The sequence below is a fragment of the Arthrobacter sp. 01T425 genome (genome assembly GCF_056398725.1).
Window position 1 is genome coordinate 1 of sequence record NZ_JBFTPY010000007.1, and the last position, 55,810, is coordinate 55,810.

Below are 55,810 nucleotides of genomic sequence, written 5' to 3' on the forward strand. Positions count from 1 at the left end.
GGCCCCACCGACATCTCCCCGGTCGGGTTCGCCGCGCAGCTGCACGTGGGCCTGGCGATCCACAACTACGGCATCCAGGAATACATGCAGCACTCGGATGCGACCAACGAGGTCTTCGAACAATCCATGACCTTCGTCGACGGCTACCTGCACCCGGGCGAGGCGCCCGGCATCGGCGTGGAATTCAACGCCGAAGCCGCCGCCGCGTTCCCCTACCAGCAGGCCTATCTGCCCTACAACCGCCTCGTCGACGGCACCGTCCATGACTGGTAACCCGACCACGACGGGTAACTGGCACTGACGGGCGGCAGTGCCTTAAGCACCAAAAAGGTCCCGGGCGGCGAGTCGATGCTCAGCCGCCCGGGACCTGGCTCTATTGAGTCCGGCTCTCAGCGTCCGGTTTGCTGGTTGCTTAGTGAACCTGTTCCCGGGTCATGCCGAAGGGGACCTGGTCGGAGAGGGCCGCGGTGTAGTGGCCCGGCTTGTGCCGCGTGAGCAAAATGCCGTGCGTTCCGGTTGTCATGGCGAGCTGCTGCAGCCCGCGGACGGCGTCGTTGAGTCGGTCGTCGAGCACGCGCCGGTTGTCGACCTGGATCTCAATGGGCTCGGTAATGGTGGTCATCGCTCTGTCTTTCTTGGAGTACTTCTAGTCGGCCCCAATGGATTCAGGAACAGTAACGTCATATTTATTGGCCCGTCAAATCACCACGCCGCATGTGCGCGTGGCCCGTGCGGACGCCAAATGCCCGCAGATTGCGGCCCGGGCGGCTGACCTGCAGATCCACCCAGGCCCGGGTGGTCCCAGTGAGTCTAATCACCCGGCATCACTGCGGGCAGGCCGAAAGATGCTCGTGGACGCAAACAATGCCGCCGTCGGAGGCGCGGGAGAAGATGATGGTCTCCCGCTCATCGCTCGTATCGCGGCCACCGTCCCGGTCAACCCGGACCGTCGTGGCCACGCGGTGCGAAAACACCGCGGTAGCCCCGAGGAGCTGGATATCCTGCTCGCTGCTCCGGCATTCGAGCACACGCCAACCACCGGCGAGCCAGCTGTCCCAAAGGGTGCGGTAGGCGGAGCGGGACCCAAGGCGCCGGGCTTCCGGATGGAAGATGAAGGTCGCCTCCGGGCTGAAGGCCGCAAAGTAGGCCTCGGTGTCCGTGGCGGCGAAGGCGGCAACCAGGCGGTCGGCTGCCTCCTGGACCTCTTCGCGGCTGAGGTCGCGGGGCGCTGCCGGCTGCAGCGCCGCAGCCGGCAGCGGCCGGGCCACGGCCCGGACCGGGGCGCCGTCGGCCCCGGGGATATTAAGGGGAAAGAGGAAGAGCTCGACGTCGGATCCTGCGTCTGTGGCCCGCTGGACCTGCTCCAGCCCGGTGAGGTTTTCCACGATGATGCAGCCGTTTCCGGCCAGGATGGCGTGGGCGGGGAAGCTGCCGCCGGCCGGGTCGCCGTGCTGGTTGCCCTGCTGGTCGCCGTGCGTGGCGCCGGGGGAGGTTGGATCCACACTGAGGGCATCCAGACCTACGGCGCGGTAGCCGCGGTCCACGATCAGTTGTGCCGCCGCAGCCTCCAGCCATGGGTGCCTGAGGTACTCCTCCGTTCCCCACGCCGCTGCGCAGCCGGTGTGCAGCAGGAGGATCTTCTCTGGACTGTCCCGATACCCGGGTTTCCCAGGCTCCCCGGCCGAGCCCGCCGGGGCGATCCCCGCCAAATGCGCGGCGGTGATGGCGCCGCCGCGGGCCACGTCCCGGACGTCCACGATTTCGGCGACGCCGCCGAAAAGGGACAGCGGCAATTCGTCCAAAGCTGCCCAGCCGTCGCCCACATGCAGGGGTGCGTCGGCGTGGGTACCCGAATGGGAGCCCAGCCCGAGCGAGAGCACGTTGGCGCCGTCGGCCTCCACGGTCAGCGCCGATGCGATCCGGACCTCCGGGTCGCCGGGATAGACAGGCATTCCGGTGCGCAGCGGAACGCTGAGATCGAACCACGTCACCGCTGGCCCACCAGTTCCGTGTCGAAGTCGCCGTGCAAGCCCGACGCAGCTGCCTCCGGTGTTCCGGCAGCGACGGTGTTTCCAGCCGCATCGATGACCGGCGGCACCGGGGTGTCCTTCGAGGGGATCCAGCGCGGCCCGGCCGCCGGGAACACTCCGCGCGGCTCCGGGAAGATCCACAGCAGCCCGAGGTAGAGGACGGCCGCAAGCCCCAGCGATGCCGGCAGACTGATGTCCACACCGCCGGCCAGGTTGCCCAGGGGCCCCTGGAACTGGCCGGGCATGTTCACCATGCTCAACCCGGCGGCGGCGCTGACCAGCCAGGCCGTCATGCCGCGCAGGTTCCAGCCGTGGTTGAACCAGTACCGTCCGCCGGTCTGGCGCCGGTTGAACACCTGGAGGGCATCGGCGTCGTACCAGCCGCGGCGGGTGATGAAACCGATGATCATCACCACCATCCAGGGCGCGGTGCAGGTCACGATCAGGGTGGCGAACGTGGAAATGCTCTGGACGAGGTTGAAGGCGAAGCGGCCGGCGAAGATGAAGGCGATCGCCAGGACCCCGATGAACAGGGTGGCCTGGACCCGGTTGAACCTCGGGAAGACGCTGCTGAAGTCAAGGCCGGTCCCGTACAGCGAGGACGCCCCGGTGGACATGCCGCCGATCAGGGCGATGGCGCAGAGCGGGATGAAGTACCAGGCCGGGGAGACCGCCAGCAGGCCGCCGACGTAGTTCGGCGCCGCCGGGTCCATGAATTCCGGCGCCTTGGTGGCGATGATGGACGCCGTGGCCAGGCCAAAGACGAACGGAATAAGGGTGGCCAGCTGGGCCAGCAGCGCCGCGCCCATGACTTTGCGCTTCGGGGTGGCGGTGGGGATGTAGCGCGCCCAGTCGCCCAGGAACGCGCCGAAGGAGATGGGGTTGGACATGACGATCAGGGCCGCGCCGATGAACGCCGGGATGAACCCTGCGACGCCGACGCCGTCGAATCCGGTGCCGAAGGCACCCTCGAAGTTCAGGTTGAGGTCGCCCGCGAAGGCGATGAACCCGACAACGAACAGCAGGGTGGCCGCGGTGACGGCAATCTTGTTCACCAGCAGCATGAACTTGAACCCGTAGACGCAGACCACCAGAACGAGTCCACCGAAGAGGCCGTAGGCGACGGCGAACGAGCCCATGTCCTGCGGCAGGCCCACGAGCCGGTTCAGCCCGCCGACCAGGGCATCGCCGGAGCTCCAGACCGAGATGGAGAAAAATGCCAGCGCGGTCAGCAGTGACAGGAATGATCCGACCACCCGGCCGTGCACGCCCAGGTGGGCGGAGGAGGACACCGCGTTGTTGGTTCCGTTCGTGGGGCCGAAGACGGCCATGGGCGCCAGCAGGAGGGCGCCGACAACCAGGCCCGTCACCGTCGCGGCGAGCCCCTGCCAGAACGACAGGCCGAACAGGATCGGAAATGCGCCCAGGAAGGCGGTGGCAAAGGTGTTGGCTCCGCCGAACGAAACCCTGAACAAGTCAAAGGCGCTGGCATTGCGGTCCTTTTCGGGGATCCGCTCAATGCCGTAGGTCTCCACGTCGGTGACCTTGCCGCGGTTCCGCCCTGCGCCGGCGCCGTCAGGCTTTTCCTCGACCATGTTGTTCTCCATCCAGCTCATCATTGATTCCTAAGAGTTGCTTTATAAGCATCACAAGTTGTGTTGGAGGCTACACTGTGAAGCGGCTCACAGCAAGGCGCTGCCCTGTCCGGCCGGCGGGTTACGCAACCGGCCTCCGGCCTTGGACCCTCCCGCGGGAAGCCCGGGCGGCCCATGTGCCCGCCGCCCGGTAAATAACAGGGATAATCTTCAACGGGGACCATCCACAACACGGCGCAAAGGCGGCACAGCGACATGGCACAGGCTCAAGCAGGCAAACCCCAGGGACGGTGGCGGACCTTCCACGAAAAGTTCGTCGTGGAGGAGCGCTTCATGAGCGTGACGGCGCGCCGGAATCTCTACCGGACCGCCGTCGTGCTGATGATCGCGGGCGCCGTGCTGTTCGTGGTAATCCTCGCCGGAGTCCTGCAGCACGCCGGCATCTCGGCGGCGGATGAGCCCGTGCGGACCTGGCTCCTGACCCTGCGCGCGGAACCCACCACCATCATCATGATCATCCTGGCGATCATCTTCGGCCCCATCGGCCTGCCAATCATCGTCCTGATCGTGACGGTGGCCTGGGGCCTGATCGCCAAGCATGCCTGGCGGCCGATGCTCCTGGCCGGTGCCATGCTGACCGGCGTCATTCTGGCGCAGATCATCGGCCACATCGTCGAACGCCACCGGCCTCCGATCGACCTCATGCTCTTCGGCGCAGACTCCACGTTCTCGTTTCCGTCCGGCCACGTCCTGGGTGCGTGCGACTTCCTGCTGGTGACCACGTACCTGGTCTTTTCGCGCCGGAAGAACCCCATGTCCGCTGTTATCGCCTTCATCGTGGCGGGGATCGGCATCTTCTTCGCCGCCGTCAGCCGTCTGTACCTCGGCTACCACTGGATGACCGATGCCCTGGGCGCCTTCTCGATCTCGCTCGTGATCCTGGGCGGCGTCATTGCGCTGGACACCTGGCGGACGGCGCGGATTCCGGGCGAACAGGTCACCGGGACGCTCTCCACCGCCGACACCAGCCAGGACTGAGCCCCGTCAGCGGCTGCGCGCCAGCTTGAGTTCGGCCCGCAGCCGGGCGTTGGCGGCCTCGAGTTCCATCACCTTGGCCACGCCGGCCAGGTTAAGCCCTTCTGCCAGGAGCTGGCCGATCCGCCGCAGCACCACAAGGTCTGCGTCGCTGTACTGCCGGGTGCCACCCGCGGTGCGGTCCGGTGCGAGGAGCCCCCGGCGCTCGTAGAGCCGGATATTCTGCTGCCCAGTGCCCACCAGCTGCGCCACGACCGAGATGGCGTACAGGCCTGAATTCGCGCCGCGGTCCGCCATGGTCTTCCTCCCGTTCCGGAAATTCCCTTGCATCAGTGTTTCACCGGTGCTATAAAAAATCTATACCCACCACCACAGAAAACTTGAGGTGGGTTGTAGAAGGAATGCAGATCAAGTCTCGCTGAAGGAGTGGGAAATGATGTTGATTCGGACGGACCCGTTCCGTGACTTCGACCGGCTTGCCCAGCAGGTGTTCGGGACGGTGGCACGCCCCGCGCCCATGCCCATGGACGCATGGCAGGAAGACGGCGTATTCGTCGTCGCCTTCGATCTTCCGGGGGTCAATGTCGACTCGATCGGGCCCGACATTGAGCGCAATGTCCTGACGGTCCGGGCGGAACGGCGCGATCCGGTGCAGCCCGACGTGGAACTGATGGTCTCGGAGCGTCCCCGTGGAGTGTTCAGCCGCCAGCTGATCCTCGGCGACACCCTGGATACGGAGAACGTCAAGGCGAACTACGCCGACGGCGTCCTGACGCTCCGCATCCCGGTGGCGGAGGCGGCCAAGCCGCGGAAGATTGAAGTCACCCGTTCGCAGGACAAGATGCAGGAGATCGGGAAGTAGCCCCCGGGCCGGCGCGGCGCCCGCAGCGTCGCTCCGGCTCCGGCTCCATGCAACGGAGGCCGATCATGCCCGGCAGGAACCCTGATCCCCGAGGCTACTACGCGCTATTGCACGTCTCGCCGGAGGCGGGCCGGCAGGAGATTGGCCGCGCCTTCCGGGCGCTGATGCGCCGGCACCATCCCGACGTCGGCCAGTCTGACCTCGACCCTCCCGATGTCGGCGCCATTCTGCACGCTTTCGCCGTGCTGCGGGACGCCAGGAGCCGGGCGGAGTACGACGCCGGCGGCTGGCGTTCCGCCGTCGAGGCCGTCGAGGACGACACCTTCCAGCACCGGAACGACCATGCCGGCCAAGGCAGCCGCGACATCCCGGTGCGCATCATCCGGCGTCGGGATCCCCTTGTGCGCGTGCTCCCCGTCCGCTGGGAACCCGGGCCGTGACGGGGAAACTCTCCTGGCCAGGCCGCTGACCCGGGCAGGAACCCACCCAGCAGTTACATCCAGCAGCCCCATCCACTGAGGAGGAGACCAGCCATGAGCGCATGGCGCCGCTACGATTCGCACCTTATGCCGGTGTTCCACGAGCGCTTCGAAGCGCGCTGGGGCGAGGGAACGGCGCCGTTCCTGGACCCGGAGGCGCATGAGGCCCCGTTGCCCCGTGCGCAATGGATCAACATCGACACGGGTGCGGCGCTGGCGGTGGTCCCGGTCTGGACAGATGAAGACAGCCAGCACCGGTCCTTCGGCGTGTTCTACCTGCCGCCCGCGGGTGATATCTGGGTGCTGAGGCCCGGCTTCACGGAGTATCTGGAACCCTCGCTGGATGAGGCTGAGCAGCTCGTGACGCTGCGGAACGATGCCTTCCGCAAGGCCGTGGAGCACGCCAAAGTCTTCCTGTTCGGGCCGGAGACGTCGCTGTTCTGAACGGCAGGGACCAGCAGATGCCAGGATCAGTTGCTGGCGGCGGCATAGGCGTTCAGGCTCAGCGAGAACACGATCCAGGAGAGGTACGGCAGCATGAGCAGGCCCGCTGCCCGGCTGATCAGGCCGAACCGGACCACCGTGACGGCGGCGGCCACCGCATGGACGGCGATGAGCAGCAGGGCCAGCCAGAGCGCGGCCCCGCCGGCCATGGGGTACATGCCGAAGAACAGGGGCGCCCAGGCGAGGTTGACGAGCAGCAGGATGGCGTAGACGGTCATGGCCCCCCGGCCGCGCCCGGAGCGAAGTCCTGTTTCCCGGCGCCAGACGAGCCACGCCGCCACTGCCATTGTCGTGTAGAGCACCGTCCAGACCGCTCCGAAGGCCCAGCCCGGCGGAGTCCACGGAGCCTTCTCTGCCGCCGCGTACCAGCCGCCGGCGTTGCCGATAATGACCAGCGACGCCACGAAGGACACCCCATGGGAGACCGCCAGGAAGCAAAGGAGGGCTGCCGTCTGCCGGCCGGGGCTGGGCGGCGCCGATGGCGGCCGGCGGTTGACGCCTTGTTCAATTTTCACGTGCACCGATCAACAGTGGCCGTTGGCATCGCGTCCGTCAAACGGCCAGGGTCGTGGCGCTCACCCCCGGGGGAGCCTAAAATCAGTCAACCAACCACCGAAACTACATAGAGGTCCCCGTCGATGAACGCTTCCGCCAAGGATCTGGCTTCCCTTCTTCCGCCCGGCTTCACCCTGGGTGTGGCGACCTCCGCCTTCCAGATCGAGGGTGCACTCGATGAAGACGGCCGCGGCCCTTCCGGATGGGATGTCTTCGCCGCGAAGCCGGGTTCGATCGTGGAGGACCAGAGTCCGGCCGTTTCCTGCGACCACTACCACCGGATGCCCGAGGACGTGGCTCTGATGAAGGAGCTGGGGATCGACTCGTACCGGTTTTCGCTGTCCTGGTCCAGGATCCAGCCCGGCGGGAGCGGGCCCGCGAACCCTGCCGGGCTGGACTTCTACGACCGGCTGATCGACCTGTTGCTCGCCAACGGCATTTCCCCCATGGCCACGCTCTACCACTGGGACACCCCATTGCCCCTGGATGAGGCCGGCGGCTGGATGAACCGTGACACGGCCTACCGGCTGGGGGACTTCGCCGCCATCGCCGCGGCTGCCTTCGGGGACCGCGTGAGGCGCTGGGTGACTGTCAACGAGCCCGCCACAGTCACCACCAACGGCTACGCCTTGGGCATGCACGCGCCCGGGGAGGCCCTCATGCTCAAGGCCCTCCCCAGCGTGCACCACCAACTGCTGGGCCACGGTCTGGCGCTCCAGGCGCTGCGTGCCGCCAAGGTGCCGGGCGACATCGGCATCACCAACGTTTACTCACCGATGGTCCCGGCCACCGCGAACCCGCTGGACAAGGTCAGTGCCGGACTCATGGATGTGGCGCAGAACCGGCTCTACGCCGATCCGGTGCTGCTCGGCAAATACCCGGATGTCATCCGGGCCGCCACCTTCTTTTCGTCGTCCTTCAGCCCGTCCAGCGAAGACATGGAGCTGATTTCCCAGCCCCTGGATTTCTACGGCCTGAACTACTACATGCCCACCCTTGTCGGGGCGGGACCGGGTGAGGGGGCCGTGCCGCCCGGCATGGCCGAGGCCATGGGGGACGACCTCAGTGGGACACCCGGTGCGCCCTTCCACATCGCGCAGTTCCCGGACACCGAGACCACGGCCTACGGCTGGCCGGTCAAGCCCCAATACATGTCCGTCGCCCTGGCCGAGATGGCCGACCGCTACCCGGATCTGCCCCCGGTCTTCATCACCGAGGGCGGGGCCAGTTTCGAGGACGTCGTGGTCCAGCCTGTCGGGGCGAACCAACGGATAATCCCGGACGAACGGCGCCTGCGTTACCTTGCAGACCACATCGGCACGGCCCTGGAAGCGACACGTCCCGGCGGCGCCGCCGAGGCCGTCGACCTTCGCGGCTACTATGTGTGGTCCTTCATGGACAACTTCGAGTGGTCCGCCGGCTACAAGCAGCCGTTCGGTCTGGTGCACGTCGATTTCGATACCCAGGTCCGCACGCCGAAGGCCTCCTACTACTGGCTCCAGGAGGTCATTGCGGCCCGAAGCTCGGCGTCCGCCGGAGAGCCCGGCAGCGCCGCGCAGCCCGGCGGCGCCGGCGGGCAGGACGAAACCGCCGACGTCGGAGAGCCGCACCCGGCGAGCTGACGCCCCTCAAGCCGGGTCAACCTAGAGCAGATCCAGGTCCTGCAGGCCCTTGGCGAGCCCCGCGCCGTCGGGCGAATAGAACCACGGGACGGAGGACTCCGAGTGGTCTCCGGTGTCGGAGTGGCCGCCGGCGAAGACGGCCTCGCTGGCCGAGAGCTGCCGGATGCCGATCGCGGCCACCTGGTCCGGGTGCTTCTGCGCGAAGCCGGAGTAAATCTCTTCATCGTGCTGGCCGTTGTCGCCGAACAGCAGCCAGCGCATGTTCGGGAACTCCTGGGCCAGCAGCTCAAGGTTCCGCCGTTTGTGTTCCTGGCCGCTGCGGAACCAGCGGTCGTGCGTCAGTCCCCAGTCCGTGAGCAGCAGCGCGCCGGAGGGATAGAGGTTCCGGGCGATGAAACGGGCCAGGGTGGGAGCTGCGTTCCACGGCCCGGTGGACAGGTAGATCACCGGCGCCTCCGGGTGCTCCACCTTGAGCCGATCCAGCAGGACGGCCATGCCGGGTGTCGCCATCCGGGCCCGTTCGTTCAGGACGAAGGTGTTCCACAGCGCCAGGAAGGGCCGGGGGAGGGCGGTGACCATGATGGTGTCGTCAATGTCCGAGACGATGCCGAGCCTGGTGTCCGGCGAGATCACGAAAATCCTGGCCTCGACCGGTTCCGTTCCCTCGGCGCGCAGCACGGCCGTATGCCAGCCCGGGGTCAACGCCACGTGAACCAGGGTGTCCACCAGGCCGCCGCGGTCCGCATGCACGCGGGTGGTGACGCCGCCGATCTGGATCTCCACCTCGGTGAACTGGACCGGGACGCTCGTGAACGCCCGCCAGCCGCGGAAGTTCTGGTTGCCGTTCAGGGCCAGCCGCTCCGCCTTGCCGCCGGGCACCGGCCGGCTGGTGAGGACCACGCGGCCCAGTACCCTAACCCACTCGGTCGAGCCGTAGCCCTGATAGGCGACTGTCTGCGGGCTGAACTTCCAGCGCCGGGCCGTCTTGAGCCGGAACCCGTTGACGGTGTCCGACACCCAGTGGGCGAGCCGGAAGGCCCTGTTGCCGGACACGGGCAGCTGCTGCGCTGGTTGCGAGGCCAATTCCATGCCTCCACTCTCCCACAATGCCGGGCTCCGGCTGTGCCGGCGGGGTCCCCGGACGCGGGCCCCCGCCACGCCGGATTACCAGCGTGGCGGCTAACCCAGCAGCCCGCGCAGTGTGGCGGCGTTGCGGACGGCGTTGCCGCCGCCGTCGTTGTTGAAGTACGCGTAGACGTCTTTCCCGCCGGCCTGCCACTCGCGGATCCGGTCCGCCCACCAGCGCAGGTCGTCATCGGAATAGGATCCGCCGTACAGGACGTCGTGGTCGGGGCCGTGCAGCCGGATATAGACGAACGCCGCGGTGGCGTGCAGGACGCACGGGAGCCCGGCGCCGCTCATGATGCAGTAGGCCGCGCCGTGACGTTCCAGCAGGGCGTACACGGCGTCGTCGTCCCAGCTGGGGTGGCGGAACTCCACACAGACACGGATCCAGCCGGGCAGAGCCGCCAGGAAGTAGTCCAGCCGAGCGTCGTCGCGCGCTAAGCCCGGGGGCAGCTGGACGAGCAGCACGGCCCGCTTGTCGCCGAGTTCGTGCCAGCACCGGGTGATCCGGTCCGCCCAGACCTCGGGGGCGTAAAGCTTCTTGGCGTGCGTCAGGCCGCGGGGCGCCTTGACGGACAGGGCGAAACCGTCGGGCAGGCGGCGGCGCCAGCTGGCGAATGAGCCCTCTTTCGGCCAGCGGTAGAAGCTGGCATTCAATTCCACGGTGTCGAAGCGGGCCGCGTAATATGCCAGCCTGTCCCGGGCCGGCAGGCCCGGCGGATAGAGGACCCCGTCCCAGTGGTCATAGCTCCAGCCGGATGTGCCGATCCGCACAGCGGCCACGTGCCCTGCCATGCCCCTTCCCCTTCCGCCCTCCACCGTGCTCCCTCTACCGTGCCGGGGGCGACGGCGGTGTGGCACTGTAAGTGTCATGGTACGCATCGAGGATTACGCAATGGTCGGCGATCTGCACACCGCTGCCCTGATCAGCACCGAAGGCTCCATCGACTGGCTGTGCCTGCCGCGCTTCGACTCGCCGGCCTGCTTCAGCGCCCTCCTCGATTCCCCCGCGGCCGGCCGGTGGCTCCTGGCGCCGGCGGGCGGCGGGGAATGCACGCGCCGCCGATACCGCAAGGGCACGCTGATCCTGGAAACCGAGTGGGATTTGCCCGAGGGTAAGGTCAGGATCATTGACTTCATGCCGCCCCGCGACGAGGTGGCGGATATCGTGCGGATCGTGGTCGGTGTCCGCGGCACGGTGCGGATGCGCGGCGAACTGGCGCTCCGGTTCGACTACGGCCATATTGTGCCGTGGGTCCGCCACGACGAGCTCGGGATCCACGCCGTCGCCGGGCCTGATGCCGCCTACCTGGTGACCGAGGCGCCCCTGCGCGGTGAGCGGATGCATACCGTCAGCGACTTCACGGTCAAGGCCGGGGAGCGTGTGCCCTTCGTGCTGACCTGGAGCCCCAGCCACCTCGGCCGGCCGCGGTCGGTGAACCCGGAAACGGTCCTGGCGTCGACCGAGGAGTTCTGGCTTCGATGGTCGGCGAAGTGCACGGTCACCGGGCGCTACCGCGACGCCGTCCAGCGCTCGCTGATCACGCTCAAGGCCCTGACGTTTGCCCCGACCGGCGGGATCGTGGCCGCCGTCACGACGTCCCTGCCGGAGGAGATCGGCGGTACCCGGAACTGGGACTACCGCTTCTGCTGGCTCCGGGACGCCACGCTCACGCTGCAGGCGCTGCTGGCCGCGGGCTACACGGAGGAGGCCGGCGCGTGGCGCGACTGGCTGCTCCGCGCCATCGCCGGGGACCCGGCGGATCTGCAGATCATGTACGGGCTCCACGGCGAACGCCGGATGCCGGAGCTCGAACTGCCGTGGCTGAAGGGCTACGAAAACTCCGCTCCGGTGCGGACCGGTAACGGTGCGGCCGGCCAGCTGCAGCTCGACGTCTGGGGCGAGGTCCTCGATTGCCTGTCCCTGACCCGGAACTCCCTGCTCAAGCACACCGACGACGCCTGGGACGTCCAGGTGGCCCTCATGGAACATCTGGAGACGGCCTGGCGCCAGCCGGACAACGGGCTGTGGGAAATGCGCGGCCCGCAACGCCATTTCACGCACTCCAAGGTGATGGCCTGGGTGGCGGCGGACCGCATGGTCAAGGGCGTCCGGGACTTCGGCCTGACCGGCCCGGCGGACCGTTGGGAGGAGCTGCGTGACGCCATCCACGCCGAGGTCATGGCCAACGGGTTCGACGCCGACCGCAACACATTCGTGCAGTCCTACGGGCGGCCGGAGCTGGATGCGAGCCTCCTGCTGCTGCCCCGGGTGGGGTTCCTCCCGCCGGATGATCCGCGCATCATCGGAACCATCGATGCGGTCCAGCGCGAGTTGACGCACGACGGCTTCCTGCGACGCTACCTGCCGGCACAGAGCGATGACGGGCTGCCCGGCGAGGAGGGGGTGTTCCTGGCATGCTCCTTCTGGCTGGTCGAGGCCCTGATTGGGGCTGGCCGGCGCCATGAGGCCCGGGAGCTGTTCGAGCGCCTGCTGGCGCTGCGCAACGACGTCGGGCTCCTCAGCGAGGAGTGGGGCGCCGAGACCGGCCGGCAGCTGGGCAACACGCCGCAGGCCTTTAGTCACTTCGCCCTCGTCATGAGCGCGCTGGAACTGCATGAAGACGGCGTCCGCCGCAGCGACACCCCGCTTCCGTGATCCGCGCCCGCGGCGACCGCAGTGGCCCCCGCGGCCCCGCCGCGGCGACCGCCGGCGGACGAAGGGCGGGACCTTCAGCACTTTCCCCGCACCGTAAAATAAGTACACTTACTAATATCCCGGCGGGGGATACGAGGGAACTAGGAGTGTTGCAAATGGCGGGATATTTTGAGCTCGTGGACGCGCCCGAGGGCGGCTACCGCATTCGGATGATGGACGGGGCAGGGCAACTGATGGCAGTCTCAGTGACGTTTCCCACCAAGAAAGCCGCCGTTGCCGGCGTCGCCCAGGCAAGGGAAATCGCCGGAACCGGCCTGATCAGGGACCGCAGCGCCGATGGCCGGGCCGCCGTGCCCGGATCGTCCGCCCGGGTGATCAGGGGGCGGCGCGGCGGTGCCGGGCGCTCAAACTCCACCTTGGGGGGCTCGCTGGCGGGCAAGAGGGCGCAGGCCCGTACCTGACCTGATCATCGAGTAGGCCGTTTCCCCAGCCGGTTCGCCGCGCCGAACGGTTACAGTATGGCCATGAAGCCGCGGGGGAATCGGAACACCGGCCGTGCCCGGAAGAATCTGCTGGGCCGTGTGGCGGTGCCGCTCACTGCCGCGGCCATGCTGCTCGCCGGGCTGGCCCTTCTTGCCCAGCCGGTGACGCAGGAGGACTTTGGCTGGGTAGCGTATGCTCCGGTGGCCACGGGGCCCGTTGTGCTGCAGGGGCTCATGGTCATGGGCCCGTGGATCTGGGCAGGGGTCGCGCTGATCAGCATCGGGTTGCTCCTGCTGGCGTTCTGGTCCGGCTACCGCACGGGCCGGCAGGCCCGGGACCGCGGCGACGACTCCCGCTAGGCGGCTGCCGCTCGGCCGTCCGCCCCGCGGCCGGGCTGAAGCGCCGCCAGCCGCCAGCCGACGCCCCCGAGGAGACAGCTCGCGGCGTTCCGGACGCGAAACACTGCCGTGATGTGCCGTCTCGGCGGTACGCTGGCCGGGCAGCGCCTAACCGTCGAGGAGGACCTCATGAGCCAGCACCACACCCCCGGAAGGGTCGCCGTTGTCACCGGAGCCGGTTCCGGCATCGGCCGCGCAGTGGCCAGGCTCATGCTGGCCGAGGGCTACCGGGTGGTCCTGGCGGGGCGGCGGGAAGAACCGCTCCGAGAGACCGCGGCCGGCCACCGCCAGGCGCTCGCGGTCCCGTGCGATGTCACCGTCCCCGCCGACGTCGAACGGCTTTTCGCCGCCGCGCTGGGGCAGTGGGAGCGCGTGGACGTGCTCTTCAACAACGCCGGCGTGTTCGGCCCCGCCGCCGCGGTGGACGAGATCACCGTGGAGGACTGGGACGCGACCGTCGCCGTGAACCTCACGGGGTCCCTCCTTTGCGCCGGTGCCGCCGTCCGGGCCATGAAGGCCCAGTCGCCCCAGGGCGGACGGATCATCAACAACGGTTCGGTCGCGGCGCATTCGCCCCGGCCGCGGACGGTGGCCTACACGGTGACCAAGCACGCCATCACCGGGCTGACTAAAAGCATTGACCTGGACGGCCGGGGCTTCGGCATCAGCTGCGGACAAATCGATATCGGCAACGCGGCGACGGAACTCATGGAGGAGATCGGCGTCGGTTCCGGGACCGCCCAGGCAGACGGCAGCCTGCGGGCCGAGCCGACCTTTGCGGTGCAGGACGCCGCCCGGGCCGTGCTGCTGATGGCCGGGATGCCGGCGTCGGCCAACGTGGGATCCCTCGTGGTGACAGCTGCGGGCATGCCGTTCATCGGGCGCGGCTGAGGCGCGGCTGGGGGCACGACTGCGGGCGCGGGCCCCGGCTGGTGGGTCCTGAGGGACGCCGCCGGGTGACCTAGAGGGGCAGGAGGGCGGACAGGTCCGCGCGCAGTCCCGAGGCGGCAACACGGCCCGCGGCGACGGCGTCGGCCCAGCTCAATCGTCCGCTGACCATCGCCAGCCAGGTGTCGGCGTCGCACTCGATGACGTTTGGCGGGGTGCCGCGCGTGTGCCGCGGGCCCTCCACGCACTGGGTGACGCCGAACGGCGGGACGCGCACCTCCACGGAGTTCCCGGGCGCCCGCGCGGTGACTTCCTCCAGGCAGTAGCGCACCGCCGTCGCGATCGTGGTGCGCGGGACGGCGCCGGGTCCTCCAGAGCCCGGGACCCCGGCGGCCGGCACGTTCGGGCCCGGTGCGGTCGCGGTGGCTTCCTGCCACGCGGCGAGTGCCGCGCGGCCCTCGTCCATGGCGATTCGACGGCGCGATACAGCCACTTTCCCGAGTCTCCTAGTCCAGCAGTGCCGCGACGGCCCGCCCGAGCCGGATCTTGCCTACCGGGCGTCCCCCGCCCAGTACCGGGTCCACCACCTTGTCCAGGACGCTGGACACTTCAGGGATTTCGACGGCGCCGGAGGCCGCGAGGAGCGTCAGCCCGACCAGTGTGGTGGCCCGGATGTTGCCGTCGAGCATCTTGATGGCAACCGAGACGCCCTGGCGGGTGGCCATGACCAGGACGCCCTCGGCGCCGATCTTGGCCAGGATGCCGAGTTCGTCCATGACGATCGTGTTGGCCTGCCCTCGCCCCTGGACGGCCCACGGGTAGTCCAGCATGGACGTGGCAATGGTGGCTGCCCGCGCGTTCGAGTTCTTGTCGCCCGGGGCCTTGGCCAGCTTCGAGTAGGCCCGGGCCAGGCCGATCAGGGAGACGGCGGCAACCGGCGCGCCGCAGCCGTCGATGCCCAGGTGGGTGATGCGTTCGCCGCAGTACTCCTCGATCACGGAGCGGATGCGCTGCTGCAGCGGGTGGTTGGGTTCGAGGTAGCTGTTCTTGTCCCAGCCGTTCTCCGTGCACGCCCAAAGGAACGCGGCGTGTTTGCCCGAACAGTTGAAGGCCAGCCGGGACTTGCCCCGCTCGGTCTGGACGAGCCAGTTCCGGGCGGTCTCATCCTGGGGCCAGTCGGCCGGGCACTGCAGCTGGTCTTCCTTGGCCCCGGCCGCCTTGAGCATGCCCTCGACCACGTCCATGTGATCCAGGGATCCGACGTGGCTGCCGCACGCGATGGCCACCTGGGCGCCCCGCAGGGGTACGCCGGACTGCATCGAGGCCAGGGCCTGCAACGGTTTGAGCGTGGACCGGGCAAGGATCGGGGCGTTCACATCGCCGAGCTCGATCACTGCCGTCCCGTCCGCGGCCAGCACCACGGCCGAGCCGATGTGGCGGGACTCCACGAAGCCGCTGCGTTCGATGACTGCCAGTTCGACGGCGGAGTCGACTGTGAATGTTGCATGCGGGTTCAAAGCCATGCTGCAAGTCTATGGTGCCCGGTGCTGATACCCCGGTTATTCCACGGTCACCATCACCGACTGCCAGCCGGAGGCGCCGTCCGGAACCGGATCCGCCCGCTTGTCCGTCTGGACCTCGCCCTTGCCGTCCGTGGCGCGTACCTTGATGTAGTGCGGGCCCGGCGTGGCATCCCAGTCCAGGGACCACTGCCGCCACGTGATGAGGGAGGCCTCGTCGGAGAGTACCGCCTCGGTCCAGGGCCCGCTGTCGATCTGCACCTCGACCTTGGTGATCCCGCGGGTCTGGGCCCACGCGGTGCCGCCGATGGCGATCTTTCCGGCGGGGACCTTGGCGAAGGACTTGGGCACCTCGACCCGCGCCATGGTCTTGATCGGGCCGCGTTCGGACCAGCCCCGCTGGGTCCAGTACGCCTTGCTGTCCGCGAACCGGGTCACCTCCAGGTCCACCACCCACTTGGTGGCGGAGACGAAGCCGTACAGGCCGGGAACCACCATCCGCACCGGGTAGCCGTGCTCGAGCGGGAGCGCCTCGCCGTTCATGCCGATCGCCAGCATCGCGTCGCGGTCGTCCTGGAGGACTTCCAGGGGCGTCGAGGCGCTGAAGCCGTCAGCCGAGGTGGAAAGCACCATGTCCGCGCCCTGTGTGGGGCGGGCCAGCTTCAGGGCGTCGCGGATGGGCATGCCCAGCCACTTGGCGTTGCCGGCCAGATTGCCGCCGACCGGGTTGGACACGCAGGTCAGGGACACATGGGATTCGATGAGCTGGGCGTCGAGCAGGTCCTGGAAGGTGAGCCGGACCTCTTGTTCCACGAGGCCGTGGATGCGCAGTTCCCAGTCCTGGACGTTGATCTCCGGCACGCTCAGCGCCGTGTCGATCCGGTAGAAGTCCTTGTTCGGGGTCAGCCACGGCGTGACGCCGGGCGCCTTGGACTGGACCCCGGCCGGGACCGCGGCGGCGGCCTTGGCGGGCGCGGGCAGCTGCAGCGACTCGCGGGCCGCGGCCACGTTGCTGCGGGCCGCGCTCAGCAGGCGTCCGCCGGTGGCGGCGACGGCCGAGGCGGCCGCGGTGATGCCGGCGGCGGCGAAGAACCCGCGCCGCGTGGTCGCCGGGCGCTCGGGTTCCTTCGCGGCGACGTCCGCTGCCCGGTCCGGCCATTCCTGCATCCGCCACAGCCGGGTGATCAGGAGCCGCAGCACCACCAGCCCGGCGACGGTGCCGATCAGGGAGGGAATGGCATCGATCGGCTTGACGCTGGCCCGCGTCACCACGCTGCCGACGATCACGGCGCCCATCAGCACCACCCCGGCCACACCCAGGGCCCATGTCCGGTACGCCACGATGCCGAGCACGCACGCCAGGAGCAGGATCGTGACCGCCATGCCGACGAATAATGCGGCCTTGTCGTTGGTGCCGAACGTTTCAACGGCGAAGTTCTTCATCCACAGCGGCGTGAAGTCGATGAACGTCGAGCCCAGCGCAATCAGGGGCGTCGCCCGTGTGGTGAAGAACGCCCCGATCAGTTCCGCGACGGACAGGACGACGGCGGCCGCAGCCACTCCGGCCACTGCGGCCAGGGCTGTGGCGCCGCGGGACCGCTTGCTGGGCTTCATGCTGGGTTTGTTCATACATGCCATTCGTAGCCGCGCGCCCCGCGGATTGTCCGGCGCCGGGCGTGGTTCCGGGCGTGTGCGCATGCCCTCCTGCCGGACCCTGGCGTGGACATGCCCCGCGGTCCCCGGGACATGTCCAGTCTTGGGACTCGGGCGTGGGCATGTTTTCCGGCACCACGGGACATGTCCAGCCCTGGGACCCGGGCATGGGCATGGTGGCATTATGCCCAGTGGCCGCGGCCGGGACTGGGCATGTCCCGAGGGCTGCCCGGCCCCGTGGGTGCCGCGCTGAAGACTCAGATGCGGTCCGGTGGCTTGTGCCTGGGTCTGTGCCAGGCGGCCGGGGGACATGTCCGGCCGTAACTTGGCGCGTGCAACATGCTCCCCGGACCCAGAGAGGACATGTCCAGCCTTGGTATTCCTGCAGGGGCATGCTCTCCGGCACCACGGGACATGTCCAGCCTCGGGAGCCAGGCATGGGCATGGTGGCATTATGCCCAGTGGCCGCGGCCGGGACTGGGCATGTCCCGCGGGTTGCCCCCGGTCCCCGGCGCTGCTGAGCTCAGGATTGCCTGGTGCCCGGGACTGCCGGACTCAGGATTGCCGCCCTGCGCCGGGAGCGCCGAGCCGCGGATTGCCCGGCGCCCGCGAGGCGCCGCCGCGAAAATTGAGCATGTCCGGCGGCCGACACAGCTTAGGAGCCTGCGGGGTGCACCACGTACCCTTGGAGACTGTGAAGGTACTTGTCATCGGCCCCGGCGGCCGCGAACACGCCATTGTCCGATCCTTGCTTGCAGACCCGAACGTTTCCGAGGTCCACGCGGCCCCGGGCAACGCCGGCATCAGCGCGCTGGTCCCCACATATGCGATCGACGCGAACGATCCCGACGCCGTCGCGGCGTTGGCCCTCAAGCTCACCGTTGACCTGGTGGTGGTCGGTCCGGAGGCGCCGCTCGCAGCCGGCGTGTCCGACGCCGTCCGCGCCGCCGGCGTCCCGGTCTTCGGCCCCAGCAAGGCCGCGGCCCAGCTGGAAGCGTCCAAGGCCTTCGCCAAGGAAGTCATGGCCGAGGCCGGCGTCCCCACCGCAATGGCCCGCGTTGCCTCCAACGCCGGGGAAGCCGCCGACGCCCTCGATACCTTCGGCGCCCCGTACGTCGTCAAGGACGACGGGCTCGCAGCCGGCAAGGGCGTCGTGGTCACCTCCAACCGGGACGAGGCCCTCGCGCATGCCCAGACCTGCTTCGACGCGGGCGGCACCGTGGTGATCGAGGAGTTCCTGGACGGACCCGAGGTCTCCGTGTTCGTCCTTTGCGACGGCACCAACACCGTGGCCCTGTCCCCGGCGCAGGACTTCAAGCGCATCTTCGACAACGACGAGGGCCCCAACACCGGCGGCATGGGCGCGTACACACCGCTGGAGTGGGCCCCCGAAGGCCTCGTACAGGAAGTGATCGACCGCGTCGCCCAGCCCACGGTCAACCAGATGGCGCACCGCGGCACCCCGTTTGTCGGCGTCCTCTTCGTCGGCCTCGCCCTGACCTCGCGCGGCACGCGGGTCATCGAATTCAACGTCCGGTTCGGCGATCCCGAAACCCAGGCCGTCCTCGCCCGGCTCAAGACGCCCCTCGGCGGGCTGCTCATGGCCGCGGCCAAGGGCGAGCTGGACAAGGTGCAGCCGCTGCGCTGGTCCAAGGACACGGCCGTCGCCGTCGTCGTGGCCGCCGAAAACTACCCCGACACCCCGCGGACGGGCGACCGCATCCGGGGCCTGAAGAAGGTCGACGCCCTGGACGGCGTCCACGTGATCCACGCCGGGACCAAGCTCGACGGCGAAGGCAAGGTCGTCTCCGCCGGCGGCCGCGTCCTGGCCGTGGTGGCGCTGGGCACGGACCTCGTGGAGGCCCGGGAGCGGGCGTACGACGGCGTCGAGCTCGTCCAGCTGGACGGCAGCCAGTTCCGCACCGACATCGGCGGCAAGGCCGCCCGCGGCCAGATCCGGGTAGCCGGGCCGGGAACCGCGGCCGCGTCGAAAGCGAAGGCATGAACGTGACCGAATCCGCAACGCCGACGCCCGGTACCCAGCCCGAGACCACGCCTGAGACCCCGCCTGAGACCACGCCTGAGACCCCGCCCAAGGGCGGGCTCGACACCGCCACGCAGGACCTGCCCGGCTGGCGGCACGTCTACTCCGGCAAGGTCCGCGACCTCTACGTCCCCGCGGATCCGGCCGTCGCGGAACGCTTCGGCCAGGATTGTGTCCTAGTGGTGGCCAGCGACCGGATCAGTGCGTTCGACCACGTACTGGCCAGCGAGATCCCGGACAAGGGCCGCATCCTGACCCAGCTGAGCCTGTGGTGGTTCGACCAGCTCGGCGTCGCGCACCACGTCCTCGCCTCCACGGCCGACGACGGTGTCCCCACCGCCGTCGAGGGCCGGGCAATGATCTGCAAGAAGCTGGACATGTTCCCGGTCGAATGCATCGCCCGCGGCTACCTCACCGGCACCGGGCTCGCGGAGTACCGCGCGTCGGGCACAGTGTGCAGCATCCCGCTGCCCGCCGGCCTGGTTGACGGGTCACGGCTGCAGGAGGCGATCTTCACGCCGTCGGCCAAGGCCGAGGTGGGCGAGCACGACGAGAACATCACTTATGACGCCGTCGTCGGCCTCGTGGGTGCGGACGTCGCGGCGGACCTGAGCAGGCTGACCCTGGAGATCTATACCAAGGCCGAGGAAATCGCGCGCGGCCGCGGCATCATCCTGGCGGACACCAAGGTGGAGTTCGGCCTCGACGCGGCGACCGGCGTCATCACGCTCGGCGACGAGGTGCTGACCCCGGATTCCTCACGGTTTTGGGATGCGGCCACGTACCGGCCCGGCCAGGCGCAGCCGTCCTATGACAAGCAGTATGTGCGCGACTGGCTGACCTCGCCGGAGTCGGGCTGGGACAAGGCCTCGGACACGCCCCCGCCCGTCCTTCCGGCCGACGTTGTGGCGCGCACCCGCAGCCGCTACGTGGAGGCCTACGAGAAGCTCACCGGCCGGACGTTTGCCTAGCCGGGCCGTTCGCCCAGCCCGGTCCGGCCGGGGCTAGGCTTCCGCGGAAGCGGCCTCGGCCCGGCGCTGGGCGAGCTTGATCTCGAGCACGGCGTCCAGCGCCTGCTGGACCCGGTCCGAGGCGCCCGCCGCGCTGAACTCCTTCTGGGCTTCCTCGAGGTACACCAGCGCCTCCGCGGCCTCCCCGGCAGCCTTGAGCGCCTTCCCCAGCAGCAGGGAGACCTCGCCGGCCGTGTGCCGGGCCAGAGCCTCCCGCTCGGCATGGATCTCGCGCAGCTTCTGGACGGCGGCCACGATGTCGCCCGTGAGGTAGAGCCAGCGGGCCCGGATGAAGGCGACCTCCAGTTGGTCGGTCTTGTTGCCGCCGACAATCGACAGGGCCAGTTCGGCGCGCTCGATCGATGAGAGCGTCTCGGGTTCGACTATTCCCGAGGAGAGGCGGACGGCGGCGGAGGCCTTGTTGAACCGGGCCCACAGGTCGATGTCGTTGGCCGGGGAGAGCAGCCGGCCGGCCCGCTCGTGGTACTTGATCCCCTCGGGATAGTCGTGGCGCATGAAGGCCACGTTGCCGATCACCCAGGCCACCTCGCCGGCGAGCTGGGACATCGAGTGGTCGTCCATCTGGTCGTTCATGGCCTGGCAGTACTCCCAGGCCTCATCGAGCCGGCCGCTCTCGGCCAGGGCACCAATCAGGGCGCGGAGGGCGCCGATGATCATGGTGGAGCCTTTGGGCAGCTGTGCGCAGAGCCGCACCGCTTCCTGCGCATGCTCGACGGCGGCGGTCAGCTGCCCCTGGCCCTGCGAGGCTGCGGCGAGCATCTGCTGGGCCCGGACGCCGAGCCCGGCAGACTCCGCGGCCATCGGGTGCTCCAGGAGATTCTGGACCACGTCCTTGCACTCCTGCCAGAGGCCCTGCTTGATCAGGCACTCGGCCTGCATATAGGTCATGTTCCACCACGCGCTGGTGTTCTTGGCCTCCAGGGCGATCTTGGCGGCGGCGGCGGCGTGGGTGGCGGCCACGGGGTAGTCCCGGAGGTCCCAGGCCTGCCGGGCATACAATCCCGCGAGCACGTATTCGGCGTCGCTGACGGACACCGGCTGGCTCCAGGCCTCAAGCGCCTTGGGGGCCAGTTCAAGCCGGCGGGCAAGCTCCTCGATGACATCGGCGGTCGGCTCGCGGCGTCCGGTTTCCAGCAGAGAAATGTAGCTGGGGGAGTACAGGTCACGGCCCAACTCCGCCTGCGTCAGGCCCCGTTCGAGCCGTTCCGCGCGGAGCTTCTCCCCAAATCCGTTCCCCACGGATACCTCCTAATTCCGGACATTCTTTGTACTAAATGCTTGACAGTCTCTGTAGAAACCATTTTACAATGTGTGTCAACAAGGGTAGTGCTGACTTGGTTAAGGAACCCCAACCCATATTGAGGAAACTTATGTTGAAGAAGATTGCAGCCGGCGCCGTTTTGGCGGGCGCACTGGCATTCTCCGCCGCGGCCCCGGCCGTGCTGTCCGCTGCTTCACTTACCGATGTCTCAGACGTTGCCGCCGTCGGCAACTGGCCCGATCCCATGCGCACCGCCCAGGCGGTGGGCAACTGGCCCGACCCCATGACCCACTCGCTGAACGTCGGCAACTGGCCCGACCCGATGTAACCAGCCCGATGTAACAAGCCCGACACGGCAGGCCCGGCGCAGCAACGGCCGGCTGCCTGCGGCACGGATATCCGGCGCAGCCCCGGGAGATTTCCTCCCGGGGCTGCGTTGTGTCCGGGGGGCAGGGGCCGGGCCCTGGGCCGGGACGATCGCCGGTGCCGGTGTCATGAAATCGTGCCGGACCTACCACCGGACATACAAAAGAGGACCCTCCGTGTGGAGGGCCCTCTTTGTGTTTGGTCGGGATGACAGGATTTGAACCTGCGACCTCGTCGTCCCGAACGACGCGCGCTACCAAGCTGCGCCACATCCCGATCCGTTGCTTCAAAAGCAACTTCACAAGAGTATCCGATCATGGCCCCGGATGTGAAATCGGGCGCCGGCCGGGACGTGTCCCGCCGTCGTCCCGGCCCGGACGCCGACCGGTCCCGGCAGGCGCTGTTCAGACCAGCGAGTCTTTCCAGGCGCCGTGGAGCCGGGCGAAGGCGCCGCCGTCGCCGATCAGCTGCTCCGGGGTGCCGTCCTCCACGACCCGTCCGTCGTGCACCACCAGCACCCGGTCCGCCGTCTCCACGGTGGAGAGCCGGTGGGCAATGATCAGCGCTGTCCGCCCGGGACCGGGGGCCGAGTCCGGGCCGGGGGCCGAGTCTGCAACGGGCTGTCCGCCGCCCGCCTGTCCACCGGACGGCCGCTGGCCGGCCTCCCGGGTGCCGGCCTCCCGCGTCCCGCGCAGGAGTCCCGCGAGGCCCTGCTGGACCATGCGCTCCGACGGGATGTCCAGCGAGGACGTAGCCTCGTCCAGGATCAGCACGGCCGGGCGGGCCAGGAACGCGCGGGCGAAGCTGATCAGCTGGCGCTGCCCGGCGGAGACGCGGCCGCCGCGCTTGTTGACGTCGGTGTCGTAGCCGTCCGGCAGTTCCATGATGAAGGCGTGCGCCCCCACCGCCCGGGCCGCGTCCTCGATCTCCGCACGCGAGGCTTCGGGCCGGCCCAGGGCGATGTTGTCCGCCACGGAGCCGCTGAACAGGAAGGCCTCCTGGGTGACCATGACGACGTTCCGGCGCAGGTCCTCGGTGCTGAGCTGGCGCAGGTCCACGCCGTCGAGGGTCAGGGACCCGGCGGAGACGTCGTAGAAGCGGGCAATCAGCTTCGCGAGCGTTGATTTGCCGGCGCCGGTCTGCCCGACGAGCGCGACCGTCTGCCCGGCGGGGATGTGCAGGTCCAGCCTCGGGATGACCACCGGGCCGTCGCCGTAGCGGAATTCGACGCCGTTGAAATCGATGCTGCCCTGCGCCTGGTGCAGGGCCGCGGGTGTTTTCGGCGGTCTGACAGTGGGGACCTCCTCGAGCAGGCCCGAGACCTTTTCCAGGGCCGCCTGGGCGCTTTGGAAGGAGTTGTAGAACATGGCCATCTGGTCCACCGGCTGGAAGAAGCGCTTGGCGGACAGGATCAGGGCCAGGAGCACGCCGACCTCCAGGTCGCCGCTGAGGACCCGGAAGCCTCCGGTGAGCAGCACGAGGGCCACGCACACGTTCCCGATCAGCACCAGCCCCGGCTGGAAGATGCCGTTGAGGTTGATGGAACGGACGGTCGCGCGGCGGTAGTCCTCCGACAGTTCGGAGTAGCCCGCGGCATTCTCGCGTTCCTTCCGGAAGGCCTTCACGGCGCGGATCCCGGTCATGGTCTCCACGAAGTGCACGATCAGCCGGGCCGAGACCACCCGGGATTCGCGGAAGGCGATCTGGGAGTGCTTCTGGTACCAGCGGGCCAGGAAATACATCGGCACGCCGGCGGCCAGAACCAGCACGCCGCTGCGCCAGTCCAGGGCGAACACCGTCACGGCGGTAAACGCCATGAACAGCATTCCCGAGGCCAGCGAGCTCACGCCGGAATCCAGGAGTTCGCGCAGGGCCTCCAGGTCCGAGGTCTGCCGGGCGATGATGCGCCCCGAGGTGTATTTCTCGTGGAATTCCAGGCTCAGCCGCTGCGTGTGGCGGAAGACCCGGACGCGGAGGTCCAGCAGCATCGCCTGGCTGAGCCGCGCCGTCGAGGTCACGTACAGGGCGGTCAGGCCGGCCGCCACGACGGCCGCGGCAAGGTAGGCGACGCCGGTCAGCACCAGGGGAAGGTTGTCGCCGGCGCGCACGGCGGGCAGGGCGTGGTCGATACCGAAGGCGATCAGGGCCGGCCCGGCCACGCGGGCGGCCTGGGACAGCACGACGGCGCCGATCGTCAGCCAGAACCGGGCGCGGACGGGGCGGATCAGGGAGCCCAGGAGGGTCAGGGAGCGCCGCCGGACGGCCTTGCTTTCGTTCCTGGTGAGGTGCGCGTTGTCCTCATTGGCGGTGCCGAACGTTGCGCTGCTCATCGGGAAATCTCCTCGGACTGGTCCTCGAGGGCGGACAATTCTGAATCCAGGTCCCGCGGTTCCGGGTCCAGGCTGGCGATCACGTAGCGGTAATGGCTGTTCTTGGCGAGCAGTTCCGCATGGGTTCCGACGGCGGCGATCCGGCCGTCCTCGAGCAGGGCCACCCGGTCGGCCAGCGCCACCGTGGAAGGCCTGTGGGCCACGATCAGCGTGGTGGTGTCCGTGAGGACCTTGCGCAGCCGGGCCTCGACGAGGACCTCGGTGTTCACATCCAGCGCCGAGAGCGGGTCGTCCAGGACCAGCACGGCCGGTTTCGCGGCGATGGCCCGGGCCAGGGCGATGCGCTGGCGCTGGCCGCCGGAGAGGCTGAGGCCCTCCTCGCCGATCAGGGTATCGACGCCGTCCGGCAGGGAATAGGCGAAGTGGGCCTGGGCGACGTCGAGGGCTTCCTCCAGGGCCGCGTCGCGGCCCTCCGCCGATCCGGCGTCGGGCGCGCCGAGCAGGACGTTGTCCCGGACGGAGCTGGAGAACAGCGTGGTGTCCTCGAACGCCACGGAGACCACGGTGCGCAGGTCCTCCACCGCGAACTCGCGCAGGTCCACTCCGTCGATGGTGATGGCACCGCCGGTGACGTCGTAGAGGCGGGGGACCAGCTGGAGCAGGGCGCTCTTGCCGCCGCCCGTGATGCCCACGAGGGCCATGGTTTCGCCGGGGCGGATGTCCAGGGTGATGTTCTTGAGGATCGGCTTGTCCGGGGCGTCCTCGAACGCGAACGAGGCATTGCGGAAGCTGAGGGCACCCTTGAGGCCGGCCGGGCGGCGGGGCTGGTCCGGGCTGGTGATCGTGTTCTGCGCGTCCATGACCTCGAAGTGCCGGTCCACCGCGGACTTCGCGGTGAGGGCCATCGCCAGCAGCATGCCGCAGAACTCGACCGGCGCGGCGACCACGGCGGCGGTGGCGAAGAAGGCCACCAGGGACCCGATGGAGAGCTGGTCCGTGGAGGCCAGCAGGATGCCGACGACGAGGCCGGCGCCGAGCGCGAGTTCGGGCAGGAGCGTCACCACCAGGCTGAACGTGGCCAGGTGCTTGGCCTTGGCGATCTCGGTCTGCCGGAGTTCCTCGGCCTGTTCGTTGAAGTTCTCCAGCGCCTCCCGGCTGCGGCCGAAGGCCTTCAGGACGCGGATGCCGTGCACGGATTCCTCGACCGTGGTGGCGAGGTCCCCGGCCTGGTCCTGGCTGCGCCGGGCCACCTTGCTGAAGCGGGTGCGGAAGCGGAATCCGTAGATCATGATCGGCACGGCGGCGGCCAGGAAGATCAGGGCCAGCTGCCAGCTCATGGCAAACATCACCGCGACGCCGATCACCACGGTGAGCGTCGTGACCACCAGCATGATGGCGCCGAAGGCCATCCAGCGGCGCAGGAAGTTCAGGTCCGTCATGGCCCGGGACAGCAGCTGACCGGAGCCCCAGCGGTCATGGAAGGAAACTGTGAGGTCCTGCAGATGCCCGTAGAGCGAGACCCGCATCCGGGTCTCGACGGTGGTGGCGGGATTGATGACGAACTGCCGGCGCAGGGCCACGAGGCCCGCCTCGGCGATGCCCAGGACCAGGATGAGGAGCGAGGCAGTCCAGACGGCTTCCGCGCTGCCGCCGGGGGTCAGGGACTCGTTGACCAGCACGCGCAGCACCTGCGGGATGGCCAGTGCCATGACGCTGGCCAGCAGCGCGCAGAGCAGGCCCATGACCAGCCGGGGCAGGATTGGCCTGACGTGCGGGTAGAGACGGCTGATGGAGGTGAAGAATGAGCTCTGCTTGGCCATGCCTGCTTCTTAAGACGCCCGTGCATAGATCGCACCGTTAAATGTAGTTTCCTGTAGCAACTACCCTAGGCCATCGGGTGACCGGATTCACACGTTGTTCAGCGCTCCCAGCATCTCGCCCAGTCATTGCGATCCGCAATAGGTGCGGGCGGCGGGTGGCCGCGGGACATGTCCGGTGGTGGCCGCAGCGGGTGGGCATTGTGGGCCTATGCCCAGTGCCCGCGACCAGGGGAGGGTATGTCCCGTGGGCTCGGGCGCCAGGGGAGGGCATGTCCACCGGCCAGGCCGGAGGGCGGGCAGCACTGGCCGCGGCCAGGCCTAGGCGCGGGAGGTCAGCGTGAGCAGAACGGCTTCGGGCCGGCAGGCAATGCGGACCGGGGCGAAGCGGGACGTGCCGATGCCGCCCGAGACGTTCACCGGCGTCGTCCTCCCGTTGCTCTCCCAGGTGTGCAGCCCCCGGGCCCGCCACGTGGGCAGGTCGCAGTTGGTGACCAGGGCCCCGTAGCCCGGGACGCAGATCTGGCCGCCGTGGGTATGGCCGGCCAGGAGGAGGTGGGCGCCGGCTTCGGTGAAGTGGTCGAGGACGCGCTGGTAGGGTGCGTGCGCGACGGCGATGCGCAGGTGCGGGTCGGCGTCCCGGCCCTTGGTCCCGCGCGGCCAGCCCGCGTACCGTTCGAGGCGCAGGTGCGGATCGTCAACGCCGGAGAAATCGAAGCGCATGCCCTTGAGCACGACCGACTGGCACCGGTTGGTCAGATCCACCCAGCCGGACATGCCGAACTCGGCACGCAGCCGGGGCCAGTCGAGCCTTTCCGGGTGCTTGCGCTCGCCCGAGGGCCCGAGCAAATATGACGCCGGGTTCTTCAGGCTCGGGCCGAAGTAGTCGTTCGAGCCGGGGACAAACACACCGGGAAATTCCAGCAGGGGCCGCAGGGCCGCTACGAGGGGGTCCACGCCCTTGGCATGGCTGAGGTTGTCGCCCGTGTTCACCACGAGGTCCGGCTGCAATTGCGCCAGGGAGGACAGCCACTGCGCCTTCCGGTGCTGGCCCGGAACGAAGTGGATATCGGACAGGTGCAGTATCCGGAACGGGCCGAACCCGGCCGGCAGGATGGGGAGGGTTTCCTCCCTGATCACAAACTGGTTCTTCTCCCACAGCCCGTAGCCGGTAGCGGCCGCCCCCGCCGCCGTCCCGATCGCGGCGGTCACGGCAAAGCCGCGTCCGATGCTTCGAACGCGGCTCGCCAGATCATTGCCCAGGGTCATCGGCTACTTCTTGCCGGAGGACTTCGTCGGTGCCGGTGTCGGGTCGGCGGACGGTTGCGTGGCCGGCTCGGTGCTCTTGCCGGTCGGAATGGTGGTCCGCGGCACTGTTATCGGGTCCGGGACCGGGGCCGGGGAGTACAGCATGTCCGACGGCGGGGCCGGGAACGGATCGGTGCCGTAGGCCGGTGCCACCTGGGCCATGTAGTTCGAGAACTGCGGCCCGGCGATCATGTAACCGTCGATGCCCTTGTAGAAGTTGCCGTTGATCGTGACGTTCTGCCCGGCGCGCTGCTGGTTGCCCAGGGGATCGCCAAACCACGTGGCCGTTGCCAGGCCGCTGGTGTAGCCCGCCACCCAGGTGGAGCTGTTGTTGTCGTTGGTGCCGGTCTTCGCCGCGATGGGGAACGTGGTCCGGGTCGAAATCCGGGGCTGGATCAGCGAGCCCGAGCCGCGGTTGAGCACTTCCTGCATGGCGTACGCGACGCCGTGGGCCACCTCGGGCTTGATCGCGTCCCTGCAGTTGGGTGACTGGGCCGGCAGCTGGGCGCCGGTCGCGTCCGTCACCGACTCGATGGCCATCGGTTCGCAGTACTTGCCGTTGTTGGCGAAGGTGGCGAATGCGCTGGCCATGGTCAGCGGCGCCGTCTGGCGTGCGCCGATCAGGCTGCTCAACCGGGTCATCGGAACCTTGGGGTTGGGATCGTCGCCGTTCGGGCTCGGCAGGCCTTCGTGGATACCGACGGCGTCCACGATCTTCTGGATCCCGCAGAGGTCCACCTGGGCGGCAGAGGCGAACGTGATGGTGTTGATGGAGTTCGCCAGGCCGTCAAGGACCGACATGTACTTGTAATGGTTCTCGTCCGCGTTCTGCAGGTCGTGGGTGCCGGCCGTGTCGTCGTACGAGTCGGTCGTCGGTGTGGGGCAGGTGTTCTTCCACGGGAAGCCGGGCGGGTATCGCCGCACGGCGCCGTTGAGCTGGGTGCTCATCGACTTGCCCTCGTTGAGCCACTCCGCGAACGTGAACGGCTTCATCGTGGATCCGGGCTGGAAGCCGCCGAGGCCGTTGAGGTCATTGCCCTTGGCATCCTGCACGTCCACGTTGAAGTTCTGGGTCTGGTCGAACTTGCCGTCGGCCGGGAACCAGACGGTGTTCTGGGCCATGGAGACGATCTTGCCGGATCCCGGCTGCACGGACACCAGCGAGGCGCCCCACTTATCCGGGTTCGCGCCGGCCGACCCGTCCACCTGGGCCTGCGCCACGGACTGGGCCTTCGGATCCAGCGTGGTCTTGATGGTCAGGCCGCCGCGGAAGATCTTCCGCTCACGCTCGGCCGCGTCGGCCCCGTAGGCCGGGTTGTTCAGGAGCAGGTGGAGCACGTAGTCGCAGAAGTACGGCGCCGTCTGTGAATACGCACAGCCCTGGCGGGGCTGGGTGACCTTGGTCTGCACCGGCGTCGCCACCGCGGCATCGTAGTCGGCCTGCTTGATCTTGCCCTGCGTCAGCATCGCGTGGAGCACGAGGTCGCGACGGACCTTGGCGTTCTCCGGATTGGTGATCGGGTCGTAGTAGGAGGGGCTGTTCACGACGCCGGCCAGCAGGGCCGCCTGCGGCAGGGTCAGGTCCTTGGCCGTGGTGCTGAAGAAGAACTTGGACGCGGCCTCGATGCCGTAGGCGTCCCGGTTGAAGAACACGATGTTCAGGTAGCCCTCGAGGATCTGCTCCTTGGTGAACTTCTTCTCCAGCGCGATGGCCAGCTTCATTTCACGGAGCTTGTCCCCGACGCCCTTGTTGACGCCATTGAGCAGGACCTCGTCGCCCTTGCCCTCGGCCTCCAGCGAGGAGTTGATGACGTTGTTGACGTACTGCTGCGTGATCGTGGACGCGCCCTGCTTGTTGCCGCGGGCGGTGCTCACGAGCGCGCGCAGGATGCCGGTGGTGTCCACACCGCCGTGCTCATAGAAGCGGCTGTCCTCGATGGCGATGATCGCGTCCTTGATGTGCGGTGACATCTGGTCCAGCGAAACACGGGTGCGGTTTTCCGCGTAGAGGTTCGCGATCGGGCTGCCGTCGGACGCCAGGATCGTGGTCGACTGGCTCGGCGGATCGACCTTCAGCTCAGCGGGGAGCGTGTCAAAAAACTGGATCGAACCGCTCGCCGCACTGCCCGAGACGGCCGCCGCGGGGACCAGGAGGCCCGCCACCAGGACACCGCAAATAGCGCTCACGCCCAGGAAAAGAAAGATCTTTCCGAGGGTGGTGGCCGTGTCGAATAAAGGGTTCTTGCCAGTCGCCATGTTTTCCACTTTACCGGCAACGACTAGGCTTTATGTCATGACCAAATGGGAGTACGCCACGATTCCGCTCATTATTCACGCCACAAAGCAGATCCTGGACCAGTGGGGTGACGACGGCTGGGAGCTCGTCCAGGTTGTTCCGGGACCCGATGGAAACGGCCTGGTTGCCTACCTGAAGCGGGAGAAGCAGTAGCCATGAACATCCCCTCAGAAGCCGCTCCGGCCACGCCGGCGGGCGCGGAAAACATCTCCGAAAACACGGCCGGCGCAGCGAGCCCCACGGCCGGCGCGGGCGCGTCGTCCGCCGTCGAACAGCGCCTCGCGGAGTTGGGCCTGACGCTGCCCGACGTCGCTGCTCCGGTCGCGGCGTATGTTCCGGCCGTGATTTCCGGCAACCACGTCTACACCTCCGGGCAGCTGCCGTTCATCAACGGCAAGCTCGAGGCCACCGGAAAGGTTTCCACCGGTTCGGCGGGCGCCTCCGACGAATCCACGGTGTCCCCGGAGGACGCGAAGGCCTACGCTGCCGTCTGCGCCGTCAACGCCCTGGCCGCCGTCAAGAGTGTGATCGGCGACCTCGACCGCATCACGCGGATCGTCAAGGTTGTCGGATTTGTATCCTCCGACCCTTCCTTCACCGGCCAGCCCGGTGTCATCAACGGCGCCTCGGAGCTGCTGGGCCAGGTCCTCGGCGACGCCGGCCAGCACGCACGTTCCGCCGTCGGCGTATCCGTTCTGCCGCTCGACTCGCCCGTCGAAGTCGAACTGATCGCTGAATTCGCCTAGTAGACCGGTTACTTCGTTGCCTCAGTTAGAACGCCGCCTGTTCGTCCTGCCCCCGGATCTTGAGGGAGCAGCCCGCAGCTGGATTGAACACGGTGAGCGGACGCCCCGCGCGCCCCGTTTGGCCTCCTCCGTGATCCTGCTGCGGGATTCGCCCACGGGCCTGGAGACCTGGCTCGGCTACCGCACGGGGTCCTCCCCGCTCGGTGTCCTCGCCTTCCCCGGCGGATCGCTGGAATCCACCGACGACGACGCCGTCGGCTGGCTGGGCCCCTCACCCCAGCACTGGGCCGAGCAGATGGGGACGTCCGACGTCGGGCTGGCGCGCCGACACGTCGTCGGTGCCATCCGTGAACTGTTTGAGGAGACCGGCATCCTGCTGGCCGGCCCCGACCTGTCCACCACGGTGGAGCTGACCTCCAGCGCCGACTGGATGCGCGCCCGCGAAGCCGTGGCCGAGCAGGAGAAATCCTTCACCGACCTGCTCGCCAAACGCGGGCTCTCGCTGCGCACTGACCTGCTCAAACCCCTGGTGAACTGGCTCAGCCCCGACTTCGCGCACCGCCGGTTCAACACCCGCTACTTTGCCGCCACCGTCCCCGTGAACCAGCAGCCCTCGCTGCTGGCCAGCAAGGGCGTCTGGGGCCGCTGGGTGTGTGTCCGGAAAGTCGTGAGCGAGCGGGACAGCACCGTGCTGGGTGACGAGGTAGGGCAGGAGAACACCGTCGGCCGGACCCTGGGCGAACTCCTGGTCCCTGGCTCCGAGATCATGCTTGAGAAGATGGCCAAGGCCAACGGCTGCATCGCCTACCTCAGCTACAAGCGCAAGGCCCACGTGTACCAGCCGAAGCTGGTCGAGGAAGACGGCCGGCTCATGCTTGAAGTCGAAGCAGCCAAAACGATCGCCGGCGAACCGCAGCGGGAACGCTAGGCCCGGGGAGCGCCGACGCCACGGAAGGCTGACCCCATGCGGGCGGCCTGTTAGGGCTTGGCTTGGGCGGGGGCCGGGCGATTCCCGGGACATGCCCCGCCCTGCTCCTGAGCACTGGACATGTCCCTTCGTGCTGCGTGCCGGCCCGGGACATGCCCTCCGGTGGACCTGACAGGTGGACATAGTGGCATTATGTCCAGTCGTTGCAGCCGGGGCTGGACATGTCCCTTGATGCCGGGTGCCGGCCTGCGGACATGTCCCGCCCCGATCCGCACCAGTGGACATGTCCCGCGGACAACCAGCCCGAAACCGCCACCGCGAATTAACGGCAGAAGATTAACGGCAGAAGGCCGGTCCCGTTTCCGGGGCCGGCCTTCGTGGTTGCTGCTGGGGATCCCTAGCGGGAACGCTGGCGCAGGCGCTGCATGTCAAGGATGACGACGGCGCGCGCTTCCAGGCGCAGCCAGCCGCGCTGCACGAATTCTGCGAGGGCCTTGTTGACCGTTTCACGGGAGGCGCCAACCAGCTGGGCGAGCTCCTCCTGCGTCAGTTCGTGGGCGACCAGGACGCCGTCGGTCGCCGGGCGGCCGAAGCGGTCGGCCAGATCCAGCAGCGCCTTGGCCACACGGCCCGGCACGTCGGAGAAGACGAGGTCGGAAAGGGAATCGTTGGTGCGGCGCAGGCGGCGTGCCAAGGCCTGCAGCAGCTGGGCCGAGACCTCGGGGCGGGTGCGCAGCAGCGCGTTGAGGCTCTCGTTCTTCAGACCGGCAAGACGCGTCTCGGAAACGGCAGTTGCCGTGGCCGTGCGCGGGCTGGGGTCGAACAGCGCCATTTCGCCGAAAAGTTCGCCCGGGCCGAGGATGGCCAGCAGTGATTCGCGGCCGTCCGGCGACGTGCGGCCGAGCTTCACCTTGCCGGAGACGATGAAGTAAAGCTGGTCACCCTGGTCGCCTTCCCGGAATACCGAGGCACCGCGTGAAAGGTCCACCTCGGTAAGTTCGTCCGTCAGCAGACGGAACGCCTCGTCGTCGAGCGTGGCGAAAAGGGGTGCGCGGCGCAATACCTCGATATCCATGAAATCTCCTGACTAGCTGTGTCGGCTGGGGCGCTTCAGCCATTCTTTCAGAATTTTGGAGCTTCTGTGACGTAGTTGGCACGGAAACGCCCGAAGGGGCCGAATGCGCACGGCTCGGGAAGTCCGCGCAGATCCCTGGGCAGGCTGGCGGCCGGTCGGCAAACGTTCAGCTTACACCGGTAGAATCGTCGCTGAACTGTCTGTGAGGAGCCCCGGTGTTTGGCTTGACCATTTTGGACCTGCTGCTGGTTGTGGCGCTCTTGTCCTACCTGATCCACGGCCTTCGCAACGGCTTCCTTGTGACGCTCGGAGGAATCGCGGGATTCGCGGCAGGCGCCGTCGCCGCCTTCGTCTCCGTGCCCATCGTCAGCGGCCTCGTGGAGGACAGCGGCTGGCGCCTGACGGCGATAGTTGCCACGGCGGTCCTTCTGATGATCGTGGGCAACGGCCTCGGCACCATGATCGGGCGGCGAATCCGCAGTGTGGTCCCGTTCAGCCCCATGCGGGCGGCGGATCGCCTCGTGGGCGGAGGCGTGAACGTGGTGGTGTCCGCCCTCGTGATGTCGATGCTGGCGTTCAGCATCGGGGCCCTGGGTGTGCCGTTCGTGTCCCAGCAGCTCGCTGAATCCAAAGTCATCAGGTTCATCGACGGCGTGACGCCGATGCCGGTCAAGGCATCAATGGCGCAGCTGCGTTCCGCCGTGATCGGCGAGGGAATCCCCACCCTGCTGGACGGCTTCGGCCAGAGCCAGCCCGTTGCCGTTCCGGACACCAGCACCGACACGCCGGCGCTGAACAAGGCCGCCGCGTCCGTGCTCAAGATCGCCGGAACCGCCTACCAGTGCGGCCAAAACCAGACCGGAACAGGCTTCGTGGTCGCCCCCGGGCGCGTGGTGACCAACGCCCATGTGGTCGCCGGGGTCGACGAACCAGTGGTGGAAACGCCCGGTGGCCGCGCACTGCCTGGGCGCGTTGTGTACTTTGACTCCCAGCACGATCTCGCCGTCGTGGCCGTTGACGGTCTGCGCTCGGAACCCCTGGCGCTGGCTGCCGACCTGCCGTCCGGCAGCGCTGCGGCCTTCGCCGGCTATCCGCACGGCGGGCCTTTCCAGTCCAAACCGGCCACGGTGCAGGACATCGCCACCGTGCTGGTCCCGGACATCTATGGCAAGAATGCGTCGCCCGAGGACGTCTACCGGCTGGCCGGCGACGTGCAGCCGGGCAACTCCGGGGGTCCGCTCCTGACCATGGACGGGCAGGTGGCGGGGGTGGTCTTTGCCAAGGCCACAACCGAGTCTTCGCTCGGATTTGCGATCACCATGAATGACCTGAGCCCCGTGGCGGCGCAGGCGCCGGGTCTGGGCAGCGCCGTTTCGTCCGGACAGTGCATCAAGAAATAACCGGACTGCCATGCAGGCCCTAGCCACAGCCAGGCCGGAGCCGCACGCAGGCTAGAGCCACTCCAGGCTCTGCCCGTGCGGGCCCGTGATGGCTGCAGGCTGGCCGTCCTGCAGCAGCAGGAACCGGCCGCGGAGCCGGGCGTCATCCATTTCCGGGACCACACTGGACCCGTCTCCCTGCACCACCACCATGTGGCCTTCGTTCGAGAGCCAGTGGCAGCCCCGCTCCGCGGCGAGATCCGCCATGGTGCGCCGGAACCGGGAGCGGCCGCCGGCATCCAGGTAGGCCATGACGGCGCTGTGGAATACCACCAGGGCAGCGTCGGCCGGGGCGCGGCCGGCGAGTTCCACAAGTTGTTCGTTGAGGTCGCCGGCCACCAGCAGCGGCGGCCGTTCCCTGGCAATGGCGATCGCCTGGCGCAGCCGTTCAAGCCGGAACTCCTGCTCCGGCCAGACGAGGGCTTCGAGCCAGGCGACGTCGGCCGGGTCGCGCACGTCCAGGGGGTTGAGGTCGATCCCGGCACGCCATGCCACCCGGGGGATTTCCGCCGGCAGCGGCACCGGGCCCGAGGTGAGGCAGCGCAAGACCGGAAACGTGCCAGGCCGGGCGCCATCCGGAACCAGCCGCGTCGTCCTTGCTTCCGCCGCCGCCGGGTCCGCCGCCGACTCATCCGGTGCCCCCGCCCCGGTGTCGACAAACTCGTAACCGTAGCGGTCAGGGAACAGTGCCAGCCCCGCCGAGGCGCCCACCTCGATGAGGGACAGCGGCCGGCCCTCTGCCGCGGATATCTGCGCGAGTGAGGGCAGCAGGGTGGCGCAGCGGCCGGCCTCGTTCGTCTGCGTGGACCGGGACAGCACGATTTCCGAGACCGCGTCCCAGTGATGGTCCAGGAACCTCCGGAAATCGCGGTAAGGGCTGATCTGCGCGCCGAGGAACCGGGCCGCGGCGAGGATCAGCAGCGGCTGGCGCTTGTTGTGCGGCCACTGATCAATCCGCCGAATCACCTCGGCGTCCCCGGCGATCCCCACGGACCACGCGGCATAGCAGGGGGAGGAGTCGGGGGCGTCGACCGTGCCGAAGTGCCGGTACCACTGCGCTGTGTCCGTAGCCGTAGCCGTAGCCGCGCCCGGTGCTGTGTCCGAGGCGGTGCCCGTGGCAGGGTCCGGAGCTGCGGACGGTTCCCCGGATGCTTCCGCCGCCGCGGGTTCGGCGGGGGACATGCTCAGTCCCCGGCCGCGTGCAGCCCGGCGAGGTATTCCACCGCGAAGCGGTAGCCCAGGATCCCGGCGCCGGCGATCACGGCCTTGCTGATGTCCGAAAGGTAGGAATGGTGCCGGAAAGGCTCGCGGGCGTGAACATTGGTGATGTGCACCTCGACCGTCGGCAGGGCAACAGCGGAAATGGCGTCCCGGATGGCCACGGACGTGTGCGTGTAGGCGCCGGCGTTGAGCACGATTCCCACCGCCTTCCCGCGGGCGGCGTGGATGGCGTCCACGAGGGCCCCTTCATGGTTGGACTGGAAGCACTCGACGTCCAGGCCGTGCGCGGCACCGGCGTCTTTGGCGAGCTGTTCGACGTCGGCCAGCGTCGCCGTCCCGTATTTCTCGGGCTCGCGGGTGCCAAGCAGGTTCAAATTGGGTCCGTTGAGAACCAGGATGGTGCCGCGGCCGGCAACGGTGGCGGAGGTGGCTTCAGTCATGTCTGCAAATCTATCGCGCCGCGGGCCGCGCGCGCCGTTCGTTACTGCCGCATTCTTCGCTGCTGCGGATGTTCCCGCCGCGGCCGCGTCGACAGACAGGACCAACGACGACGGCGGCGCGGCCCACCACGGTGGGCGGCGCCGCCGCCGGACAAACAGGCCAGCCAAACACAGCCGACGAACCCTTATCGGAACGAGCCGGCTATTTCTTCAGCGACTGCGCGATCTGGGCCATGACGGTGTTGTCTGCCAGGGTGGTCGCGTCGCCGACTTCGCGGCCTTCGGCGACGTCCTTGAGCAGGCGGCGCATGATCTTGCCGGAGCGGGTTTTGGGCAGTTCCGGGACCACGAGGATGGTTTTGGGTTTGGCGATCGGGCCGATTTCCTTGCCCACGTGGTTGCGGAGTTCCTGGACGATCGCGTCGCCGGTGTCCACGGCGTCGGCGCGCAGGATCACGAAGGCGACGACGGCCTGTCCGGTGGTCTCGTCCGCGGCTCCGACGACGGCGGCTTCCGCCACCGCGGGGTGGGACACGAGTGCGGACTCGATTTCGGCGGTGGAGAGGCGGTGGCCGGAAATATTCATCACATCATCCACACGGCCCAGCAGCCAGATGTCGCCGTCCTCGTCTTTCTTGGCGCCGTCGCCGGCGAAGTACATGGTCTCGAAGCGGGACCAGTACGTTTCCTTGAACCGCTCCGGGTCGCCCCAGATCCCGCGCAGCATGGCGGGCCACGGTTCGCGGATTACGAGAAAGCCGCCGTGGCCGTTGGGTACGGATTCGCCGAGTTCGTCCACGACGTCCACGGCGATGCCCGGCAGCGGGACCTGGGCCGAGCCGGGCTTGGTGGCCGTGACGCCGGGCAGCGGGGCGATCATCTGCGCCCCGGTCTCGGTCTGCCACCAGGTGTCCACGATCGGTGCGGGGTTTTCCTTCCGCTCGCCGTTCTTGCCGGCGTTGCCGCCGATGACCTCGCGGTACCACATCCAGGCCTCGGGGTTGATGGGTTCGCCGACGGAACCGAGGACCCGGATCGAGGAGAGGTCGGACTTGGCCGGGATGTCCTTGCCCCACTTCATGAAGGTGCGGATCGCGGTGGGGGCGGTGTAGAGGATGGAGACCTTGTACTTCTCCACGATTTCCCACCAGCGGCCCTGGTGCGGGGAATCCGGCGTGCCCTCATACATGACCTGGGTGGCGCCGTTGATGAGCGGGGCGTAGGCGACGTAGGAGTGCCCGGTGATCCAGCCGACGTCGGCGGTGCACCAGTAGACGTCGGTCTCCGGGTGGAGGTCGAAGACCGCCTTGTGCGTGTAGGCGCCCTGGGTGAGGTAGCCGCCGGTGCTGTGCAGGATGCCCTTGGGCTTGCCCGTCGTGCCGGAGGTGTAGAGGATGAAGAGCGGGTGTTCGGAGTCGTGCCCGACGGCGGTGTGTGTGGGGGACGCGGCGCCGACGGTGTCCGCCCACCAGTGGTCCCGGCCCTCGTGCCAGTCCACGGCCTGGCCGTTGCGCTTGACCACCACGACGTTCTGCACGGTGTGTCCGGTGCCGTCTCCCTCGTGGGACAACGCCTCGTCGACGGCCGGCTTCAGCGCGCTGGGCTTGCCGCGGCGGTAGGTGCCGTCGGCCGTGACCACGAGCTTGGCCTCGGCGTCGTCGATCCGGGAGCGCAGGGCTTCGGCGGAGAAGCCGCCGAAGACCACGGAGTGGATCGCGCCGATCCGGGCGCAGGCCAGCAGGGTGATGACGGCCTCGGGGATCATGGGCAGGTACACGGCGACGCGGTCGCCCTTGGCCACGCCGAGGGACTCGAACGCGTTCGCGGCCTTCTTCACCTCCTCGGTCAGCTGCGCGTAGGTGTAGGTGCGGGTATCTCCCGGCTCACCCTCGAAGTAGATCGCCACCCGGTCCCCGTTGCCGGCCTCGACGTGCCGGTCCAGGGCGTTGTAGGCGGCGTTGACCTCGCCACCGACGAACCACTTCGCGAACGGCGGGTCGGACCAGTCCAGCGCCTGGGTGAAGTCCTTGGACCAGCTCAGCAGCTCCCGGGCCTGCTTCGCCCAGAAGGCGGGACGGTCGGCGTCGGCCTCTGCGTAATCGGCGGCGGTGACCACTGCATTCGCGGCGAACTCGGCGGACGGCGCGAAACGGCGGTTCTCCTGGGACAGGTTTTCGAACGCATCGCCCTGGGGCGTCTGAGTGGCCGTGGAGCCGGGTGTCTGCTGGGACATGGTGAACCTCATCATTCATCGATCCGGGCTGCGCGGCCGTGCTCGCCACCGTCGCGCCGGGCCGCATGCGCGACGTCGGGCGGCGGCAGACGGCGGCAGTGCCGCTAGCGCTGTCTGGAATCAACACTAATACTTGGGTCCGACCAAACGTGCGCCCCGTCACAAACAGCACCGTGAGCGGTGTTCGTTAAGCGCCGAGTGGTCTGTCCCCGGCGCCGGACGGCGGGCCGGGGCAAGCGTCCGGGATTCGGAAATCTGGGGAATTCTGCTGCGTCCGCCCACGGCTTGTCAGCTAGTGATCGGCCATTCACTTGGCTAGGCTGAGATGAAGTTGTGACATCCGATGGAGGCGACAGGACCGCTGGCGGTCCTGTCCTTGCCTGCCGTTAGACGGCGCTGTCCAGGGCGCCGCCATGCTAAGGAGATACGGAATGAACGAGCAAGACAACGGGCAGCTCCGGGCGCCCGCCCAGAACCAGGGTGGAACGGCGCAGCCGGGGCCCGCCGGGTTCGGGGATGCGCCACGCTTCACGGTGGACAAAAAGATCGGGAAGAAGAACGAAGCCGTCCTCGGCCCGTTCACCATCCGTGACCTCACCGTTTTCGGCTCCACGCTGCTTCTTTTCATCGCCTCACTGATTCCGATGTTTGCCTTCGCCTACAACCTCTGGAACCTGGGCAGCCTCTTCTTCCTGGGCCTGGGCATCGTGCTGCCCCTCATTGTCACCGCGTTGTTTGTGGCCCGCCGCCTCAGCCCGTCGACCAGGATCCGGATCGGATCCCTGTCGATCGACCAGTTCGCGTCCGTTGTAGCGTCCTTCACGCTGGCCTTCTTTTTCCTCGCCGCCGCCGGGGCGTTCGTGCCGAGCATGCTGATCGCGCTCCTGGGCGCTTTGGGGCTCTTCGCCGCCACGGTGCTGGGCCGCTGGATCCCGTTCTTTGCCGGCGACTTCCTGGGCCGGGAGGACGCGCCTGCCCACGTGGTTGCCCGCGAAGCTGTTGTCCCGGTGCGAAAGCCCCGCGCACCGAAGGCGCCGAAGCAACCGAAGCAACCGAAGGAATCCAAATTGACCAAGGACGCTGCGGGTGCAGGCGCAGCCGGGGCGGGCGCCTCTCTGGCGGCCGCATCCGGCCAGGTTGCGTCCGGCCCGGTTGCGTCCGGCCAGGCCGCTTCCGGGGAGGCCGCGGGCTGGGCCAAGCGTCCGGCCACCGGCAGCCAGACGGCCACGCCGGCGGCAACCACACCTGCCGGGGCATCTTCGGCGGGTGCGGCGTCCGCCGCGGCCCCCAGCGCTGCGGCCCCCGGCGCACCGGAGACCCAGATCTCGGGCGTGGTGCCAGCCGCCGGCGCGGCTGCCCCGGCATCTACGGATTCATCGGCGGCCCCGACGCAGGCCCCGGCTCCGGAGTCTGCTTCGTCCGCCGCGGACAAGACCCGGACCGCGGGCGTCCCTGCTGCAGCCGGTGCCGCCGCCGCTGGTGTCGCCGCCGCTGGTGCCGCTGGTGCGGCTGCACAGACCGCTCCCGCCGCGGAACAGACCCAGGCCGCGGAACAGACCCAGGCCGCCGGCGTGCCGGCCGCCACCGGCGGCAGTGCCCCCACTACGGTCAACCCCCAGGTCCGGCCGCAGGAACAGGCCCGGCCGCAGGAACCCATCGGCGCGACCGTTGATCCCGCCAGCCGGCCCGCGGAGGATGATGTCCACCCCGTGCACGAGGCCTTCTGGTTCGCCGTCGCGCAGCCCCGCACCGCCGTCGATGTGCGCACCGGTGCCCCGGCGTTCGTCATTGAACCCGGCGGCTGGGTCCTTGCCCTGGAGGACCGCGGCAACGAGTTCCTGGTCCAGCACACCGACGGCCGGCTCGGCGTTTTGCGGGACCTCAGCAACATCGAACGCGGTTAGTCCGCCGCCGTGACCACGGAATCCGGCGGCTCGGAACCCGGCAACCCGATCCCGGGGAGCGCCAAGCCGGGTGCGCCGCGGGCGTCGGGGGAGTCAATGCTGGCGCTCAAGCGCCGCGCGCGCCGGATCAACCGGGAACTCGCGGAGCAGTACCCCTATGCCCACGCGGAGTTGGACTTCCGCACGCCGTTCGAGCTCGTGATAGCCACGGTGCTGTCCGCGCAGACCACGGACGTGCTGGTCAACCAGATCACGCCCCTGTTGTTCGCGCGCTACCCGGATGCGCGGCGGATGGCGGAGGCGGATCCGGCCGAGCTGGAGGCCATCATCAAGCCCACCGGCTTCTTTCGCGCCAAGGCCAGAAATCTTCTGGCGCTGTGCACCCGGCTGGTGGACGAGTACGACGGCGAGGTGCCGGGCCGGCTCGCGGACCTGGTGACGCTGCCCGGCGTCGGGCGGAAAACCGCGAACGTCGTGCTGGGCAATGCCTTCGGCATCCCGGGCATTACGGTGGACACCCACTTCGGCCGGCTGGCCCGGCGCTTTGGCTGGACCGAGTCGGATGATCCGGTCCGGATCGAGTCGGACGTCGCTGAGCTGTTCGAGCCGAAGGACTGGACCATGCTCTCGCACCGCGTCGTCTTTCACGGCCGCCGTGTCTGCCATTCCCGGAAGCCGGCGTGCGGCGCCTGCGCGGTGGCCAATTGGTGCCCCAGCTACGGCATGGGGGAAACCGACCCGGAGAAGTCAAAGAAATTGCTGAAGTACGAACTCGCCCCGGGCCAGGAGCAACTGCTGGCCCGGCTGCTGGCCGAGACGCACCGCGCCGCGGAAATCCGGATGGAATCGCAGAGGAAACAGCCGTGACCGCGCGCCAGGACCTCGTCGAGCTCGTTGCCGCGGTGGAGGCGGGCACGGCGCCGGCCCCGGATCCGCGCTGGCGGGAACTCGCCGTCGAACCCGGCGAGCGGGTCCGTAGGGCGGCGGTGCTGATGCTCTTTGGTGCGCTCGACAACGTCCCCGCTGTGTCCGAGAAGTTGCTGGCTCCGGCCGATTTGGACGTGCTGCTGCTGCAGCGGGCCCAAACGCTGGAGGACCATCCCGGGCAGGTGGCGTTTCCCGGCGGCGGCATCGATCCGGGTGAGTCCGTGGTGGACGCGGCCCTCCGCGAGGCGGAGGAGGAGACTGGCCTGAACCCTGCGGGGGTGGACGTACTCGGCGTGATGCCTGAACTGGCCCTGCCCCGAGGCAATTTCCTGGTGACGCCGGTCCTGGCCTGGTGGGCTGCCCAGTCGCCGGTCCGGGTGGTTGACTACGGTGAATCCGCGCAGGTGTTCCGGGTCCCGGTCAGGGACCTGCTGGACCCGGACAACAGGGTGATGGCCACGGTCAGCCGGGCCGGCCAGACATTCCAGAGCCCAGCCTTCACCGTCAACGGCGTCGTGGTGTGGGGTTTTACCGGGATGATCCTGAACCAGCTTTTTGAACAGCTGGGCTGGGCCGTGCCGTGGGACCGCGCGCGGCTCTACGGGATTGATGTGTGAAGGCCGCACGGCGCCGGCCTGCCGGCCGGTCCGCTGGCTGTCAGCCGCCGGGCTGCCTGCCGGGCAGCAACGGGGTTGCAGCCATCTAGCCGGCAGCCACCGGGCTGCCTGCCAGGGGAGCCATCGCCCGTCCTCCCGACCTGCTGGAGGCGACCCGCCGGTGAGCGCCGGAATGATCCACAACCAGGCCGGTCGCGGCGTTCTCGCGCACGGCGTTGATGCCCGCCGCCGCGCTCTTGATGGAGCTGAAGAGCGGGGACACGGCCACTACCGTGCCATCCGCCGCCGTCAGCCTGAAGAAATAAGCCTTGTCGCCAGCTTGCGCGATCTCAAAAATGCCAGCCAAACCTGTGCCTCCCCAATATCCTTGCGTCGTTGCAATAGCCGGCGGTTCGTACGGGAAATTCACCGGCCTTTCCGAGGGTAGCCCGGTGACGGAGCGCACACAACGCTACCGACGGGTACGTTACAGGCGGTGACTTCGGTCACTCATTTGGCATTGTCGTACGAATCGACGACGGCCACGCTGACCGGAAATTCGACCGGAATGCGGCCGAACAAGAGCTCCTTCGCGGCATTTGCGGAGTCCTCGATCGCCTTGATGCTATCCCCGACGGCGGATTCGGGACAGTGGACCATCACCTCGTCGTGGAGGAAGAACACCAGTTCGCCGGCGGCTGCGCCGTCCGACCGTATGGCGCGAAGCCTCCGTCGCAGTTCCGCGAGCCAGCATGCCGCCCAGTCAGCGGCCGAGCCCTGGACCACAAAGTTCCGGGTGAAGCGGCCGCGCGAGCGTGCGATCGAGTCCGCCCGGCGCTGCTCTTCCGCGGTGGTGGAGTGCTGGCTCTGCAGCCAGCGCTCCGACGGCGGCGGGCTGCTCCGGCCCAGGCGCGAAGTCACGGTCCTGCCGGCTTCGCCGTCGCGGGCAGCCTGCTCGACGAAGCCCACGGCGCGGGGGTAGGTGCGGGCCAGCTGGGGCATCAGCCGGCCGGACTCGCCCGTGGTCGCCCCGTAGATTGCTCCAAGGAGGGCCACCTTCGCCTTCGCCCGGTCGCCGCCGAAGCCTTGGGCGGCAATGCCGGCGTAGAGGTCCTTGTCCCGGGCGGCTTCGGCCATTTTGGAATCCTGGGCCAGCGCCACGAGCACGCGCGGCTCCAGCTGCGAGGCGTCGGCAACGATCAGTTTGTGGCCGGGATCGGCGTGGACCGCGCCGCGGACCTGGCGCGGGATTTGCAGCGCCCCGCCGCCCCGCGACGCCCACCGGCCCGAGACCACGCCGCCCACCACGTACTCAGGCTGGAACCTGCCGTCCTTCACCCAGGTATCAAGCCACGCCCAGCCGTTGGCCGCGTGGAGACGGGCCAGTTTCTTGTAGGCCAGCAGCGGCACGATCACGGGGTGGCTGGATTCTTTCAGCTCCCATTGGCGGGTGGTTTTAACTTCGATGCCGTTGCGGTGCAGGGCGCGCATGAGCTCCTGCGGCGAGTCCGGGTTCAGCGCGGGCGACTTCAGCAGCAGCCTCAGTTCGGCCGTGAGCGATTCGAGTTTGGCCGGACGCTGACCGGGAGCCGGGCGGGGTCCGAGGTGTTCTGCGAGAATCTGCTCGTGGAGTTCCTCCCGCCACGGGACGCCGGTGTGCTGCATTTCGGCGGCGATCATGGCTCCGGCGGATTCCGCCGCGAGCAGCAGCTGGAGCCGTTGGCGCCGGCCGGCGTCAGGGACGACGACCGTGCCGGAGGCCGTTCCGGGCGCAGGTCCCGCCTGGCGAAGGGCCTCCTGCTGCGCGGCGTACTCGGCGCGGAGAGCCTCAATGGATTGGCCGGGACGCCGGCCGGAGGCCGGGGCATCAAACAAGGCCCCTTGTTCCGGCGGCGGGGCAGGAGGCTGCAGCCCCCGCGGGGGCTGGTTCAGCTCGTCGTCCTGGGTCAGCTTCTCCGCCGCCTGCGCGTAGCCGGTGTGGGCGGTGAACTCCGAGTGGGCCAGGATCGAACCGCACAAGGTGAGGTCGTAGCAGCGCTCGAGTTCCACCCCGGCGCGCAGCAACGCGGGATACCAGTCCTGCGTACGGTGCCAGATCCAGCGCGGGTGCCGCTCCTCAAACTCGCGCACAATTCCGGCGAGGTCGCCGGCCCTGACCACACGGGGTTCCGGATTGGAGGGTTCGGGGGCGCCATCGGCCGTGAGCTGCTGCAGTGCCGCGCCGTCGGCGTGGGCAGCGAGCAGCAGATACATAGGATCAATTCTGCCCTGCTCCGGGACGTGGTCTGTGCTCGGTCCCCGGCCGCGGTGCAGGAAAGACGCCGGACTTGTCCACATAGCCCACGACGGCGGTTCCGCTGCGGTCCCGGCCCGGGCACAGTGGCAGCATGAACAGGCACCAGGACCGTGGCCCAGGCTCACCGCCACCGTGGGCGCATGAGCCCTGGACCCCCGGGGATTCCGCGGAAATCCTGCTCGTCACCGGCGCCGATGTGCTGCGCAGCGAGGTGGAACGCATCGTCGCAGCAGCCGGGGGCCAGCTGCGGACGGTGCAGGACGTTGCCGAGGCCGCGCCGTTCTGGGACGCCGCGGCCGCCGTGCTGGTGGGCAGCGACATCCGCGGGTTGCCGCCCCGGCGGAGGACCCCTGCCGTGATGCTCGGCCTCGAAGGTGACGGAGAAGGGTTATGGCATCTGGCCGCCGCCGTCGGGGCCGAACGCGTCGCGGTGTTGCCGGACGCGGCCGCCTGGCTGGCGGAATACCTGAGCCGGTCCCGCGCCCCGGAAGCCGGCGGCCTGGTGCTGGGTCTCACCGGCGGCTGCGGCGGTGCCGGGGCCACGACCGCCGCCATCTGGATCGCGCAGGCCGCCGCCGGGGCCGGGATCCGGGTGCTGCTGATCGACGGCGACCCCCGGGGCGGAGGCCTGGAACTTGCGCTGGCCGCCGAGGAAACCCACGGGCTCCGCTGGCCGGATCTGGCCGGGGTGAGCGGCAGTATCGACCCCGCCCAGCTGGAGGAGTCGCTGCCGGTCGCCGGCGGATTCTCCTTCCTGTCGTGGCCGGGAACCCGTGACAAAGCCGCCGGGGTGGACGCGACCACCGTGGCCGCGGTTCTTGACGCCGCACGCCGCGGCTGCGAATTGGTGGTGCTGGATATCGGCCGGGAACGGGAGGCCCTGCGGGCCTTCGCCGGCGAATGCGACCGGATCATCGTCGTGGCGCCCGCCCGGCTGCGGGCCGCCGTCGCCACGGCCTGGCTGCTGCAGGAGCTTCCACCCGTGGACACCGCGCTCGTGGTCCGGGCCAGTCGCGGCGCCGCTTTGGATGCGCCGCTGATCGCCGGCTCCGTGGGGCTTGTCCTTCAGGGCATCATGCCGGACATCAAGGATCTGGCCGGGGCAACGGAACTCGGCCGCCTTCTCGAAACCGGCCGGCAGCGCGCCGTCCGCCGGTTCGCGGCCGGACTCCTTGAGCTGAACGGCGGAGACGGCTCATGAGTGCCCACGCGGCCGTAGAACCGGCCGGACCGGAACGTCCGGCCCGGCGGGCACCGGGCCGCCGCCGCTCGCAGGGATTTCTCGACCAGACGCTGCTGGAGTCCGTGCGCGAGTCCGTCATGGCCGATGCCTCCCCGGTGACCCCCTCGAGGGTGGCGGCTGCGGTCCAGGCGAGCGGGCGGCTGCTCGGCACGGCCGGCGCCCTGGCCGCAGTGGAGAGCATCAGCGCGGAATTGAACGGCCTGGGCCCCCTGCAACCGCTCACCCGTGATCCCGCCGTGACAGACATCTTTGTCAACGGGCCGGACTCGGTCTGGTTGGACCGCGGCCGCGGTCTGGAAAAGGCGCCGGTCGTCTTTTCCGGGGAACCGCAGATCCGGGCCCTCGCCGCGAGGCTGGTGGCAGCCGGTGGCCGCCGCCTGGACGACGGTTCGCCGTGCGTCGATGTCCGGCTCGACGGCGGCTACCGGGTGCACGCGGTGCTGCCGCCCATTTCCACGGCCGGGACCCTCCTGAGCGTGCGGATCCGCCGGGCCACGGTCTTCTCCATGCCCGAGCTGAAGCGCGCCGGCATGTTCGGGGCCGGGACGCCCGGGAGCCTGGTCCAGTCCGTGCTCGAACGCATGGTGGCGGCCAGGCTGAGCTTCCTCATCAGCGGGGCCACCGGTTCGGGGAAAACCACGTTACTGGCGACACTGCTGGGATTGTGCCACCCGGGGGAGAGACTCGTCCTGATTGAGGACGCCGCAGAACTGAATCCCGTCCACCCGCACGTCGTCTCGCTGGAATCCCGGCACGGAAACCTGGAAGGCGGTGGCGCCGTCGACTTGGGCGAACTGGTCCGCCAGGCCCTCAGGATGCGGCCGGACCGGCTGGTGGTGGGCGAATGCCGCGGCGCCGAGGTCCGCGAGCTGCTCTCGGCGATGAACACCGGACACACCGGAGGCGGCGGGACCATCCACGCCAATGAGGCGGCGGCTGTGCCTGCCCGGCTGGCGGCCCTCGGCGCGCTCGCCGGCATGGGCCAGGACGCGGTACGGCTGCAGGTCGCCAGCGCGATCGACGTCGTCGTGCACGTCGAGCGGACCGAATCGGGCCGCCAGGTGGCGAGCGTTGGAATCATGGAGGTCCTAGACTCGGGCCTCGTTGTCGCCGCCGCACTGGAGATCCAACAGGGCGAGCTCCGCTTCGGCGGAGCCTGGCCGCTGCTGGCGCGCCGTCTCGGCCTGGATCCCGGGTTGGCCGGGGCGGACCCCTCCGGACTGCAGGCGGCGCTGCCGGCAGGACGGCCGCCGGGTTCCGGCCGCGAATCCCTCCAGCCCTGGACGCAGCGATGACCGTCTTCCTCATCGTCGTTTTGGTCCTGGCCGTGTGGCTGGCATTTCCCACCCCGCGCGCGGCCGGCCATCGTACCCGCAGGGCCTTGCACGCCGCGGGCACGCGAGCTCCCGCGGCCTACGGTTCCCCGGGATCCCGTCCAGGACGGGCTGTCGGGGGCATGACCCGTTGGCGCGGCAGGGGATCCGCCGATGCCGGGCCCGTCCCCATGACAGTCCTGGTCCAGCAGTTGGCCGCGCTGCTGAAGGGAGGGCGCATCCCCGCCCGACTGTGGGATGAACTGTGGGCCCTGTACGGCGGTGACACCGCGCGGGACGGGCCGGCGGCCCAGGCCGCAGTTCACGGCGCCGGCCAGCCCCGCACCGCAAACGGCACCGGCGCGGTCCTCGGCCCGGAGTCCCGCAGGATCCTCGCAGCCGCGCGTGCCGCCGCCCGGCGCGGGTCTTCCGTGGCCGCGGCCATCCGCCGCGAGGTCTCCGCGGTCACTGCGGGTGCGGGCGCCGTCGTCACGGTCACCACGGGTGCCGTCGGCAACCGGGCCCGCCGCGACGTGCGTGTGTGGGGCGAGCTCGCCGCATGCTTTGACACCGCTGAAGCCAGCGGTTGCCCCCTGGCCGATGTCCTGGCGCGCTTTGCCGCCCACCTTGAAACGGAGGACGACGCCGAGGCAGCGCGGCAGACGGCCTTGGCGGGCCCCCGCGCGACCGTTCGTCTGCTGACCTGGCTGCCCCTGTCGGGCCTGGGTCTCGGCCTGCTGCTCGGCGTGGACCCGGTGGCGACACTGCTGGGAACTCCCTGGGGCCTCGCGGCGTTGGCCGCAGGCGTGGCGCTGACCGCCGTCGGCCGGTTGTGGTCCGCAAGGCTCGTCCGCGCCGCGGCGGAAGCACCAACGTGACTCCGCGGTGGTCGCCGTGAGGCCCGAACTTGCCGGATTCGTGATGGCAGCGAGCCTTGCCGGGGCAGCCGCAGTCGTCCTCGCCCGCCCGGGCCGTGTCCGCCGGCGGCTCCGGCGCCAGCTTCGGGCCCCTGCCGGCGGGGCCGCCCGGCGCCCGACGGTCCACGACGCCGGCCGGCACGGACGTCACGGCCTCCCGGGCCTGCGGGACACCGCCATGATGCTGGAACTGATCGGCGCCATGTTGGATGCGGGAGCCGGACTTGGCCGGTCCCTCGACCTCGTGGCCGCCCTCATGCCACCGGAACTCGGGCGGCAGCTTCGGCCGGTTGTGTCAGCCCTCGCAATCGGTGCGGACTGGGGCACGGCATGGCGCAGCTCCGGTGCCCGGGCGCCCCAACTTCAGGCCCTGCGCGACGCTCTTTCCTTCGCCGCGCTTACCGGCGCCCCCTCCTCAGCGCTCCTCTATGCCCAGGCGGCCCGGCTCCGCCGTGAACGCAACAGGGCCGCCGAGCAGCGCGCGGCCACGCTCGGGGTGAAGCTCGTGGTGCCGCTGGGCCTGTGCTCCCTGCCGGCTTTCGTCTGCCTCGGCGTCGTGCCCGTGCTCCTGGGGCTGCTTCGGGCGTGATGCCGGCAGCCCGGGGATCACCCCGGGCCCAAGGTTTATTCAAGTTGCTGGGGGATACCTTTGGGGCAGGCACCGTCGGAGTATGAGCGGTCTCGTGCGTCGGCTTCTCACAGCACCTCCTTGGCGCCTCGAATCCCGGAGTATCTGGGGTCTCGTACTAACTCGTACTAACTGGGAGCCATGCCAGGGGGGCAGATCAATGATTCGACTGTATAAAGCGGGCGTGATTGCAGCGCTCAACCTACTAGTGTTGACCGGTTTGGCGGTCGGTGCCAGTCCGGCGTCCGCCGCCGTACCGACCTGTCAGCCGGGAGCACCCCAACCGACCAACCAATACCCTGGCACAACGGTGATTGCCACGAACTTCGAGTCCGGAAGCCTCACCACTGCAGGCTTCGCCGCCGCATTCACCGCAGGGACAGGCACTGCCGATGTCTCCTCGGCACAGCAGCACTCGGGCCGCTGCTCAGCCTTTGTTCACGTCACCACGGATGCCGGGTCGGTGGCCAATTTTTCCGCACCACTTCCTGCCGGAAACAATGAGGTCTACGCCGACGGCTGGTTCAACATCACCAAAGAGGGCGTCGCCGGCAACAACGTCCCGTACTTCCGCTTCTTCAACGGGACTACCCGGTTCATAGACGTCTACCGATCCAACGGCGGCGTCGGCCCGATGTGGCTGCGGGTCGCGGCGCCCGACGGAACCCTCCGATACACCCCGATGAAAGTCAATGTCCCTCTCGGCACCTGGCACCATATCGTCACGCACGTCGTCGCAAATGGGGCCTCCTCCACGGTCGAGGTGATCTTCGACGGCAAACTCCTGTATTCCAGCAAGCAGATCGCCACGGGTTTTACCGCGGTCACCAAGATGCAACTCGGTGCCGAACACCGGCGGCAGGCAGGCGACAGCTTCATTGACGACGTCGTTATCAAGGCCGGAAAGGCGGCCGCCCAGCTGCCCGGAACGTTTGCCCCGATTGCCCCACAACGGTTCCTCGACACCCGGAAAACGGTGCCGGTGGGTGCCGATAAGGCCGTCTCCTTCCAGGTTGCAGGGGCTAATGGGATCCCGGCAAATGTCGCGGCGGTCGTCTTCAACCTGACCGTCACTGAAGCAAAATCCATTGGTTACATCACCGCCTACCCCTCCGGGACAACAAAGCCGGATGCATCCAATGTGAACTTCCGTGCCAACCAAAACGTGCCCAACCTGGTAACGGTCAAGGTGGGTGCGGACGGAAAAGTGGCGCTGTTCAACAGATCCTCCGGCACAACCCACCTCATCGCCGATGTCACCGGCTACTACGTCACGGGGACGCCAGCGACGCCGGGTGCCTTCCAAAGCCTCGCGCCAAAGCGGCTGCTGGACACCCGGTCCACGACGGCGCTTGCAGGGGATTCCACCGTGTCCCTGCAGGTTGCGGGGACCAACGGCATACCGACAACTGCCGCTGCTGTGGTCTTCAACCTCACAGTGACCGAGCCAACTAGGATCGGCTACATTACGGCCTATGCTTCGGGCTCGGCGCGTCCGGACGCGTCTAACCTCAACTTCAACGCCGGACAGACAGTGCCGAACCTGGTCACGGTCCCCATCGGTCCAGACGGAAAAGTCACACTGCTCAATCGTTCGTTCGGACGTTCGCACCTGATCGCAGACGTTGCCGGCTACTACCTCGGCGGCACGCCGTCAGCCACCGGTGCGTTCAAGGCCACGGGTCCATCCAGGATCCTCGACACCCGAAACGCAACGGCTGTTCGCCCGGACTCCACGGTGTCCTTCCAGATTGCCGGCGCCAACGGCATCCCCTCGAGCGTCCTGGCGGCTGTCTTCAACCTGACGGTCGTGTCGCCCCAGTCCATCGGCTACATCACCGCCTACCCCTCCGGTTCCACCCGTCCGGACGCGTCCAACCTGAACTTCTCCGCCGGACAGACTGTGCCGAACCTGGTCTCGGTCCCCGTCGGCTCAGACGGAAAGGTGACGTTGTTCAACCGGTCCTCCGGATCCTCACACCTCATCGCCGACCTCGCGGGATACTTCCTGCCTTAGGAACGCGGGTGACCACCAACTGAACCCGAGGGGCTGTCGTCGCAGTGCGGACCGCAGCCCCTCGGGTTCAGCCTTGTCTTGGCCCGGGCGAAACGCCGGCGGACCAGGGCTTTGCGTTTGGCGGCCGTTGGCCGCCCGGAATGGGCCAGACACTTCTCCCCCACAGGCCGCCACGACGGCATCTTCGGGCACGTTTTCCACTTAGCTGCCATCGGGGCTTATGGCGCGACGTGCAAGCCGGGAGAGTCGAATCAGCCGGCGATCACGCCGGTGTCCCGTGGAAGGAAAGCAGATGTCAACAAATCAGGACACTCCCGCTGCACGTCGCATTGAAGCAGGGGAGGGCGGCGTTGCGGAGGTCTATGAGATCTACCCCGGCGCCAGCTCGGTTGTTCCCGTTCAACCGCGGGGCCGCACAGGGCCGCCGGCCGCGCAGGCGGGAATGGCTACCGCTGAATATGCCATCGCAACCCTGGCCGCCGTGGGTTTCGCCGGGGTCCTCGTGTTCATCATGCGCAGCGATGAGGTCCGCGGGTTCCTCCTGAACCTCATCCGGACGGCGCTCACGTTGCCATGAACGGACTCTGGCGCGCCCGGGGGAGCGGCGGCCGGGGGGAGCCGCCGCCGACGGGGGAGTGCCGCGGGGCCGTCACTGCTGAGTTCGCCGTCGCGCTGCCCTCGGTCGTTCTCCTGCTCTCCGTGCTGCTCGCGGGTTCGGCGGCCGGGGTGATGCAGCTGCGGGTTGAGGAAGCGGCCCGCGGCGGTGCCCGGGCGGTGGCGAGGGGAGCCGCGGCAGGCGAAGTCGGTGAGATTGTCCGCCGTCTCGCCGGCGACGCGGCGGACTCCGAGGTGACGCACGACGGCGAGTGGCACAGGGTCACCGTTTCCGGCCGGGTCCCCGGGGCCGTTGGCTCCCTGGTTCCCTGGGCCCTCAGCGCCAGCGCGTGGGCGCGTGCGGAGGCTCCCGGCGCGGCACAACGGCCCGGGCTGGACGAGCCCGAACTGAAAGGCGTCTCCCGTTCCCCGTGGCAAGGCGGCACATGATGTCGCCTGCGCCTGCGCCTGCGCCTGCACTTGCACCTGTCCGTGTCCGTGCCCGCGGGCCGCGACCCCGGAGCCCGAAACCCGCCCACGCCCGGCACCGGTGTACGTCTTCAGATCGGGGGTCGGGGACCGTCCTGGCCCTGGGACTCGGGCTGGTGGTCATCATGGCGTTGGCCCTGCTGCTGCTTTTGGCCGAATCGGCCGTCGCGGCATCGAGGGCTGCGGCGGCCGCCGATCTGGCGGCGCTGGCTGCGGCGGATGCCGCGCGGGGCATCACGTCCGGCGAGCCCTGCGCTGTGGCTCGAGAGGTCGCGCTGAAGAACAACGCCACGCTGGCTGCCTGTGCCGAAGGACCGGACGACACCGTTCAGGTGCGCACCGAGTTCAGCGCCGGACCGTTCCTCGGGGCGGCCACGGGACTGGCCAGGGCCGGACCGCCCCCTGCGGCCGGGAACGGGCAGGCACCGTGAAAGATGCACCAACTCCGGCCGTCGCCAGAAGCTGCGAATCCGTCTGCGGCCTGGCGTGCAGCCCTGCCGCCCGGCTCACACGAACGTACCGCCCTGCCGCCCCGGCTCCGAACCTGCCGGCCGCCGCCCACGAACCGGCCGCTGAGACGTGGTCAGGCGCGGAGCGGCTGGGCGGGCTGATCGTCCGGGGTCCCGGCCGCGGCGGCCGTTGTTCCGGGATTGCCGGCGTGCATGAGGTCGGTGGCGTCTTGGAGCAGCACATCGATCAGTGTGACGGCAGCGTCCTTGTCGAGCGGGTTGTTCTTGTTGCCGCACTTGGGTGACTGGACGCAGGAGGGGCAGCCGGACTCGCATTCGCAGGCCTTGATGGCGTCGCGCGTGGCGGTCAGCCACAACCTCGCCTTGTCGTAGCCGCGTTCGGCGAAGCCGGCCCCGCCGGGATGGCCATCGTAGACAAAGATGGTGGGCACTCCGGTATCGGCGTGGATGGCCGTGGACACTCCGCCGATGTCCCAGCGGTCGCTGGAGGCCACCAGCGGAAGGAGTCCGATGGCCGCGTGCTCGGCAGCATGCAGCGCTCCGGGGAACTGTGCCTCGATCAGCCCAGCGCCGGTCAGCGAGCGGTTGTCCATGACAAACCAGACCGCCTTGGTAAACAGGTCCCTGGCGCCCAATTCCAAGGGTTCTTCGCCGAGGATCTCGTTCGAAATTAACGCCTTGCGCTGGAAGGAGACCACCTGTGTTGTCACTTTCACATCGCCGAAATGCACGGCCACATCGCCCCATTGGGTGGTGCGCTGCGTTTCAAGGACCTCGATCTGGGTCACGTCCCGGGCGGTCGTGTAGTAGTCCGGGTTCGCCCGCCGCACCACCACACAGTGATCGTCCTCATTCAGGTCTTCGACCACGTAGCTGTCGCCCTGGTGGACATAGATGGCCCCTGTGTGGGCCTGGTAATGGGTCTGCGGCGAATCCATGGTGCCGAGCAAGGAGCCCGTCTCCGCGTCCACTATGCTCACCGGACCTCCGCCGTCGGCCCGGAGGTTCACCATGGCTGCGGCATTTTGCGGATGGGTCCAAAACCATCCTGCCGGCCGTTTGCGCAGGTAGCCCTGCAGGACCAGGCGGTCCAGCAGCTTCTCAGCGGTGGCCCCGAAGAGCTCCAGTTCGGCGAACCCGAGGGGCAGTTCCGCGGCGGCGGCGCACAGGTGGGGGCCCAGAACGTATGGATTGGAGGGATCGAAGACCGTGGCCTCCACCGACACGTCGAAAATCGCCTCGGGGTGGTTCACCAAGTAGGTGTCCAGCGGGTCGTCGCTGGCCACGAAGGCCGCGATCGCGTCCTGGCCGGCGCGGCCCGCGCGGCCGATCTGCTGGAACAACGACGCGCGGGTGCCCGGCCAGCCTGCGACCAGGACTGCATCGAGACCGGAAATGTCAATGCCCAGCTCCAGCGCGGACGTGCTCGAGACGCCCAACAGTTCACCGGAGCGCAGCGCCTTTTCCAGGGCCCGCCGCTCCTCCGGCAGGTAGCCCGAGCGGTACGCGGCCACACGCTGCGGCAGGCTGGGATCCACCTCGTCGAGGAGGCGTTTGGCGATGGAGGAAATCGACTCTGCCCCGCGCCTGGACTTGATGAACGCAATGGTCCTGGTCCGGGAGGACACCAGGTTGGCCAGCAGGTCGGCGGTCTCGGCGACTGCCGTCCGGCGCTCCTTGGCACCGTTTTCGCCCCGGAGTTCGGTCAGTGCCGGCTCCCAAAACGCCACCGTCGTGGACCCGTGGGGCGAACTGTCTTCGGAAACGGCCCGCACGGGCGCGCCGATCAGCCGGCCGAAGGACTGCCCGGGTTCAGACGCCGTGGCGGACGCCGCGATGAACACCGGTCCGGGATGCGAGCCGCCCGGGCTGTAGTAGGCACAGATCCGACGCAGCCGGCGCATGAGGTTTGCCACATGGGAGCCGAAGACGCCGCGGTAGCTGTGGGCTTCGTCCACGATCACGTAGCGGAGGCGCCGGAAGAACCTGGCCCACCAGGCATGGTTCGGGAGAATGCCGAAGTGCAGCATGTCCGGGTTGGCGAGGATGAAGTTCGCGTGGTCCCGGATCCAGCGCCTGGACGCGGGATCGGTGTCGCCGTCGTAGGTTTCGGCCCGGACTGTGGGGAGCTTCAGTGCCCTGATCGCTGCGAGCTGGTCGGCGGCGAGCGCCTTGGTCGGGGACAGGTAGAGGGTCACGGCCCCGTCGTCGTGGATTTTCCCGGGATCGGACAGGACCCTGAGCTCGGAACGGTGGATCGAGTCCAGGGCCGGCAGCTGATACGCCAGGGACTTGCCGGACGCGGTGCCGGTGGCGATGACCACGTTCTCTCCGCCGTGGGCCAGTTCGGCGGCCCGGACCTGGTGAAGGTAGGGCTCGTGGATGCCCAGGGAACCGTAGGCTGCCACGAGATCCGGGTGCGACCACTGTGGCCACGGAGCATTGACGGCCTGGCGGGCGGGGATCGTCCGCACATGACGCAGCTGTTCCGGGTCCGGACCTCGGCCCAGCAACGGAATCAAGGACTCATGCGGGTTCACTCACATATTCTTTCATCCGCCCTCAAATCGCCCATACCCGGCACGCAGCCCGGCACGCAGCCCGGCAGGCGCTGCGGCTTCGCGCGGTGGCTTCGGCGCGGCTGCCCGGCAAACGCGTTGCCCCGGGCGCAGGCCCGCCGGACGGCCGGCGCTCGCGGCGCCTCAGCCCACGGACAGGTCGGCCCCTTCGTCGGACGTCGACAACATCAGGACGTGGCACACCTCGCGCCAGCCGAGGTGCGAATAGAGTTTTTGGCCGTCCAGCGAGGCGAGCAGCAGCCCGGAGTCGACGTCGTGTTCGAACGCCTGGGCTGCCAGGGCCTTCATGATGAAGCTGCCCAGCCCCCGCCGCTGGTAAGCCTCTGACGTCACGATGTTGTCGAAGATGGCGGTATGTCCCACCACAAACACGCGTCCGCTCGCGGCGACGTCCTCGCCGGCGCTGACCACCGCGTGGTGGACGCCGTCCGTCCGGGACGTCTCGAGCCTGAGGTCGTCATCCGAAAGCCAGGGGTCCTCCGAATCCTGGGTCTCCATGTCCACGATCATCATGGTTTGGGAGGCCGAGGTGACATGCAGCCCATTCCGCTGCCCCAGCATGGTGAATCGGGCCACATCGTTGGTGAGGATGGTGAGGACCCGGGCCGGCGCTTCGGCCGTCTTTGCCGCCAGCGCCTCGAACTCCGCGTCGGACGGATCGTAGGCGAAGTACTCCCATTCGTGGGTGGTGTCACCGCGAAAGGCCGCGGGGAACCTGCCCTCCCTGCGCGTCTCATATCCGCGGCAGCCGGCCCATCCGGCAACCCAGATTTCCAGCAGGTGAGTGGTGTCTTCAACCATGGCGTCAAGACTCATGTGATGAGCGTATTCCAGCAGTGCCACAAGCAACAGGGGTCGGGTCGGGGGAAGCCGCTTGCTTATCCAATTGTGACTGTCGCCCGGCCGCCCGCCCCAGCAAGTACCCTTAAAAGCGTGGCTTTGAACAGGATTGTCCTCTTTTACGGATTCACCCCCCTGCCTGACCCGGACGCCGTCCGGCTCTGGCAGCGCGCCCTGTGCGAAAAACTCGGACTAACCGGCCGCATCATCCTTTCCAAGGACGGCATCAACGCCACGGTCGGCGGAGAACTGAACGCCGTGAAGCAGTACGTCAAAACCACGCGCGAGTACAAGGGCTTCCAGGGCATCGACGTGAAGTGGTCCGATGGCGGCGCGGCGGACTTCCCGCGGCTCAGCGTCAAGGTGCGGGACGAAATCGTTTCCTTCGGCGCCCCGGGCGAACTCAAAGTCGACGCCGGCGGAGTGGTGGGCGGCGGAACCCACCTCAAACCCGAGGAACTCCACGAACTCATTGAAGCCAAGAAACAGCAGGGCGACGAAGTCGTGTTCTTCGACGGCCGGAACGGGTTCGAGGCCCAGATCGGCAAGTTCAAGGACGCCGTCGTTCCCGATGTCGCCACCACCCACGACTTCATCAAGGAACTCGACTCCGGCAAATACGACGCCCTCAAGGACAAACCGGTTGTCACCTACTGCACCGGCGGCATCCGCTGCGAGGTGCTGTCGAGCCTCATGGTGAACCGCGGGTTCAAGGAGGTCTACCAGCTCGACGGCGGCATTGTCCGCTACGGCGAGGCCTTCAAGGACCAGGGCCTGTGGGAGGGCTCACTGTATGTGTTCGACAAGCGCATGCACGTCGAGTTCAGCGGGGACGCCAAGACGATCGGCGAGTGCGTCCGCTGCTCGGCACCCACGAGCAAGTTCGAAAACTGCTCGAATCCGTCCTGCCGGACCCTGACGCTCTATTGCGCCGGGTGCGCCGCGAGCCCCGATACCCTGCGGTGCCCCGAGGGCTGCGCCGCCTGAGGCGCGAGCCGGACATTTGGCCGGCCGGGAACCCTCAGATGCGGCTCACCCGGTACGCAAAGTTTGC

Annotated in this window: 53 protein-coding genes and 1 tRNA gene (1 of these 54 cut by a window edge); 29 read left to right on the top strand and 25 right to left on the bottom strand. The window is 68.6% G+C overall.

Annotated features, from left to right (window positions below; all coding sequences use genetic code 11):
* On the top strand, nt 1-273 hold a 273-nt coding region (locus AC1DNG_RS09640), incomplete at its 5' end, for an enolase C-terminal domain-like protein (RefSeq protein ID WP_476887236.1).
* Nucleotides 274-412: 139 nt separating this feature from the next.
* On the opposite strand, the gene AC1DNG_RS09645 is transcribed toward AC1DNG_RS09640, so the two are convergent.
* The 3 genes from AC1DNG_RS09645 to AC1DNG_RS09655 all read right to left on the bottom strand — a co-directional run bounded on the left by AC1DNG_RS09645 (nt 413) and on the right by AC1DNG_RS09655 (nt 3,637).
* Nucleotides 413-622, bottom strand: a complete 210-nt coding sequence (locus tag AC1DNG_RS09645) for a hypothetical protein (RefSeq protein WP_028276129.1) — start codon at nt 620-622, stop codon at nt 413-415.
* Nucleotides 623-824: 202 nt separating this feature from the next.
* Nucleotides 825-1,991, bottom strand: coding sequence for a cyclase family protein (locus AC1DNG_RS09650; RefSeq protein WP_476887237.1), 1,167 nt, complete (start codon nt 1,989-1,991; stop codon nt 825-827).
* A complete protein-coding gene (locus tag AC1DNG_RS09655) occupies nt 1,988-3,637 on the bottom strand; it encodes a purine-cytosine permease family protein (RefSeq protein WP_476887238.1) in 1,650 nt (549 codons plus the stop codon). Before AC1DNG_RS09655 ends, AC1DNG_RS09650 begins: the two co-directional genes overlap by 4 nt.
* 243 nt (nt 3,638-3,880) lie before the next feature.
* Here AC1DNG_RS09655 and AC1DNG_RS09660 point away from each other — a divergent pair, with 243 nt between their 5' ends.
* Nucleotides 3,881-4,663 (top strand): phosphatase PAP2 family protein, encoded by a 783-nt coding sequence (locus tag AC1DNG_RS09660; RefSeq protein ID WP_230007696.1) that lies wholly within the window; start codon nt 3,881-3,883, stop codon nt 4,661-4,663.
* A gap of 6 nt (nt 4,664-4,669) precedes the next feature.
* On the opposite strand, the gene AC1DNG_RS09665 is transcribed toward AC1DNG_RS09660, so the two are convergent.
* Nucleotides 4,670-4,957, bottom strand: coding sequence for a MerR family transcriptional regulator (locus tag AC1DNG_RS09665; RefSeq protein ID WP_476859226.1), 288 nt, complete (start codon nt 4,955-4,957; stop codon nt 4,670-4,672).
* A gap of 136 nt (nt 4,958-5,093) precedes the next feature.
* Here AC1DNG_RS09665 and AC1DNG_RS09670 point away from each other — a divergent pair, with 136 nt between their 5' ends.
* From AC1DNG_RS09670 to AC1DNG_RS09680, 3 genes are all read left to right on the top strand, one after another.
* Nucleotides 5,094-5,522, top strand: a complete 429-nt coding sequence (locus AC1DNG_RS09670; protein ID WP_476887239.1) for an Hsp20/alpha crystallin family protein — start codon at nt 5,094-5,096, stop codon at nt 5,520-5,522.
* A 65-nt stretch (nt 5,523-5,587) separates the two neighbouring features.
* Nucleotides 5,588-5,962: a J domain-containing protein gene (locus AC1DNG_RS09675; RefSeq protein WP_476887240.1), complete on the top strand. Its 375-nt coding sequence runs from the start codon at nt 5,588-5,590 to the stop codon at nt 5,960-5,962.
* A 93-nt stretch (nt 5,963-6,055) separates the two neighbouring features.
* On the top strand, nt 6,056-6,445 hold the full coding sequence (locus tag AC1DNG_RS09680) for a hypothetical protein (protein WP_230007693.1): 390 nt from the start codon (nt 6,056-6,058) through the stop codon (nt 6,443-6,445).
* 26 nt (nt 6,446-6,471) lie between these two features.
* Here the strand turns inward: AC1DNG_RS09680 and AC1DNG_RS09685 are convergent, their stop codons facing one another.
* On the bottom strand, nt 6,472-7,020 hold the full coding sequence (locus AC1DNG_RS09685) for a TspO/MBR family protein (RefSeq protein WP_230007698.1): 549 nt from the start codon (nt 7,018-7,020) through the stop codon (nt 6,472-6,474).
* A 123-nt stretch (nt 7,021-7,143) separates the two neighbouring features.
* Between AC1DNG_RS09685 and AC1DNG_RS09690 the strand changes: the two genes are divergently transcribed.
* The gene (locus tag AC1DNG_RS09690) at nt 7,144-8,682 is read left to right on the top strand and encodes a GH1 family beta-glucosidase (RefSeq protein WP_476855503.1); all 1,539 of its coding nucleotides are present in this window, start codon (nt 7,144-7,146) and stop codon (nt 8,680-8,682) included.
* Nucleotides 8,683-8,703: 21 nt separating this feature from the next.
* On the opposite strand, the gene AC1DNG_RS09695 is transcribed toward AC1DNG_RS09690, so the two are convergent.
* Together AC1DNG_RS09695 and AC1DNG_RS09700 are read right to left on the bottom strand one after the other, a co-directional pair.
* A complete protein-coding gene (locus AC1DNG_RS09695; RefSeq protein WP_230010202.1) occupies nt 8,704-9,771 on the bottom strand; it encodes an App1 family protein in 1,068 nt (355 codons plus the stop codon).
* A gap of 90 nt (nt 9,772-9,861) precedes the next feature.
* Nucleotides 9,862-10,602 (bottom strand): DUF72 domain-containing protein, encoded by a 741-nt coding sequence (locus AC1DNG_RS09700; RefSeq protein WP_476855504.1) that lies wholly within the window; start codon nt 10,600-10,602, stop codon nt 9,862-9,864.
* A gap of 76 nt (nt 10,603-10,678) precedes the next feature.
* Here AC1DNG_RS09700 and AC1DNG_RS09705 point away from each other — a divergent pair, with 76 nt between their 5' ends.
* From AC1DNG_RS09705 to AC1DNG_RS09720, 4 genes are all read left to right on the top strand, one after another.
* On the top strand, nt 10,679-12,466 hold the full coding sequence (locus AC1DNG_RS09705; protein ID WP_476887241.1) for a glycoside hydrolase family 15 protein: 1,788 nt from the start codon (nt 10,679-10,681) through the stop codon (nt 12,464-12,466).
* A gap of 155 nt (nt 12,467-12,621) precedes the next feature.
* Nucleotides 12,622-12,927 carry a hypothetical protein gene (locus tag AC1DNG_RS09710; RefSeq protein WP_223913587.1) on the top strand — a complete coding sequence of 102 codons (306 nt, stop codon included), beginning with the start codon at nt 12,622-12,624 and terminating at the stop codon, nt 12,925-12,927.
* A 63-nt stretch (nt 12,928-12,990) separates the two neighbouring features.
* A complete protein-coding gene (locus AC1DNG_RS09715; protein WP_476850260.1) occupies nt 12,991-13,308 on the top strand; it encodes a hypothetical protein in 318 nt (105 codons plus the stop codon).
* Between the two features lie 168 nt (nt 13,309-13,476).
* Nucleotides 13,477-14,238 carry an SDR family oxidoreductase gene (locus AC1DNG_RS09720; RefSeq protein ID WP_476850259.1) on the top strand — a complete coding sequence of 254 codons (762 nt, stop codon included), beginning with the start codon at nt 13,477-13,479 and terminating at the stop codon, nt 14,236-14,238.
* A gap of 70 nt (nt 14,239-14,308) precedes the next feature.
* On the opposite strand, the gene AC1DNG_RS09725 is transcribed toward AC1DNG_RS09720, so the two are convergent.
* From AC1DNG_RS09725 to AC1DNG_RS09735, 3 genes are read right to left on the bottom strand one after another with little or no spacing between them, the layout of a single operon-like run.
* On the bottom strand, nt 14,309-14,728 hold the full coding sequence (locus AC1DNG_RS09725; RefSeq protein WP_230009166.1) for a sterol carrier family protein: 420 nt from the start codon (nt 14,726-14,728) through the stop codon (nt 14,309-14,311).
* Nucleotides 14,729-14,741: 13 nt separating this feature from the next.
* Complete coding sequence (locus AC1DNG_RS09730; RefSeq protein WP_476872240.1) at nt 14,742-15,758, bottom strand: asparaginase; 1,017 nt, start codon at nt 15,756-15,758, stop codon at nt 14,742-14,744.
* Between the two features lie 36 nt (nt 15,759-15,794).
* Nucleotides 15,795-17,369, bottom strand: coding sequence for a molybdopterin-dependent oxidoreductase (locus AC1DNG_RS09735; protein ID WP_476859229.1), 1,575 nt, complete (start codon nt 17,367-17,369; stop codon nt 15,795-15,797).
* A 733-nt stretch (nt 17,370-18,102) separates the two neighbouring features.
* Between AC1DNG_RS09735 and purD the strand changes: the two genes are divergently transcribed.
* Nucleotides 18,103-19,413, top strand: a complete 1,311-nt coding sequence (gene purD / locus AC1DNG_RS09740; protein ID WP_476855508.1) for a phosphoribosylamine--glycine ligase — start codon at nt 18,103-18,105, stop codon at nt 19,411-19,413.
* A complete protein-coding gene (locus AC1DNG_RS09745) occupies nt 19,410-20,423 on the top strand; it encodes a phosphoribosylaminoimidazolesuccinocarboxamide synthase (protein ID WP_476887242.1) in 1,014 nt (337 codons plus the stop codon). Before purD ends, AC1DNG_RS09745 begins: the two co-directional genes overlap by 4 nt.
* Before the next feature lie 33 nt (nt 20,424-20,456).
* Here AC1DNG_RS09745 and AC1DNG_RS09750 read toward each other — a convergent pair whose 3' ends face one another.
* A complete protein-coding gene (locus tag AC1DNG_RS09750; protein ID WP_459385576.1) occupies nt 20,457-21,722 on the bottom strand; it encodes a helix-turn-helix domain-containing protein in 1,266 nt (421 codons plus the stop codon).
* A 131-nt stretch (nt 21,723-21,853) separates the two neighbouring features.
* Here AC1DNG_RS09750 and AC1DNG_RS09755 point away from each other — a divergent pair, with 131 nt between their 5' ends.
* Nucleotides 21,854-22,072, top strand: a complete 219-nt coding sequence (locus AC1DNG_RS09755; protein ID WP_018776166.1) for a hypothetical protein — start codon at nt 21,854-21,856, stop codon at nt 22,070-22,072.
* Nucleotides 22,073-22,309: 237 nt separating this feature from the next.
* On the opposite strand, the gene AC1DNG_RS09760 is transcribed toward AC1DNG_RS09755, so the two are convergent.
* From AC1DNG_RS09760 to AC1DNG_RS09780, 5 genes are all read right to left on the bottom strand, one after another.
* A tRNA-Pro gene (locus tag AC1DNG_RS09760) sits at nt 22,310-22,386 on the bottom strand.
* A gap of 128 nt (nt 22,387-22,514) precedes the next feature.
* Nucleotides 22,515-24,440 carry an ABC transporter ATP-binding protein gene (locus AC1DNG_RS09765; RefSeq protein ID WP_476887243.1) on the bottom strand — a complete coding sequence of 642 codons (1,926 nt, stop codon included), beginning with the start codon at nt 24,438-24,440 and terminating at the stop codon, nt 22,515-22,517.
* Nucleotides 24,437-26,260, bottom strand: a complete 1,824-nt coding sequence (locus AC1DNG_RS09770; protein WP_476887244.1) for an ABC transporter ATP-binding protein — start codon at nt 26,258-26,260, stop codon at nt 24,437-24,439. Before AC1DNG_RS09770 ends, AC1DNG_RS09765 begins: the two co-directional genes overlap by 4 nt.
* A 318-nt stretch (nt 26,261-26,578) precedes the next feature.
* A complete protein-coding gene (locus AC1DNG_RS09775; RefSeq protein ID WP_476872842.1) occupies nt 26,579-27,526 on the bottom strand; it encodes a metallophosphoesterase in 948 nt (315 codons plus the stop codon).
* Nucleotides 27,527-27,529: 3 nt separating this feature from the next.
* On the bottom strand, nt 27,530-29,821 hold the full coding sequence (locus AC1DNG_RS09780; protein ID WP_476887245.1) for a transglycosylase domain-containing protein: 2,292 nt from the start codon (nt 29,819-29,821) through the stop codon (nt 27,530-27,532).
* A gap of 37 nt (nt 29,822-29,858) precedes the next feature.
* Here AC1DNG_RS09780 and AC1DNG_RS09785 point away from each other — a divergent pair, with 37 nt between their 5' ends.
* The 3 genes from AC1DNG_RS09785 to AC1DNG_RS09795 are packed head-to-tail and all read left to right on the top strand — an operon-like array spanning nt 29,859 to nt 31,535.
* Entirely contained in the window at nt 29,859-30,014 is a 156-nt protein-coding gene (locus tag AC1DNG_RS09785) for a DUF4177 domain-containing protein (protein WP_003797879.1), read from the top strand.
* 2 nt (nt 30,015-30,016) lie between these two features.
* Complete coding sequence (locus AC1DNG_RS09790) at nt 30,017-30,607, top strand: RidA family protein (protein WP_476887246.1); 591 nt, start codon at nt 30,017-30,019, stop codon at nt 30,605-30,607.
* Between the two features lie 16 nt (nt 30,608-30,623).
* Complete coding sequence (locus AC1DNG_RS09795) at nt 30,624-31,535, top strand: NUDIX hydrolase (protein WP_476855516.1); 912 nt, start codon at nt 30,624-30,626, stop codon at nt 31,533-31,535.
* A gap of 397 nt (nt 31,536-31,932) precedes the next feature.
* On the opposite strand, the gene AC1DNG_RS09800 is transcribed toward AC1DNG_RS09795, so the two are convergent.
* Nucleotides 31,933-32,610: a Crp/Fnr family transcriptional regulator gene (locus tag AC1DNG_RS09800; protein WP_011693220.1), complete on the bottom strand. Its 678-nt coding sequence runs from the start codon at nt 32,608-32,610 to the stop codon at nt 31,933-31,935.
* A gap of 215 nt (nt 32,611-32,825) precedes the next feature.
* Between AC1DNG_RS09800 and AC1DNG_RS09805 the strand changes: the two genes are divergently transcribed.
* Complete coding sequence (locus tag AC1DNG_RS09805) at nt 32,826-34,010, top strand: MarP family serine protease (protein ID WP_476887247.1); 1,185 nt, start codon at nt 32,826-32,828, stop codon at nt 34,008-34,010.
* 51 nt (nt 34,011-34,061) lie between these two features.
* Here AC1DNG_RS09805 and AC1DNG_RS09810 read toward each other — a convergent pair whose 3' ends face one another.
* From AC1DNG_RS09810 to acs, 3 genes are all read right to left on the bottom strand, one after another.
* Nucleotides 34,062-35,231, bottom strand: coding sequence for a DUF2332 domain-containing protein (locus AC1DNG_RS09810; protein WP_476887248.1), 1,170 nt, complete (start codon nt 35,229-35,231; stop codon nt 34,062-34,064).
* Between the two features lie 2 nt (nt 35,232-35,233).
* On the bottom strand, nt 35,234-35,710 hold the full coding sequence (aroQ, locus tag AC1DNG_RS09815) for a type II 3-dehydroquinate dehydratase (protein ID WP_230009056.1): 477 nt from the start codon (nt 35,708-35,710) through the stop codon (nt 35,234-35,236).
* Between the two features lie 202 nt (nt 35,711-35,912).
* Nucleotides 35,913-37,943, bottom strand: coding sequence for an acetate--CoA ligase (acs, locus tag AC1DNG_RS09820; protein ID WP_476872248.1), 2,031 nt, complete (start codon nt 37,941-37,943; stop codon nt 35,913-35,915).
* A gap of 431 nt (nt 37,944-38,374) precedes the next feature.
* On the opposite strand from acs, the gene AC1DNG_RS09825 reads away from it, so the two are divergent.
* The 3 genes from AC1DNG_RS09825 to AC1DNG_RS09835 all read left to right on the top strand — a co-directional run bounded on the left by AC1DNG_RS09825 (nt 38,375) and on the right by AC1DNG_RS09835 (nt 41,391).
* Nucleotides 38,375-39,847: a hypothetical protein gene (locus tag AC1DNG_RS09825; RefSeq protein ID WP_476887249.1), complete on the top strand. Its 1,473-nt coding sequence runs from the start codon at nt 38,375-38,377 to the stop codon at nt 39,845-39,847.
* Nucleotides 39,848-39,943: 96 nt separating this feature from the next.
* Nucleotides 39,944-40,714, top strand: a complete 771-nt coding sequence (nth, locus tag AC1DNG_RS09830) for an endonuclease III (protein ID WP_230008030.1) — start codon at nt 39,944-39,946, stop codon at nt 40,712-40,714.
* Nucleotides 40,711-41,391 (top strand): NUDIX hydrolase, encoded by a 681-nt coding sequence (locus tag AC1DNG_RS09835; protein WP_230008029.1) that lies wholly within the window; start codon nt 40,711-40,713, stop codon nt 41,389-41,391. The genes nth and AC1DNG_RS09835 overlap by 4 nt, the downstream gene beginning before the upstream one ends.
* 85 nt (nt 41,392-41,476) lie before the next feature.
* Here AC1DNG_RS09835 and AC1DNG_RS09840 read toward each other — a convergent pair whose 3' ends face one another.
* Together AC1DNG_RS09840 and AC1DNG_RS09845 are read right to left on the bottom strand one after the other, a co-directional pair.
* Nucleotides 41,477-41,800, bottom strand: coding sequence for a YegP family protein (locus AC1DNG_RS09840; protein WP_476855520.1), 324 nt, complete (start codon nt 41,798-41,800; stop codon nt 41,477-41,479).
* 80 nt (nt 41,801-41,880) lie between these two features.
* Complete coding sequence (locus tag AC1DNG_RS09845) at nt 41,881-43,623, bottom strand: bifunctional 3'-5' exonuclease/DNA polymerase (protein WP_476887250.1); 1,743 nt, start codon at nt 43,621-43,623, stop codon at nt 41,881-41,883.
* Between the two features lie 134 nt (nt 43,624-43,757).
* On the opposite strand from AC1DNG_RS09845, the gene ssd reads away from it, so the two are divergent.
* From ssd to AC1DNG_RS09885, 8 genes are all read left to right on the top strand, one after another.
* Nucleotides 43,758-44,867, top strand: a complete 1,110-nt coding sequence (gene ssd, locus AC1DNG_RS09850; RefSeq protein WP_476887251.1) for a septum site-determining protein Ssd — start codon at nt 43,758-43,760, stop codon at nt 44,865-44,867.
* Nucleotides 44,864-46,204: a TadA family conjugal transfer-associated ATPase gene (locus AC1DNG_RS09855; RefSeq protein WP_476887252.1), complete on the top strand. Its 1,341-nt coding sequence runs from the start codon at nt 44,864-44,866 to the stop codon at nt 46,202-46,204. The genes ssd and AC1DNG_RS09855 overlap by 4 nt, the downstream gene beginning before the upstream one ends.
* Before the next feature lie 161 nt (nt 46,205-46,365).
* Entirely contained in the window at nt 46,366-47,100 is a 735-nt protein-coding gene (locus AC1DNG_RS09860) for a hypothetical protein (protein ID WP_476887253.1), read from the top strand.
* 16 nt (nt 47,101-47,116) lie between these two features.
* Complete coding sequence (locus AC1DNG_RS09865) at nt 47,117-47,728, top strand: type II secretion system F family protein (protein ID WP_476855525.1); 612 nt, start codon at nt 47,117-47,119, stop codon at nt 47,726-47,728.
* Between the two features lie 349 nt (nt 47,729-48,077).
* Nucleotides 48,078-49,784: a hypothetical protein gene (locus AC1DNG_RS09870; RefSeq protein WP_476887254.1), complete on the top strand. Its 1,707-nt coding sequence runs from the start codon at nt 48,078-48,080 to the stop codon at nt 49,782-49,784.
* Nucleotides 49,785-50,034: 250 nt separating this feature from the next.
* Entirely contained in the window at nt 50,035-50,361 is a 327-nt protein-coding gene (locus tag AC1DNG_RS09875; RefSeq protein ID WP_476850273.1) for a DUF4244 domain-containing protein, read from the top strand.
* Nucleotides 50,358-50,828, top strand: coding sequence for a TadE family type IV pilus minor pilin (locus AC1DNG_RS09880; protein WP_476859265.1), 471 nt, complete (start codon nt 50,358-50,360; stop codon nt 50,826-50,828). Before AC1DNG_RS09875 ends, AC1DNG_RS09880 begins: the two co-directional genes overlap by 4 nt.
* Nucleotides 50,828-51,298 carry an Rv3654c family TadE-like protein gene (locus AC1DNG_RS09885; RefSeq protein WP_476887317.1) on the top strand — a complete coding sequence of 157 codons (471 nt, stop codon included), beginning with the start codon at nt 50,828-50,830 and terminating at the stop codon, nt 51,296-51,298. The genes AC1DNG_RS09880 and AC1DNG_RS09885 overlap by 1 nt, the downstream gene beginning before the upstream one ends.
* A 152-nt stretch (nt 51,299-51,450) precedes the next feature.
* On the opposite strand, the gene AC1DNG_RS09890 is transcribed toward AC1DNG_RS09885, so the two are convergent.
* A complete protein-coding gene (locus tag AC1DNG_RS09890) occupies nt 51,451-53,877 on the bottom strand; it encodes a DEAD/DEAH box helicase (protein ID WP_476887255.1) in 2,427 nt (808 codons plus the stop codon).
* Between the two features lie 162 nt (nt 53,878-54,039).
* The gene (locus tag AC1DNG_RS09895; RefSeq protein ID WP_476850234.1) at nt 54,040-54,732 is read right to left on the bottom strand and encodes a GNAT family N-acetyltransferase; all 693 of its coding nucleotides are present in this window, start codon (nt 54,730-54,732) and stop codon (nt 54,040-54,042) included.
* A 117-nt stretch (nt 54,733-54,849) separates the two neighbouring features.
* On the opposite strand from AC1DNG_RS09895, the gene trhO reads away from it, so the two are divergent.
* The gene (gene trhO, locus AC1DNG_RS09900) at nt 54,850-55,743 is read left to right on the top strand and encodes an oxygen-dependent tRNA uridine(34) hydroxylase TrhO (RefSeq protein ID WP_028277710.1); all 894 of its coding nucleotides are present in this window, start codon (nt 54,850-54,852) and stop codon (nt 55,741-55,743) included.
* Nucleotides 55,744-55,777: 34 nt separating this feature from the next.
* On the opposite strand, the gene AC1DNG_RS09905 is transcribed toward trhO, so the two are convergent.
* A protein-coding gene (locus tag AC1DNG_RS09905; RefSeq protein WP_476872256.1) for a DUF6023 family protein crosses the window boundary here: on the bottom strand, nt 55,778-55,810 show its final stretch. Its footprint extends 513 nt past the window's final position; the window shows 33 of its 546 coding nt (coding positions 514-546); the start codon falls outside the window, past its right edge; its stop codon occupies nt 55,778-55,780.

Bases quoted from the DNA above. Each gene is read 5' to 3' on its own strand.
- AC1DNG_RS09645 (WP_028276129.1), bottom strand. From the start codon at position 622: ATGACCACCATTACCGAGCCCATTGAGATCCAGGTCGACAACCGGCGC.
- AC1DNG_RS09655 (WP_476887238.1), bottom strand. From the start codon at position 3,637: ATGGAGAACAACATGGTCGAGGAAAAGCCTGACGGCGCCGGCGCAGGG.
- AC1DNG_RS09660 (WP_230007696.1), top strand. From the start codon at position 3,881: ATGGCACAGGCTCAAGCAGGCAAACCCCAGGGACGGTGGCGGACCTTC.
- AC1DNG_RS09665 (WP_476859226.1), bottom strand. From the start codon at position 4,957: ATGGCGGACCGCGGCGCGAATTCAGGCCTGTACGCCATCTCGGTCGTG.
- AC1DNG_RS09670 (WP_476887239.1), top strand. From the start codon at position 5,094: ATGATGTTGATTCGGACGGACCCGTTCCGTGACTTCGACCGGCTTGCC.
- AC1DNG_RS09675 (WP_476887240.1), top strand. From the start codon at position 5,588: ATGCCCGGCAGGAACCCTGATCCCCGAGGCTACTACGCGCTATTGCAC.
- AC1DNG_RS09680 (WP_230007693.1), top strand. From the start codon at position 6,056: ATGAGCGCATGGCGCCGCTACGATTCGCACCTTATGCCGGTGTTCCAC.
- AC1DNG_RS09690 (WP_476855503.1), top strand. From the start codon at position 7,144: ATGAACGCTTCCGCCAAGGATCTGGCTTCCCTTCTTCCGCCCGGCTTC.
- AC1DNG_RS09695 (WP_230010202.1), bottom strand. From the start codon at position 9,771: ATGGAATTGGCCTCGCAACCAGCGCAGCAGCTGCCCGTGTCCGGCAAC.
- AC1DNG_RS09700 (WP_476855504.1), bottom strand. From the start codon at position 10,602: ATGGCAGGGCACGTGGCCGCTGTGCGGATCGGCACATCCGGCTGGAGC.
- AC1DNG_RS09705 (WP_476887241.1), top strand. From the start codon at position 10,679: ATGGTACGCATCGAGGATTACGCAATGGTCGGCGATCTGCACACCGCT.
- AC1DNG_RS09710 (WP_223913587.1), top strand. From the start codon at position 12,622: ATGGCGGGATATTTTGAGCTCGTGGACGCGCCCGAGGGCGGCTACCGC.
- AC1DNG_RS09715 (WP_476850260.1), top strand. From the start codon at position 12,991: ATGAAGCCGCGGGGGAATCGGAACACCGGCCGTGCCCGGAAGAATCTG.
- AC1DNG_RS09720 (WP_476850259.1), top strand. From the start codon at position 13,477: ATGAGCCAGCACCACACCCCCGGAAGGGTCGCCGTTGTCACCGGAGCC.
- AC1DNG_RS09730 (WP_476872240.1), bottom strand. From the start codon at position 15,758: ATGGCTTTGAACCCGCATGCAACATTCACAGTCGACTCCGCCGTCGAA.
- AC1DNG_RS09735 (WP_476859229.1), bottom strand. From the start codon at position 17,369: ATGAAGCCCAGCAAGCGGTCCCGCGGCGCCACAGCCCTGGCCGCAGTG.
- AC1DNG_RS09745 (WP_476887242.1), top strand. From the start codon at position 19,410: ATGAACGTGACCGAATCCGCAACGCCGACGCCCGGTACCCAGCCCGAG.
- AC1DNG_RS09755 (WP_018776166.1), top strand. From the start codon at position 21,854: ATGTTGAAGAAGATTGCAGCCGGCGCCGTTTTGGCGGGCGCACTGGCA.
- AC1DNG_RS09765 (WP_476887243.1), bottom strand. From the start codon at position 24,440: ATGAGCAGCGCAACGTTCGGCACCGCCAATGAGGACAACGCGCACCTC.
- AC1DNG_RS09770 (WP_476887244.1), bottom strand. From the start codon at position 26,260: ATGGCCAAGCAGAGCTCATTCTTCACCTCCATCAGCCGTCTCTACCCG.
- AC1DNG_RS09775 (WP_476872842.1), bottom strand. From the start codon at position 27,526: ATGACCCTGGGCAATGATCTGGCGAGCCGCGTTCGAAGCATCGGACGC.
- AC1DNG_RS09780 (WP_476887245.1), bottom strand. From the start codon at position 29,821: ATGGCGACTGGCAAGAACCCTTTATTCGACACGGCCACCACCCTCGGA.
- AC1DNG_RS09785 (WP_003797879.1), top strand. From the start codon at position 29,859: ATGACCAAATGGGAGTACGCCACGATTCCGCTCATTATTCACGCCACA.
- AC1DNG_RS09790 (WP_476887246.1), top strand. From the start codon at position 30,017: ATGAACATCCCCTCAGAAGCCGCTCCGGCCACGCCGGCGGGCGCGGAA.
- AC1DNG_RS09800 (WP_011693220.1), bottom strand. From the start codon at position 32,610: ATGGATATCGAGGTATTGCGCCGCGCACCCCTTTTCGCCACGCTCGAC.
- AC1DNG_RS09810 (WP_476887248.1), bottom strand. From the start codon at position 35,231: ATGTCCCCCGCCGAACCCGCGGCGGCGGAAGCATCCGGGGAACCGTCC.
- aroQ (WP_230009056.1), bottom strand. From the start codon at position 35,710: ATGACTGAAGCCACCTCCGCCACCGTTGCCGGCCGCGGCACCATCCTG.
- acs (WP_476872248.1), bottom strand. From the start codon at position 37,943: ATGTCCCAGCAGACACCCGGCTCCACGGCCACTCAGACGCCCCAGGGC.
- AC1DNG_RS09825 (WP_476887249.1), top strand. From the start codon at position 38,375: ATGAACGAGCAAGACAACGGGCAGCTCCGGGCGCCCGCCCAGAACCAG.
- nth (WP_230008030.1), top strand. From the start codon at position 39,944: ATGCTGGCGCTCAAGCGCCGCGCGCGCCGGATCAACCGGGAACTCGCG.
- AC1DNG_RS09845 (WP_476887250.1), bottom strand. From the start codon at position 43,623: ATGTATCTGCTGCTCGCTGCCCACGCCGACGGCGCGGCACTGCAGCAG.
- ssd (WP_476887251.1), top strand. From the start codon at position 43,758: ATGAACAGGCACCAGGACCGTGGCCCAGGCTCACCGCCACCGTGGGCG.
- AC1DNG_RS09855 (WP_476887252.1), top strand. From the start codon at position 44,864: ATGAGTGCCCACGCGGCCGTAGAACCGGCCGGACCGGAACGTCCGGCC.
- AC1DNG_RS09860 (WP_476887253.1), top strand. From the start codon at position 46,366: ATGACCCGTTGGCGCGGCAGGGGATCCGCCGATGCCGGGCCCGTCCCC.
- AC1DNG_RS09880 (WP_476859265.1), top strand. From the start codon at position 50,358: ATGAACGGACTCTGGCGCGCCCGGGGGAGCGGCGGCCGGGGGGAGCCG.
- AC1DNG_RS09885 (WP_476887317.1), top strand. From the start codon at position 50,828: ATGTCGCCTGCGCCTGCGCCTGCGCCTGCACTTGCACCTGTCCGTGTC.
- AC1DNG_RS09895 (WP_476850234.1), bottom strand. From the start codon at position 54,732: ATGAGTCTTGACGCCATGGTTGAAGACACCACTCACCTGCTGGAAATC.